Source organism: Flavobacterium akiainvivens, assembly GCF_001278115.1.
In the GTDB taxonomy this organism is placed as follows: Bacteria; Bacteroidota; Bacteroidia; order Flavobacteriales; family Flavobacteriaceae; genus Flavobacterium; species Flavobacterium akiainvivens.
The window spans coordinates 2,287,059-2,342,982 of record NZ_LIYD01000005.1 but is presented as its reverse complement, the minus strand read 5'-3'; the positions used below and the strand labels follow the sequence as shown (position 1 = coordinate 2,342,982).

The 55,924-nt window shown below is 40.8% G+C and carries 62 protein-coding genes (2 of these 62 only partly in view); 47 read left to right on the top strand and 15 right to left on the bottom strand.

Annotated features, from left to right (window positions below):
• The 17 genes from rpsN to eno form a co-directional block, all read left to right on the top strand.
• Window positions 1-133 carry the end of a 30S ribosomal protein S14 gene (gene rpsN, locus AM279_RS10535; protein WP_054407923.1) on the top strand. 137 nt of this gene lie to the left of the window's left edge, so 133 of the gene's 270 nt are visible here — the last part of the coding sequence; the start codon falls outside the window, past its left edge; its stop codon occupies window positions 131-133.
• Between the two features lie 69 nt (window positions 134-202).
• Window positions 203-601, top strand: coding sequence for a 30S ribosomal protein S8 (gene rpsH, locus AM279_RS10530; protein ID WP_054410268.1), 399 nt, complete (start codon window positions 203-205; stop codon window positions 599-601).
• Window positions 602-619: 18 nt separating this feature from the next.
• Window positions 620-1,162: a 50S ribosomal protein L6 gene (rplF, locus tag AM279_RS10525; protein ID WP_054407922.1), complete on the top strand. Its 543-nt coding sequence runs from the start codon at window positions 620-622 to the stop codon at window positions 1,160-1,162.
• A gap of 11 nt (window positions 1,163-1,173) precedes the next feature.
• Window positions 1,174-1,524 (top strand): 50S ribosomal protein L18, encoded by a 351-nt coding sequence (gene rplR, locus AM279_RS10520; RefSeq protein ID WP_054407921.1) that lies wholly within the window; start codon window positions 1,174-1,176, stop codon window positions 1,522-1,524.
• 6 nt (window positions 1,525-1,530) lie between these two features.
• Window positions 1,531-2,055: a 30S ribosomal protein S5 gene (rpsE, locus tag AM279_RS10515; RefSeq protein ID WP_054407920.1), complete on the top strand. Its 525-nt coding sequence runs from the start codon at window positions 1,531-1,533 to the stop codon at window positions 2,053-2,055.
• A gap of 13 nt (window positions 2,056-2,068) precedes the next feature.
• The gene (gene rpmD, locus AM279_RS10510; RefSeq protein WP_054407919.1) at window positions 2,069-2,251 is read left to right on the top strand and encodes a 50S ribosomal protein L30; all 183 of its coding nucleotides are present in this window, start codon (window positions 2,069-2,071) and stop codon (window positions 2,249-2,251) included.
• Window positions 2,252-2,262: 11 nt separating this feature from the next.
• The gene (rplO, locus tag AM279_RS10505) at window positions 2,263-2,715 is read left to right on the top strand and encodes a 50S ribosomal protein L15 (RefSeq protein ID WP_054407918.1); all 453 of its coding nucleotides are present in this window, start codon (window positions 2,263-2,265) and stop codon (window positions 2,713-2,715) included.
• Between the two features lie 13 nt (window positions 2,716-2,728).
• On the top strand, window positions 2,729-4,072 hold the full coding sequence (gene secY, locus AM279_RS10500; protein ID WP_054407917.1) for a preprotein translocase subunit SecY: 1,344 nt from the start codon (window positions 2,729-2,731) through the stop codon (window positions 4,070-4,072).
• Window positions 4,073-4,077: 5 nt separating this feature from the next.
• Entirely contained in the window at window positions 4,078-4,293 is a 216-nt protein-coding gene (infA, locus tag AM279_RS10495; RefSeq protein ID WP_026714631.1) for a translation initiation factor IF-1, read from the top strand.
• 14 nt (window positions 4,294-4,307) lie between these two features.
• Window positions 4,308-4,424, top strand: coding sequence for a type B 50S ribosomal protein L36 (gene ykgO, locus AM279_RS10490; RefSeq protein ID WP_074961360.1), 117 nt, complete (start codon window positions 4,308-4,310; stop codon window positions 4,422-4,424).
• 2 nt (window positions 4,425-4,426) lie between these two features.
• Complete coding sequence (rpsM, locus tag AM279_RS10485; RefSeq protein ID WP_054407916.1) at window positions 4,427-4,801, top strand: 30S ribosomal protein S13; 375 nt, start codon at window positions 4,427-4,429, stop codon at window positions 4,799-4,801.
• Between the two features lie 9 nt (window positions 4,802-4,810).
• Window positions 4,811-5,194 carry a 30S ribosomal protein S11 gene (gene rpsK, locus AM279_RS10480; protein WP_054407915.1) on the top strand — a complete coding sequence of 128 codons (384 nt, stop codon included), beginning with the start codon at window positions 4,811-4,813 and terminating at the stop codon, window positions 5,192-5,194.
• Between the two features lie 87 nt (window positions 5,195-5,281).
• Window positions 5,282-5,887: a 30S ribosomal protein S4 gene (gene rpsD, locus AM279_RS10475; RefSeq protein WP_054407914.1), complete on the top strand. Its 606-nt coding sequence runs from the start codon at window positions 5,282-5,284 to the stop codon at window positions 5,885-5,887.
• 22 nt (window positions 5,888-5,909) lie between these two features.
• A complete protein-coding gene (locus tag AM279_RS10470; protein WP_054407913.1) occupies window positions 5,910-6,902 on the top strand; it encodes a DNA-directed RNA polymerase subunit alpha in 993 nt (330 codons plus the stop codon).
• Window positions 6,903-6,938: 36 nt separating this feature from the next.
• On the top strand, window positions 6,939-7,445 hold the full coding sequence (gene rplQ, locus AM279_RS10465) for a 50S ribosomal protein L17 (RefSeq protein WP_054407912.1): 507 nt from the start codon (window positions 6,939-6,941) through the stop codon (window positions 7,443-7,445).
• Between the two features lie 171 nt (window positions 7,446-7,616).
• Window positions 7,617-8,726 (top strand): glutamine-hydrolyzing carbamoyl-phosphate synthase small subunit, encoded by a 1,110-nt coding sequence (gene carA, locus AM279_RS10460; protein ID WP_054407911.1) that lies wholly within the window; start codon window positions 7,617-7,619, stop codon window positions 8,724-8,726.
• Between the two features lie 35 nt (window positions 8,727-8,761).
• Window positions 8,762-10,057, top strand: a complete 1,296-nt coding sequence (gene eno / locus AM279_RS10455; RefSeq protein ID WP_054407910.1) for a phosphopyruvate hydratase — start codon at window positions 8,762-8,764, stop codon at window positions 10,055-10,057.
• 236 nt (window positions 10,058-10,293) lie between these two features.
• On the opposite strand, the gene AM279_RS10450 is transcribed toward eno, so the two are convergent.
• The 3 genes from AM279_RS10450 to AM279_RS10440 all read right to left on the bottom strand — a co-directional run bounded on the left by AM279_RS10450 (window position 10,294) and on the right by AM279_RS10440 (window position 13,594).
• Window positions 10,294-11,535, bottom strand: a complete 1,242-nt coding sequence (locus tag AM279_RS10450; RefSeq protein ID WP_054407909.1) for a sulfate adenylyltransferase subunit 1 — start codon at window positions 11,533-11,535, stop codon at window positions 10,294-10,296.
• A gap of 438 nt (window positions 11,536-11,973) precedes the next feature.
• A complete protein-coding gene (gene cysD, locus AM279_RS10445) occupies window positions 11,974-12,876 on the bottom strand; it encodes a sulfate adenylyltransferase subunit CysD (RefSeq protein WP_054407908.1) in 903 nt (300 codons plus the stop codon).
• Between the two features lies 1 nt (window position 12,877).
• Window positions 12,878-13,594, bottom strand: coding sequence for a phosphoadenylyl-sulfate reductase (locus AM279_RS10440; protein WP_054407907.1), 717 nt, complete (start codon window positions 13,592-13,594; stop codon window positions 12,878-12,880).
• A gap of 334 nt (window positions 13,595-13,928) precedes the next feature.
• Here AM279_RS10440 and AM279_RS10435 point away from each other — a divergent pair, with 334 nt between their 5' ends.
• From AM279_RS10435 to AM279_RS10425, 3 genes are read left to right on the top strand one after another with little or no spacing between them, the layout of a single operon-like run.
• Window positions 13,929-14,843: a dimethylarginine dimethylaminohydrolase family protein gene (locus tag AM279_RS10435; protein ID WP_054407906.1), complete on the top strand. Its 915-nt coding sequence runs from the start codon at window positions 13,929-13,931 to the stop codon at window positions 14,841-14,843.
• A gap of 14 nt (window positions 14,844-14,857) precedes the next feature.
• On the top strand, window positions 14,858-15,793 hold the full coding sequence (gene ctlX, locus AM279_RS10430; RefSeq protein WP_054407905.1) for a citrulline utilization hydrolase CtlX: 936 nt from the start codon (window positions 14,858-14,860) through the stop codon (window positions 15,791-15,793).
• 9 nt (window positions 15,794-15,802) lie between these two features.
• Window positions 15,803-16,246, top strand: coding sequence for an RrF2 family transcriptional regulator (locus AM279_RS10425; RefSeq protein WP_054407904.1), 444 nt, complete (start codon window positions 15,803-15,805; stop codon window positions 16,244-16,246).
• A gap of 457 nt (window positions 16,247-16,703) precedes the next feature.
• On the opposite strand, the gene AM279_RS10420 is transcribed toward AM279_RS10425, so the two are convergent.
• The 9 genes from AM279_RS10420 to AM279_RS10380 form a co-directional block, all read right to left on the bottom strand.
• Window positions 16,704-17,168, bottom strand: coding sequence for a hypothetical protein (locus AM279_RS10420; RefSeq protein WP_054407903.1), 465 nt, complete (start codon window positions 17,166-17,168; stop codon window positions 16,704-16,706).
• Window positions 17,169-17,240: 72 nt separating this feature from the next.
• Window positions 17,241-18,524: a citrate synthase gene (locus AM279_RS10415; protein WP_054407902.1), complete on the bottom strand. Its 1,284-nt coding sequence runs from the start codon at window positions 18,522-18,524 to the stop codon at window positions 17,241-17,243.
• A gap of 387 nt (window positions 18,525-18,911) precedes the next feature.
• Window positions 18,912-20,996: a T9SS type A sorting domain-containing protein gene (locus tag AM279_RS10410; RefSeq protein ID WP_160316443.1), complete on the bottom strand. Its 2,085-nt coding sequence runs from the start codon at window positions 20,994-20,996 to the stop codon at window positions 18,912-18,914.
• Between the two features lie 97 nt (window positions 20,997-21,093).
• A complete protein-coding gene (locus AM279_RS10405; RefSeq protein WP_054407900.1) occupies window positions 21,094-21,855 on the bottom strand; it encodes a LytR/AlgR family response regulator transcription factor in 762 nt (253 codons plus the stop codon).
• Window positions 21,852-23,831 (bottom strand): tetratricopeptide repeat-containing sensor histidine kinase, encoded by a 1,980-nt coding sequence (locus AM279_RS10400; protein ID WP_054407899.1) that lies wholly within the window; start codon window positions 23,829-23,831, stop codon window positions 21,852-21,854. The genes AM279_RS10405 and AM279_RS10400 overlap by 4 nt, the downstream gene beginning before the upstream one ends.
• A 182-nt stretch (window positions 23,832-24,013) precedes the next feature.
• Window positions 24,014-25,282: a BNR repeat-containing protein gene (locus AM279_RS10395; protein WP_236688541.1), complete on the bottom strand. Its 1,269-nt coding sequence runs from the start codon at window positions 25,280-25,282 to the stop codon at window positions 24,014-24,016.
• A gap of 266 nt (window positions 25,283-25,548) precedes the next feature.
• Window positions 25,549-26,181 (bottom strand): MarC family protein, encoded by a 633-nt coding sequence (locus AM279_RS10390; RefSeq protein ID WP_054407897.1) that lies wholly within the window; start codon window positions 26,179-26,181, stop codon window positions 25,549-25,551.
• A gap of 51 nt (window positions 26,182-26,232) precedes the next feature.
• Window positions 26,233-26,754, bottom strand: a complete 522-nt coding sequence (locus AM279_RS10385) for a hypothetical protein (RefSeq protein WP_054407896.1) — start codon at window positions 26,752-26,754, stop codon at window positions 26,233-26,235.
• 96 nt (window positions 26,755-26,850) lie between these two features.
• Window positions 26,851-27,864, bottom strand: a complete 1,014-nt coding sequence (locus AM279_RS10380) for a T9SS type A sorting domain-containing protein (protein WP_074961362.1) — start codon at window positions 27,862-27,864, stop codon at window positions 26,851-26,853.
• 192 nt (window positions 27,865-28,056) lie between these two features.
• On the opposite strand from AM279_RS10380, the gene AM279_RS10375 reads away from it, so the two are divergent.
• The gene (locus tag AM279_RS10375) at window positions 28,057-28,518 is read left to right on the top strand and encodes a gliding motility lipoprotein GldH family protein (RefSeq protein ID WP_054407895.1); all 462 of its coding nucleotides are present in this window, start codon (window positions 28,057-28,059) and stop codon (window positions 28,516-28,518) included.
• 51 nt (window positions 28,519-28,569) lie between these two features.
• Here the strand turns inward: AM279_RS10375 and AM279_RS10370 are convergent, their stop codons facing one another.
• Window positions 28,570-29,310, bottom strand: a complete 741-nt coding sequence (locus tag AM279_RS10370; protein WP_054407894.1) for a dioxygenase family protein — start codon at window positions 29,308-29,310, stop codon at window positions 28,570-28,572.
• 84 nt (window positions 29,311-29,394) lie between these two features.
• Entirely contained in the window at window positions 29,395-30,057 is a 663-nt protein-coding gene (locus tag AM279_RS10365; RefSeq protein ID WP_054407893.1) for a pirin family protein, read from the bottom strand.
• 114 nt (window positions 30,058-30,171) lie between these two features.
• On the opposite strand from AM279_RS10365, the gene AM279_RS10360 reads away from it, so the two are divergent.
• Together AM279_RS10360 and AM279_RS10355 are read left to right on the top strand one after the other, a co-directional pair.
• On the top strand, window positions 30,172-31,260 hold the full coding sequence (locus tag AM279_RS10360; RefSeq protein WP_054407892.1) for a carboxypeptidase-like regulatory domain-containing protein: 1,089 nt from the start codon (window positions 30,172-30,174) through the stop codon (window positions 31,258-31,260).
• 68 nt (window positions 31,261-31,328) lie between these two features.
• Window positions 31,329-31,694, top strand: coding sequence for a CoA-binding protein (locus AM279_RS10355; protein WP_054407891.1), 366 nt, complete (start codon window positions 31,329-31,331; stop codon window positions 31,692-31,694).
• On the opposite strand, the gene AM279_RS10350 is transcribed toward AM279_RS10355, so the two are convergent.
• Complete coding sequence (locus tag AM279_RS10350; protein WP_054407890.1) at window positions 31,681-33,183, bottom strand: sodium:solute symporter; 1,503 nt, start codon at window positions 33,181-33,183, stop codon at window positions 31,681-31,683. The genes AM279_RS10355 and AM279_RS10350 overlap by 14 nt on opposite strands.
• A gap of 103 nt (window positions 33,184-33,286) precedes the next feature.
• Here AM279_RS10350 and recR point away from each other — a divergent pair, with 103 nt between their 5' ends.
• The 24 genes from recR to AM279_RS10230 form a co-directional block, all read left to right on the top strand.
• On the top strand, window positions 33,287-33,907 hold the full coding sequence (gene recR / locus AM279_RS10345; RefSeq protein WP_054407889.1) for a recombination mediator RecR: 621 nt from the start codon (window positions 33,287-33,289) through the stop codon (window positions 33,905-33,907).
• A gap of 160 nt (window positions 33,908-34,067) precedes the next feature.
• On the top strand, window positions 34,068-35,072 hold the full coding sequence (locus AM279_RS10340; RefSeq protein WP_054407888.1) for an SDR family oxidoreductase: 1,005 nt from the start codon (window positions 34,068-34,070) through the stop codon (window positions 35,070-35,072).
• Complete coding sequence (locus AM279_RS10335; protein WP_054407887.1) at window positions 35,069-36,337, top strand: nucleotide sugar dehydrogenase; 1,269 nt, start codon at window positions 35,069-35,071, stop codon at window positions 36,335-36,337. The genes AM279_RS10340 and AM279_RS10335 overlap by 4 nt, the downstream gene beginning before the upstream one ends.
• A gap of 42 nt (window positions 36,338-36,379) precedes the next feature.
• Window positions 36,380-37,774 carry a UDP-glucose 6-dehydrogenase gene (locus AM279_RS10330; protein ID WP_054407886.1) on the top strand — a complete coding sequence of 465 codons (1,395 nt, stop codon included), beginning with the start codon at window positions 36,380-36,382 and terminating at the stop codon, window positions 37,772-37,774.
• Between the two features lie 18 nt (window positions 37,775-37,792).
• A complete protein-coding gene (rfbB, locus tag AM279_RS10325; RefSeq protein ID WP_054407885.1) occupies window positions 37,793-38,851 on the top strand; it encodes a dTDP-glucose 4,6-dehydratase in 1,059 nt (352 codons plus the stop codon).
• Window positions 38,852-38,858: 7 nt separating this feature from the next.
• Window positions 38,859-39,725 carry a glucose-1-phosphate thymidylyltransferase RfbA gene (gene rfbA, locus AM279_RS10320; RefSeq protein WP_054407884.1) on the top strand — a complete coding sequence of 289 codons (867 nt, stop codon included), beginning with the start codon at window positions 38,859-38,861 and terminating at the stop codon, window positions 39,723-39,725.
• Window positions 39,726-40,274, top strand: coding sequence for a dTDP-4-dehydrorhamnose 3,5-epimerase (rfbC, locus tag AM279_RS10315; protein ID WP_054407883.1), 549 nt, complete (start codon window positions 39,726-39,728; stop codon window positions 40,272-40,274).
• 23 nt (window positions 40,275-40,297) lie between these two features.
• Window positions 40,298-41,296, top strand: coding sequence for a mannose-1-phosphate guanylyltransferase (locus AM279_RS10310; RefSeq protein ID WP_054407882.1), 999 nt, complete (start codon window positions 40,298-40,300; stop codon window positions 41,294-41,296).
• A gap of 214 nt (window positions 41,297-41,510) precedes the next feature.
• Window positions 41,511-42,161 carry an acylneuraminate cytidylyltransferase family protein gene (locus AM279_RS10305; RefSeq protein WP_236688514.1) on the top strand — a complete coding sequence of 217 codons (651 nt, stop codon included), beginning with the start codon at window positions 41,511-41,513 and terminating at the stop codon, window positions 42,159-42,161.
• A complete protein-coding gene (locus tag AM279_RS10300; protein WP_054407880.1) occupies window positions 42,158-42,616 on the top strand; it encodes a YhcH/YjgK/YiaL family protein in 459 nt (152 codons plus the stop codon). Before AM279_RS10305 ends, AM279_RS10300 begins: the two co-directional genes overlap by 4 nt.
• Window positions 42,597-43,382 carry an HpcH/HpaI aldolase family protein gene (locus AM279_RS10295; protein WP_054407879.1) on the top strand — a complete coding sequence of 262 codons (786 nt, stop codon included), beginning with the start codon at window positions 42,597-42,599 and terminating at the stop codon, window positions 43,380-43,382. The genes AM279_RS10300 and AM279_RS10295 overlap by 20 nt, the downstream gene beginning before the upstream one ends.
• Window positions 43,383-43,401: 19 nt before the next feature.
• On the top strand, window positions 43,402-44,286 hold the full coding sequence (locus AM279_RS10290) for an NAD-dependent epimerase/dehydratase family protein (protein WP_054407878.1): 885 nt from the start codon (window positions 43,402-43,404) through the stop codon (window positions 44,284-44,286).
• Complete coding sequence (pgl, locus tag AM279_RS10285) at window positions 44,273-44,965, top strand: 6-phosphogluconolactonase (protein ID WP_054407877.1); 693 nt, start codon at window positions 44,273-44,275, stop codon at window positions 44,963-44,965. Before AM279_RS10290 ends, pgl begins: the two co-directional genes overlap by 14 nt.
• 15 nt (window positions 44,966-44,980) lie before the next feature.
• Window positions 44,981-45,637, top strand: a complete 657-nt coding sequence (locus tag AM279_RS10280; protein WP_054407876.1) for an HAD family hydrolase — start codon at window positions 44,981-44,983, stop codon at window positions 45,635-45,637.
• 48 nt (window positions 45,638-45,685) lie between these two features.
• Window positions 45,686-46,648, top strand: a complete 963-nt coding sequence (locus tag AM279_RS10275) for a phosphoglycerate dehydrogenase (RefSeq protein WP_054407875.1) — start codon at window positions 45,686-45,688, stop codon at window positions 46,646-46,648.
• Window positions 46,645-48,090 (top strand): polysaccharide biosynthesis protein, encoded by a 1,446-nt coding sequence (locus AM279_RS10270; protein WP_054407874.1) that lies wholly within the window; start codon window positions 46,645-46,647, stop codon window positions 48,088-48,090. The genes AM279_RS10275 and AM279_RS10270 overlap by 4 nt, the downstream gene beginning before the upstream one ends.
• A gap of 301 nt (window positions 48,091-48,391) precedes the next feature.
• A complete protein-coding gene (locus AM279_RS10265) occupies window positions 48,392-49,375 on the top strand; it encodes a hypothetical protein (RefSeq protein ID WP_054407873.1) in 984 nt (327 codons plus the stop codon).
• 12 nt (window positions 49,376-49,387) lie between these two features.
• On the top strand, window positions 49,388-49,906 hold the full coding sequence (locus AM279_RS10260) for a serine acetyltransferase (RefSeq protein WP_054407872.1): 519 nt from the start codon (window positions 49,388-49,390) through the stop codon (window positions 49,904-49,906).
• A 5-nt stretch (window positions 49,907-49,911) separates the two neighbouring features.
• Entirely contained in the window at window positions 49,912-50,721 is an 810-nt protein-coding gene (locus AM279_RS10255; protein WP_160316442.1) for a glycosyltransferase family 2 protein, read from the top strand.
• 51 nt (window positions 50,722-50,772) lie between these two features.
• Window positions 50,773-52,059: an O-antigen ligase family protein gene (locus tag AM279_RS10250; RefSeq protein WP_082344211.1), complete on the top strand. Its 1,287-nt coding sequence runs from the start codon at window positions 50,773-50,775 to the stop codon at window positions 52,057-52,059.
• Between the two features lie 25 nt (window positions 52,060-52,084).
• The gene (locus AM279_RS10245) at window positions 52,085-52,840 is read left to right on the top strand and encodes a WecB/TagA/CpsF family glycosyltransferase (RefSeq protein ID WP_054407869.1); all 756 of its coding nucleotides are present in this window, start codon (window positions 52,085-52,087) and stop codon (window positions 52,838-52,840) included.
• A gap of 26 nt (window positions 52,841-52,866) precedes the next feature.
• Entirely contained in the window at window positions 52,867-53,658 is a 792-nt protein-coding gene (locus AM279_RS10240; protein ID WP_054407868.1) for a 6-hydroxymethylpterin diphosphokinase MptE-like protein, read from the top strand.
• Window positions 53,659-53,668: 10 nt separating this feature from the next.
• Complete coding sequence (locus AM279_RS10235; protein WP_054407867.1) at window positions 53,669-54,733, top strand: endo-1,4-beta-xylanase; 1,065 nt, start codon at window positions 53,669-53,671, stop codon at window positions 54,731-54,733.
• Between the two features lie 11 nt (window positions 54,734-54,744).
• Window positions 54,745-55,924 carry the 5' portion of an undecaprenyl-phosphate glucose phosphotransferase gene (locus tag AM279_RS10230; protein WP_054407866.1) on the top strand. 209 nt of this gene lie beyond the right edge of the window, so 1,180 of the gene's 1,389 nt are visible here — the first part of the coding sequence; it begins with the start codon at window positions 54,745-54,747; its stop codon lies off the right edge, out of view.

Genomic DNA, 55,924 nt, shown 5'->3' with positions numbered 1-55,924 from the left:
ACGTCAGCACAACCGTTGCAAGCTTACAGGCCGTCCAAGGGGCTATATGCGTCAGTTTGGTATTTCACGTGTTACTTTCCGTGAAATGGCTAACAGCGGTTTAATACCGGGCGTTAAAAAGTCAAGTTGGTAATATAAAGAGTATAAATTGGTAATAGGTTCGGCCCACTGGGCCGAATACCGTTACCGCAAATTAATTATTATGTATACAGATCCTATCGCGGATTATTTAACCAGGGTTAGAAATGCTGTAAGGGCTAACCACAAAGTTGTGGAAATTCCTGCATCTAACCTTAAAAAGGAAATCACTAAGATTTTGTTTGACCAAGGATACATCCTTAGTTACAAATTTGATGACAACGCTGTACAAGGCACCATCAAAATCGCTCTTAAGTATGACAAAGAAACTAAAGAGTCTGTAATTAAAGATATCCAGAGAATCAGTAAACCGGGTTTACGTAAATATGCCGGAGCTGCCAGCCTTCCAAGGATCCTTAACGGTCTTGGTATAGCTATTGTTTCTACATCAAAAGGTTTGATGACAGATAAACAGGCAAGGCAAGAAAATGTGGGTGGCGAGGTTATTTGCTACGTATACTAATTTAAAAGAGCTATCACGATGTCAAGAATAGGAAAAAATCCAATTACGATACCTGCCGGCGTTACTGTTGAAATCAACGATAACGTAGTTACGGTAAAAGGTAAAAAAGGACAGCTTAGCCAGGATTTTGCAGATGTTACTGTAAAAATCGAAGAAGGCCAGGTAATAGTAGAGAGGTCTTCTGATCATAAAGACGAGCGCTCTAAGCACGGTTTATACAGGGCACTTATAAACAACATGATTATAGGTGTATCTGAAGGTTTTACAAAAAGTCTTGAGCTTGTAGGTGTAGGTTACAGGGCGTCTAACCAGGGTCAAAAACTGGATATCGCTTTAGGTTTCTCTCACAATATAGTTCTTGAAGTGGTTCCTGAGGTAACTGTAGAGACTGTAACAGAAAAAGGTAAAAACCCAATCATTAAACTTGCTTCTCACGATAAACAACTTTTAGGGCAGGTAGCGGCTAAGATCCGTTCATTCCGCAAGCCAGAGCCTTACAAAGGAAAAGGTGTGAAGTTTGTTGGTGAAGTACTAAGAAGGAAAGCAGGTAAATCAGCTTAAAAATTAAGACTATGTCATTAAACAAATCTGAAAGAAGACAACGAATCAAGTTCAGGATCAGAAAGATTGTAAGCGGAACTGCTGCCCAACCAAGACTTTCTGTATTCAGGAGCAATAAAGAGATCTATGCACAAATCATAGATGACGTAAACGGTGTAACTTTGGCCTCTGCTTCTTCAAGGGATGCAGGCATCACTAAAGGTACTAACATTGAAACCGCTGCTGCAGTAGGCAAGGTAATTGCTGAAAAAGCGCTACAGGCAGGTATAACAACCATTTCTTTTGACAGGGGCGGTTACCTATACCACGGACGTGTTAAATCATTAGCTGAAGGCGCAAGGGAAGCCGGATTAAAATTCTAAGAAATTATGTATCATAATTATAAAAACGTAGAAATAGTAAAACCAAGCGGCCTTGAACTTAAAGACCGCCTGGTAGCTGTTAACCGTGTTACTAAAGTTACTAAAGGTGGTAGGGCTTTCGGCTTTAGCGCTATTGTAGTGGTAGGTGACGAGAATGGTGTTGTAGGCCATGGCCTTGGTAAATCTAAAGACGTAAGCGAGGCTATTGCCAAAGCGGTTGAAGATGCCAAGAAAGGTCTTGTAAAAATACCACTAAGCGGCCAAAGCGTACCGCATGAGCAAAAAGGTAAATTTGGTGGTGCACGTGTACTGCTAATGCCTGCAAGCCACGGTACCGGTGTTATTGCCGGTGGTGCCGTTCGCGCAGTACTTGAGTCTGTAGGTATACATGATGTACTATCTAAGTCTCAGGGTTCATCTAACCCTCACAATGTTGTTAAAGCTACTTTTGATGCCCTTCTTCAAATGAGGAGTGCTGCAACTGTTGCAAAACAAAGGGGTGTTTCTTTAGAAAAAGTATTCAAAGGTTAATTTTAAGGAAGTCATGGGAAAAATTAAAGTAAAACAAGTTAGAAGCAAAATCAACTGTCCTCAAACGCAAAAGCTGACTCTTGAGTCTCTTGGCCTTCGCAAACTTGGGCAAGTTGTTGAGCACGATGCTACTCCTGCTATCCTTGGAATGGTAAACAAAGTTAAACACCTGGTTTCTGTAGAAGAAATCAACTAACAATAACAGAAATGGATTTAAGTAACTTACAACCTGCAGAAGGTTCAGTTCATAATCAAAATAAAAGGGTAGGCCGTGGTGAAGGCTCTGGCAAAGGCGGTACTGCCGCACGTGGCCACAAAGGTGCTAAATCACGTTCTGGTTACTCTAAAAAGATTGGTTTTGAAGGTGGACAAATGCCACTTCAAAGGCGTGTTCCTAAGTTTGGTTTTAAAAACATAAACCGTAAGGAGTATGCCGGTATAAACCTGGATACACTTCAGGCTCTTGTAGACAACGGCCTGGTTACAGACACTGTAGACTTTACTACACTTGTTGAAAACCGCCTTGCTACTAAAAACGAGCAGGTAAAGATTTTAGGAAGAGGAGAGCTCAAAGCAAAACTAAAAGTAACCGCTCACAAATTTACTGCTACTGCTAAGGCTGCTATTGAGGCTGCCGGTGGTGAGGCCGTAAGTTTATAATTTGTATAGCCTTATGAAGAAATTTTTTGAAGCATTCGTTAACATCTGGAAGATTGAAGAACTGAAGAACAGGATCCTGGTTACTTTAGGATTGTTGCTTGTGTACCGTTTTGGTGCACACGTTACACTTCCGGGTATTGATGCTACGGGGCTAACAAATTTATCTAAACAGGCAGAAGGCGGTATAGGATGGCTTATCGATGTATTTACAGGTGGTGCGTTTTCGCAGGCATCTGTATTTGCATTGGGTATTATGCCATATATTTCTGCATCTATCGTGGTTCAATTAATGGGTATCGCAGTGCCTTACCTGCAAAAATTGCAAAAAGAAGGCGAGAGCGGAAGGAAAAGGATGAACCAGATTACACGCTGGTTAACAATAGCTATTACACTGGTACAGGGCCCGGGTTATATTTATAACCTTAACAATACGCTTCCTGCAGAGGCGTTCCTTATGCCGGTTAGCTCATTCCAGTTCCTTTTCTCATCTGTTGTTATCCTAACAACCGGCACCATATTTGCAATGTGGCTTGGCGAAAAAATTACTGATAAAGGTATAGGTAACGGTATATCGCTGCTTATCCTTGTAGGTATTATAGCCAGGTTGCCACAGGCATTTATACAGGAGTTTACTTCTGTTGTAACTGAAAATAACGGAGGACCGTTACAGCTCCTTATTGAAGTTGTTGTATGGCTATTGGTAATTATTGCCTGTATCCTTATGGTTATGGCGGTAAGGAAAATACCTGTACAGTATGCAAGGCGCACGGCATCAGGCGATTTTGAACAGGATATGTTTGGTGGCAACAGGCAGTGGATTCCGCTTAAGCTTAATGCTTCGGGCGTTATGCCAATTATCTTTGCCCAGGCTATCATGTTTATACCAGCTGCTTTGGCCGGCCTTTATCAATCTGATACGGCAAACACCATTACATCGGAGTTTAAAAATCCGTTTGGTTTAGCCTATAATGTTGTTTTTGCTTTATTAATTATAATTTTTACTTACTTTTACACCGCGATAACAGTACCTACCAATAAAATGGCAGATGACCTTAAGAGGAGTGGTGGTTTTATACCGGGCGTAAGGCCGGGTGTTGAGACCGGAGATTACCTTGACAGGATTATGTCACTTATTACATTCCCGGGTGCTTTGTTCCTTGCTTTCCTTGCCGTGTTCCCGGCAGTGGTTAAAAGCTTTGGGGTTCAGCAACAGTGGGCTTTGTTTTACGGTGGTACATCTCTGTTGATTATGGTTGGGGTTGCAATCGATACAATCCAGCAGATAAATTCATACTTGCTTAACAGGCATTATGACGGATTAATGAAAACCGGTAAAGGTAGAAAAGCTGTAGCTTAATATTTATGGCAAAACAATCAGCAATAGAACAGGACGGATCTATAATAGAGGCATTATCAAATGCTATGTTCCGTGTTGAATTAGAAAACGGGCATGTGGTAATTGCTCATATTTCAGGTAAAATGCGTATGCACTATATCAAGTTGCTTCCGGGCGATAAGGTAAAGCTTGAAATGAGCCCTTATGATTTGTCTAAAGCAAGAATTACTTACAGATACTAAAGAAGCTTATAATAATGAAAGTAAGAGCATCAGTTAAGAAAAGAAGTGCCGACTGCATAATAGTACGCAGGAAAGGCAGGTTATATGTTATTAACAAAAAGAATCCTAGATTTAAACAAAGACAAGGATAATTATGGCAAGAATTGCAGGGGTAGACATACCTAAAAACAAAAGAGGAGTTATTGCTTTAACCTACATCTTTGGTATTGGTAAAAGCAGGTCACAAGAAATACTAGCCAAAGCACAGGTTAGCGAAGATAAAAAAGTGAGCGAGTGGAATGACGACGAAATAAGCGCCATCCGTGAAGCTGTATCTTATTTCAAAATTGAAGGTGAACTTCGTTCTGAAATTTCGCTTAACATTAAGCGCCTTATGGACATAGGTTGCTACAGGGGTATCCGCCACAGGGCAGGTCTTCCACTACGTGGCCAGCGTACCAAAAACAACTCAAGGACTAGAAAAGGTAAGAGAAAAACTGTTGCTAACAAGAAAAAAGCAACTAAATAATAAAAAGTAATGGCTAAAACGAGTACAAAAAAGCGTAAAGTAGTTATTGAATCTACAGGCGAGGCTCACATTAGTGCAACCTTTAATAACATTATCATCTCTCTTACTAACAAGAAAGGTGAAGTTATTTCTTGGTCATCAGCAGGTAAAATGGGCTTTAGGGGTTCTAAAAAGAACACTCCTTATGCTGCCCAGATGGCTGCAGAAGACTGTTCAAAAGTTGCTCTTGAGGCAGGTCTTAAGAAAGTAAAAGTTTACGTTAAAGGCCCGGGTAACGGACGTGAGTCTGCTATCAGGTCACTACATAACGGAGGCATTGAAGTTACTGAAATTATCGACGTAACTCCGCTACCACACAACGGTTGCCGCCCTCCAAAGAGAAGGAGAGTTTAATTATATAGTATAACTATCGAACAGGGGCAAAGGTTATCGGAGGATGAGACCTGAATTCATAACCTCCTGTTCTCTTAATTTTTTAAAATGGCAAGATATACTGGTCCAAAAACAAGAATCGCCCGTAAATTTGGTGAGGCGATCTTCGGAGACGATAAAGCCTTCGAAAAAAGAAACTACCCTCCAGGGCAACACGGCCTGGCTAAAAAGAGGGGTAAAAAATCTGAATATGCTGTTCAGCTAATGGAGAAGCAGAAAGCGAAGTACTCTTACGGTATCCTTGAAAAACAATTCAGGAACCTGTATGAAAAAGCCGCTGCCACTAAAGGCGTAACCGGTGAAGTGCTACTTCAGCTATGTGAGGCAAGGCTTGACAACGTGGTATACAGGATGGGTATTGCACCTTCTCGCAGGGCAGCCCGCCAAATAGTAGGCCACAGGCATATAACCGTAAATGGTGAGCTGGTAAACATACCATCATACCACCTAAAAGCCGGCGATAAAGTTGCTGTGCGTGAAAAGTCTAAATCTCTTGAGACTATCACAGATTCTTTATCAAACTCTGCTCACGTATATGAGTGGATTACCTGGAACAACGATACTATGGAAGGTACTTTTGTAAGTGTTCCTGCCCGTATCCAGATACCGGAAAACATCAAAGAACAACTAATCGTTGAGTTGTATAACAAATAATAATTGACATTAGTCGACTAATATGGCAATATTTAATTTTCAAAAGCCCGATAAAGTTATAATGATCGATTCTACCGATTTTCAGGGGAAATTCGAATTTCGCCCTCTGGAACCCGGATATGGATTGACTGTTGGTAACGCACTTAGAAGAGTTTTACTTTCTTCGCTGGAAGGTTATGCAATAACATCTGTTCGCATCGAAGGTGTAGAGCATGAGTTTTCTACCATACCAGGGGTTGTTGAAGATGTTACAGAAATAATTCTTAACCTTAAGCAGGTGCGTTTTAAGCGCCAGATTGAGGATATAGATAACGAATCTGTTTCGATATCTGTAGGTGGAAAAGACCAGCTTACTGCCGGTGATTTCCAAAAGTTTATTTCAGGTTTCCAGGTGCTAAACCCTGAACTTGTTATCTGCAACATGGACAGCAAAATAACCGTTAACCTTGAACTTACTATAGAAAAAGGCCGTGGTTATGTTCCTGCTGAAGAAAACAAAAAGCAAAATGCTGCTATAGGCACTATCTTTACTGACTCTATCTTTACACCTGTAAAGAACGTTAAGTATGCGATAGAGAACTTCCGTGTGGAGCAAAAAACTGACTACGAAAAGCTGGTTTTTGAAATCATTACTGACGGTTCTATACACCCTAAAGAAGCGCTTACAGAGGCAGCAAAAACGCTGATACACCACTTTATGCTGTTCTCTGATGAAAGGATTACACTTGAGGCCGATGAAATTGCCCAAACAGAATCTTATGATGAAGAATCTCTTCACATGAGGCAGTTGCTTAAAACAAAACTGGTTGATATGGACCTGTCTGTTAGGGCACTAAACTGTTTGAAAGCGGCTGAAGTTGATACATTAGGCGACCTGGTATCGTTCAACAAAAATGACTTGATGAAATTCCGTAACTTTGGTAAAAAGTCGCTAACTGAGCTTGATGAGCTTGTTGCTTCTAAAAACCTGCACTTCGGTATGGATTTGAGCAAATACAAATTAGATAAAGAATAATCCTTCACCGAAAGGTAAAGGTTTAAATTTACAGCAATGAGACACGGAAAAAAAGTAAATCACCTTAGCAGGCAGGCCGGGCACAGGAAACTGATGCTGGCTAACATGGCTTGCTCCCTTATAGAGCACAAGCGTATTAATACGACTGTTGCCAAAGCCAAGGCGCTTAAAGTATACTTTGAGCCATTGGTTACTAAATCTAAAGAAGATACTACACACAACCGTCGTATAGTATTCTCTTACCTTCGTAACAAATATGCCGTTACTGAACTTTTTAGGGAAGTAGCTGCTAAAGTGGGCGACCGCCCAGGAGGTTATACCCGTATCATTAAGCTTGGTAACCGTCTTGGTGACAACGCTGATATGGCTATGATAGAGCTAGTTGACTTTAACGAACTGTATAACGCTACTAAAAAAGAGGCTAAGAAAACGACCCGTCGTAGCCGTTCAGCTAAAGCTGCTGCCGCTCCTGTGGCTGAAGCACCTGCTGCAACTGAAGCCCCTGCTGTTGATACAGAAGAAAACAACAATGCTGCTGAATAATCATGAACAATTGATTTTTCGATATTAAAAAAGGATAAACTTTACAGTTTGTCCTTTTTTTTTGCAATGCTTAACCGATTTAGACTAAGGCAAATGCAAAAATGCCTCGCCATTTCGGTAAAACCAATTTTTAAAGTAAATTTGCACGCAACACAACATCAAACTTCATACATGAAATACACGAACAGGAAAAAAGCGGTACTACTTTTAGCAGACGGCACCATTTTTTATGGCAAGTCTATAGGCATTGAGGGTACTGTTTTTGGAGAAGTATGTTTTAACACCGGCATGACCGGCTACCAGGAAATTTTTACTGACCCTTCTTACTTTGGCCAGATTATGGTGGCCAGCAATGCACATATTGGCAACTACGGTACCAATAATGAAGAGGTAGAGGCTGATAAAATTATGATTAGCGGCCTTGTGTGTAAAAATTTCAGCTTTAACCACTCTCGCGTTAACAGCGATGAAAGCCTGAAGCAATATTTTGAAGAACAAAACCTTGTAGCGATATCAGATGTTGATACCCGCGCACTGGTAAGCTACATTCGCGATAACGGCGCCATGAATGCCGCTATCTGTACCGAAGACTGCGATATTGAGGCCCTTAAACAACGCCTGGCTGAAGTGCCGGATATGAAAGGCCTTGAGCTGAGCAGCAAAGTTTCTACAAAAGAACCTTATTATGTGGGTAACCCTGATGCTAAATATAAAGTATCGGCGCTTGACCTGGGTATTAAGAAAAACATACTGCGCAACCTTGCAAAGCGCGATTGCTACATTAAGGTTTTCCCTTATGATGCTACCTATGCCGACCTTAAGACGTTTGAGCCTGATGGTTACTTCCTGTCTAACGGCCCCGGCGACCCTGACCCGCTTTTTGGTGCACAGGAAGCTGCACGCCAAATCCTGGCCGATGACCAGCCGGTATTTGGTATATGCCTTGGCCACCAGGTACTGGCCCTGGCTAACGGAATACCAACCTATAAAATGTTTAACGGGCACAGGGGTATTAACCACCCGGTTAAAAACCTTGTAACGGGTGAGGGCGAAATTACATCTCAAAACCACGGGTTTGCAGTAGACCGCGAAGCGCTTGAAAAGCACCCTGATTTTGAAATTACGCACCTTCACGTTAATGATGGTACTGTGGCCGGTATGCGCATGAAGAACAAAAACTGCTTCTCGGTACAATACCACCCGGAGGCCAGCCCGGGTCCGCATGATGCTACTTACCTGTTTGACCAGTTTATAGCAAACATTGAGAAATCGAAGAATTAAGAAGAATTAATTAGAAAATAAAACAACCGAAAAACATGAGCATTATTATTAAAGTTCACGCCAGGCAAATACTGGACTCTCGCGGAAACCCTACTGTAGAGGTTGACGTGGTTACTGAAAACGGGGTACTTGGAAGGGCAGCTGTGCCATCTGGGGCTTCAACAGGCGAACACGAAGCGGTAGAGCTTCGCGACGGCGGTAAAGATTATATGGGTAAAGGCGTTCTTAAAGCCGTAGAGAACGTAAACACCACTATTGCTGCTGCTGTTGTAGGTATGTCTGTTTTTGAACAGAATGCTATAGACAAAACCATGATTGAGCTTGATGGTACAGATAATAAAGGTAACCTTGGTGCTAACGCTATCCTTGGTGTATCGCTTGCTGCTGCTAAAGCTGCTGCTAACGAGCTTGGCATGCCGCTATACCGCTACGTGGGTGGTGTATCTGGCAACACGCTGCCTGTGCCTATGATGAACATCATTAACGGTGGTTCTCACTCAGATGCGCCTATCGCATTCCAGGAGTTTATGATTTTCCCTGTAAAGGCTAAAAACTTTACACATGCCATGCAAATAGGTACTGAGGTTTTCCATAACCTTAAAAAAGTACTTCACGACCGTGGCCTTAGTACTGCTGTGGGAGATGAAGGTGGTTTTGCACCAAACCTTGCCGGTGGTACAGAAGATGCCCTTGATACTATTAAGCTTGCTGTAGAAAAAGCAGGTTACACGTTTGGCGACGATGTTAAAATCGCGCTTGACTGTGCCGCTTCAGAATTCTATGTAAACGGTAAGTATGACTATACTAAGTTTGAAGGCGAAACAGGTAAAATACGCACCAGCGAAGAGCAGGCAGATTACCTTGCTGAGCTTGCTGCTAAATACCCAATTATTTCTATTGAAGACGGTATGCAGGAAAACGACTGGGATGGCTGGAAATACCTTACTGAAAAGATAGGTGACAAAGTGCAGCTTGTAGGCGACGACCTTTTTGTTACTAACGTAGAGCGTCTTTCTACAGGTATTGAAAAAGGTATTGCTAACTCAATCCTTATTAAAGTTAACCAGATTGGTACCCTTACCGAAACTATTGCTGCTGTAAATATGGCGCACAACGCCGGTTATACATCTGTAATGTCTCACCGTTCGGGCGAAACTGAAGATAACACCATTGCTGACCTTGCTGTTGCTCTTAACTGTGGCCAAATCAAGACCGGTTCTGCTTCACGTTCAGACCGTATGGCTAAATACAACCAGCTTCTTCGCATTGAAGAAGAACTTGGCGATGTAGCTTATTTCCCTGGTGAAAAAGCATTTAAAGTGAAATTCTAATCCGCTAAGGATATAGATATAAAGGGCCGCTCCAGTTTTGGGGCGGTTTTTTTTGGAGAAGGTGGGTTTTGAGTTTTGGAGCGTACACTTTATTACACAAAAAAGACGGCCCTGTATGGGCCGGACTTTTCAAAGCCCCGTGCATCGACCGGGGGAGAAATATATCATAAACAAGGTAGATATTTGCGGGGTTGCCTACTCAGCTGTAAAAACAACCCGCAACTCCCAACCCGCAACTACTCCACAAACCCTACTGCAACGGTATTGTTGGTTTGGGTGTCAACCAAAATGAAGGCTCCGTTGCCACGGTTGTCTTCAAAACGGTCAAGGAATAATGGTGCAGCGGTCTTAAGCTGCACTTTGGCAATGTCGTTCAGCTTTAGCGATGCCGCTTCATATACTGCCGTTGGGTTCTCCGGCGGAATAATGGCATCAATACCCTGTAGCTTACACGCAGCAGTACGCGTACTGGCCTGTATGGTGTAGCGCCCTCCGGGTACAGACGGTTTTTCGTCCATCCAAACCAGGGTGGCTTTTATGTCTTTCGATAGCAGGCTGTCATCCGGTTGTTGTACCAGCATCATGCCGCGGCTCACATCTACATCGTCCTTAAGGCGCAGTTGTATCGAATCACCGGCTGTGGCCGAAGCTAAAGTATTGGTAAACCTTCTAATTTCAACCACCTCGCTTGCGGTGCCACTTGGCAGCACCGTTAGCTTATCGCCAAGCTTTACGCTACCGCTGATGATACGGCCTGCATAAGCGCGGTAATCGGTAAACTCGGCGTTCTGCACGTGCAGTACCTGCTGCACATCAAGGCGAAACGCATCGGTATCCTGGGCGTTAGGCTTAATGTTATGCAGTATGCCACTCATGCTTTCTCCTTTGTACCACGGTGTATTATCTGATGCAAACACCACATTATCCCCCTTAAGCGAACTAATGGGCAGCACATGGATATCGGGCTTGTAAGCAAAGCCTCCGGTCATTTTATTGATGTCGGCAGCAATCTTTAAGAACACATCTTCGCTATAGCCCACAAGGTCCATTTTATTAATACAGAACACCACCGTTTGCAACCTTAGTAGCGTGCTGATAAAGTAGTGGCGGTGGGTTTGCTCCAGCAGGCCTTTACGTGCATCAATTAATATAATCGATACCTCACTGTTGCTGGCGCCGGTAACCATGTTGCGGGTATACTCTACATGGCCGGGGCTGTCGGCAATAATAAACTTGCGGCTTTCGCTTGAGAAATAGATGTGGGCAACATCTATGGTAATGCCCTGCTCCCTTTCTGCGATAAGGCCATCGGTTAAAACTGAAAAATCAAGATCATCCATACCCTTCTCGCGGGTTTTGCGCTCAATAAGCTCTACCTGCTCTATGGTAAGGGCATTGCTGTCGTTTAAAAAACGGCCTATCAGGGTACTCTTGCCGTCGTCTACACTACCGGCTGTATTTATACGTAGTAAATCCATTATTTAATTTTTAAGCTGCTTAGCTTCTGAGTATCTCAGCTGCTAAGCATGATTGCTTCTTGTAATGAGTTTTTTTGACACTAAGGGCACTAAGATTTTTCACAAAGGCCACAAGTAACAGATTATTTTTAAAACACAAAGACACAAAGAACACCAAGTAAAACACATCATAATATTAATTTTTAAGCCTTTGTGGCCTTTGTGTCTTTGTGTTTAAATTTTTTAGGGGTTGTTAGTCACAAGGCACTTCTGTTATCCTACCTTTCTTCACGACCCGTCCTTGCGGGCGGAGCTTGCGGAGCGCGGCAATCTTATTTCATTATCCTTATAGCACTAAATCTATTGAAACACAAAAAAAGATTGCTTCGTCGTTCCTTCTCGCAATGACGGAACCTGAAAAACGTTATGTTTAAGCAGCACAAAAGCTAAGAAGCTTTCCTAAAAATACCCACCCTTTTTACGTTGTTCCAATGCCGCCTCGCTGCGCTTATCGTCCATACGGGCACCACGCTCGCTTGATTTAGAAGACTTGTTTTCATACATAATGTCTTCAATGGCGCTTGCCGTGCTCACAAACGCCGCGGTACAGGTCATATCGCCCACGGTACGGAAACGCACCACGCTTTCGGTAATCTCATCGGTATCCACAATGTTCAGGTATTCGCTCCAGGCCAAAAACGCGCCATCGCGTTTTACCAGCTTGCGCTGGTGCGCAAAATATATCGTAGGCAGGCCAATGCCTTCCTGGTTAATGTAATTCCACACGTCTTCCTCCGTCCAGTTGCTTATGGGGAAAGCCCTTACATTTTCGCCAAAGGCAATCTTTCCATTCAGGATGTTAAACAGCTCCGGGCGCTGCTTCTTGGCATCCCACTGTCCAAAATCATCACGCACCGAAAAGATACGCTCCTTAGCCCTCGATTTCTCCTCATCGCGGCGTGCACCGCCCATACAGGCATCAAAGCCAAATTCTTCAATGGCATCCAGCAGGGTAACGGTTTGCAGGGCGTTGCGGCTGGCATACTTGCCGGTTTCTTCCTGTGCTTTGTTTTGGTCTATACTGTCCTGAACATAGCGTACAATAAGCTCCACACCAAGCTCTTTAACCAGCTGGTCTCTAAATTCAATGGTTTCAGGGAAATTATGCCCGGTATCAATATGCAGGAAAGGGAACGGAATCTTAGCCGGGTAAAATGCCTTTTGCGCCAGGCGGGCCAGCGTTATGCTGTCCTTACCTCCGCTAAAAAGCAGCACTGGCTTACGGAACTGCGACACCACTTCGCGGATGATGTAGATGCTTTCATCTTCAAGGGTTTGCAGGTGTATATTAGTATGTGCCATTTTAATAATTTTTATCTTGATGAATGTGCAGCCCGCACTCTTTTTTACCGTCTTCCCACCACCAGCGCCCGGCCCTAAAGGGTTCGCCTTCGGCCAGTGCACGGGTACACGGCGCACAGCCTATGCTCAGGTAGCCTTTTTTGTACAGGCTGCTCAGGGGTATGTTGTAGGTATCTATAAGCACTTCTACTTCTTTAAGGGTATAATGCAAAAGCGGGTTGAATTTAACCAGTTGGTTGGCCTCGTCCCATTCTAAAAGCTGCATGTCGCTGCGGTTGTCGCTTTGCTCGGCGCGGAGGCCTGTAACCCATAATTCAGCCCCTGTAATGGCTTTTTGCAGGGGAACCACCTTACGCACCCTGCAACACTCTTTGCGTTGCTCTATGCTGTTATAAAAGCCGTTTATGCCGTTAGCCGAAACGTATTGCTTTACGTCTTCCGCATCGGGGAAAAAGGTTTCGATATTAAGCTTGGGGTATTTGTTTTGCGTGCGCTGAAACACCTCGTAGGTTTCGGCAAACTGGCGGCCGGTATCGAGTGTAAACGTGTTTACAAGCTCGGCATAGGGCGCAATGTAGTGGGTAAGCACCTGGTCTTCTATACCAAAAGAGGTGCTAAACACCTTTTTACCACTAAAATGCTTCAGCACCAGCGGAATACTTTCAGCCAGAGGCAGGCCTTTTATTTCGTTATTCAGGTAAGCTAACTTCTCCTTCATTTCGTCTTTTCGGGGTAATAACTGTAATATTCGCCAAATATAGACATTAGTCTATGGAATTAATAGGATAATTGAAAGTTTTTTTGATTTTAGCGGTTAGCCGTCAGCTTTTAGCCATCAGATGCGAAGCGGATTTATACGGTTTTATTTCGGCTGAGTGAGCATTCCCCTCCCTCGGAGGGGTGCCGCAGGGCGGGGTGGTTTTACTTCTATTTAAATTCTCAAGCTACTCAGCACCTTAAAAACCCTCAAAAAATCAAACTAAATCCTACACTTCTTCTTAAAAAACTCTTAAACAGAGCCCTTTTTTTTATATTTGCGCAAAATCCAAGCCATGTTACCAATACATGTAACCAACGAAACCTCAAGGCTGCGCGCCGTTATACTGGGCACAGCTGTAAGCAACGGCCCTACGCCTACCGAAAGCGAGGCCTACGACCCTAAATCGCTCGAGCATATTAAAGCCGGCACCTATCCGCTGGAAGCCGATATGGTACCCGAAATGGAGGCCGTAGCCGCCGTTTTTGAAAAGCACGGCGTTACCGTGTACCGCCCGGAGCTTATTGAAAACTACAACCAGATTTTTAGCCGCGATATTGGCTTTGTGATAGACGATACGTTTATCTGGGCTAACATACTGCCCGACCGCCTGCGCGAACAGGAAGCCATAAAATATATTGTAGACCAGATAAACCCTGCCAAAGTGGTTACCCCTCCTGAAGAGGTACACATAGAGGGCGGCGACGTAATTGTGTGGAACGACCACATTTTTATTGGCACCTACAAGGGCAGCGACTACAAAGACTATATTACCGCCCGCACCAACACGCAGGGGGTAGACTTTATAAAACAACTTTTCCCTAATAAAATAGTCAAGGAGTTCGATCTGGTTAAAAGCCGCATTGAGCCGCGCGATAACGCCCTGCACCTAGACTGCTGCTTTCAGCCGGTGGGTAAGGATAAAGGCGTGATTTATAAAAGCGGTTTCCGTGAGGAGGCTGATTACCTGTATTTGGTTAACCTTTTTGGCATGGACAACCTGTTTCATATAGACCGTGAGGAAATGTACAACATGACCTCTAACTTCTTCTCTATTGCCGAAGACGTGGTAATCATAGAAAAAAACTTTACCCGCCTTAAAGATTGGCTTAATGGCCACGGCATCAACACAGAAGAAGTGCCTTATGCCGAAATTGCAAAACAGGAAGGATTGTTGCGTTGCAGCACTTTGCCGTTACTGCGCGATTAACTATATTTACAATCATGAAACAAATTACTGACACAATACTAATGATTCGCCCGGTGGCGTTCCGTATGAACGAACAGACTGCCGTTAACAATTACTACCAGAAGGTTATGGACAGCCTGCTCCCCGAAACCGTAAACGCAAAAGCCCAGCAGGAGTTTGACGCCTTTGTAGAAAAGCTGCGTGCCGTGGGTGTTAATGTAATTGTGGTAGACGACCGTAAGGATGTAGATACACCCGATTCGGTTTTCCCTAACAACTGGGTGTCGTTTCATGAAAACGGCGATGTGGCCCTGTACCCCATGTTTGCCGAAAACCGCCGCAGCGAACGCCGTGAAGATATTTTAGACCTGCTGGAAGACCACGGTTTTGTAATAGATAATATTGTTGATTATACCAGCGCCGAAGAAGACGGCCTGTTTTTAGAAGGTACCGGCAGCCTGGTGCTGGACCGCGAAAACGGCAAGGCCTACTGCGCCCTTTCGCCACGCGCCGAAGAAGAGCTGGTTATTGAATACTGCGAGGATTTTGACCTTGGCCCTGTGATTTTTGAAGCCTTCCAGACTGTAGACGGTGAGCGCATGCACATATACCACACTAACGTAATGATGTGCATAGGCAGTACTTTTGCCGTTATTTGTGCCGATTGTATAGACGATAAGCAGGAGCGCAAAATGGTGCTGGAAAACCTTAAAGCCGATGGTAAAGAGATTGTACTGCTTACTGAAGCCCAGCTGAACCACTTTGCCGGCAATATGCTACAGGTACAGGGTAAGGATAAAAGCTACCTTGTAATGAGCGATTCGGCCAAAAGCGTGCTTACGGCAGACCAGATAAACAAGATTGAAAAACATACCGAAATACTTACAGCCAACCTTGATACCATTGAGGCCTGTGGCGGAGGTAGTGCACGCTGCATGATGGCAGAGGTGTTTTTATTAAAAAAACAGTAACTTTACTATATGCTCTCAAAAAAGACGAAATACGGGCTTAAGGCACTTATATACATTGCACGGCAGGATGCTACCGTGCCCGTGCTTATTTCTGATATTTCGGAAAAAGAGCAGATACCCAAAAAGTTCCTGGAGGCCATTTTGCTCGATTTAAAGAAGTTTGGCATACTGGGCTCTAAAAAGGGTAAGGGCGGCGGTTATTATTTAATGAAGGACCCTAAAACGGTTACAGCGGCAACGCTTATACGCGTTTTAGACGGGCCTATAGCAATGCTGCCCTGTGTGAGCCTTAATTTTTATGAACGATGCGATGACTGCCCCGATCAGGAAGCGTGCAACCTGCACCACTTTCTGGCCGATGTGCGCGACAGCACGCTGGATATGCTACAGGGTAAAAGCCTGTTTCAGCTGGCGGGCCTTACCGAAAAAGAACCGGAAAGCGCCGAAGGGTAAAATCCTGTGAAATATTTTTGAAAGTGAGCCATCCTGAAAAGGGTGGCTTTTTTTATGGTAAGCCTGTTTGAGATTTTGATAAAAAATAAAAGCGGGTTTAAGAAACCCGCTTTTAACAAACCAACCAATCTTAAATTAACTGGAATCTCCTCACAAACCAATTAATTTGTACTGCAAAGATATATGCAGATTACATACTATGCAATACCCCTGCATTGTAAATTTTTATTAAATCATAGTTAAAAAGTATTAAAACCCGCGCTACACAAAGGATACAACGCTATTTATAATCATTATAAATATAAAGAATTCGCAATTTTTAACTATTGAATATCAATTATTGCTTTAAACTGAAACATTGAAAACGTTGTAGGAAGAAAGTCACTATTTTTTGAATTATAATTAAAAATTAGATTTGGGATTTTTAATTCAATTTAGAATTTTAAACAGGTGCATTTTATTTCAGTGTTTCGATAGATTGTGCACTTATAATACGTGAATTTCTATTGTAAATATTCACAATTTCCTTTTCACAACTTTCAATTTCTTTTAAGCCAGACTTATTTCTCTTCATAAATTGCCTGTTGAACTTTAAAATTCTCTTTAGGTCTCCATAGACTGGTATTACCTTGCAGCTGGCCTTATCAATATAGAGCAAATGTGTAGTAGCATGCGGGCTGTTCATTTCAAATTTATAGATGCCTTTTTCCCTCTTCCTAAGCCTATGGTTATCTGTCAGAGATCGTACAGTAAACATTTTTTCAAAGTCAGCGTAAAACGCATCACATTCATTTATATCAATTCCCTGTGAAGATATACAATAGTAATGAGCCACAGCTTTCTTATAGTCATAATGAGAAGATGTTGGCTTTACAGCACAAGATGTCAATACGAATAGTAAGAGATATACCGGAGACTTCATAAATATTGCTTTGTACCAATATAAACAAAAAAACCACCCTTTTCAGGATGGTTTTGTATATCAGATTAAAACTTATCGTTTTTCAATTTCGGTAAACTCCCTAAGCGGTGCACCAACATATACCTGGCGCGGACGGCCTATTGGCTCTTTGTTAAGGCGCATTTCTTTCCACTGGGCAACCCAGCCCGGAAGGCGGCCTATGGCAAACAGTACGGTAAACATTTCTGTAGGTATGCCCAGCGCCCTGTAAATAATTCCTGAATAGAAATCTACGTTAGGGTACAGGTTACGGCTCTTGAAGTACTCATCCTGCAATGCAGCCTCTTCAAGCTTTTTGGCAATGTTAAGTATTGGGTCATCAACACCAAGTGCCTCAAGAACGTCATCAGCTGCTTTTTTAATGATTTTAGCACGCGGGTCGAAGTTTTTGTACACCCTGTGGCCAAAGCCCATTAGGCGGAACGGGTCTTCTTTATCTTTGGCTTTTGCAAGATACTTATCAGCATCGCCACCGTTTGCCTGTATTTCTTCAAGCATTTCAAGCACCGCCTGGTTAGCACCGCCATGCAGCGGGCCCCATAGTGCAGATACACCGGCAGATATTGAAGCAAAAAGGCTGGCATGGCTTGAGCCCACTATACGCACAGTGCTGGTAGAGCAGTTTTGCTCGTGGTCGGCATGCAGTATAAACAGTTTATCAAGCGCATTGATAACAACCGGGTCAAGCTTGTAAGGGCCTGTAGGAAGCTCAAACATAAGCCTCATAAAGTTTTCTACATAGCCTTTTGTGTTGTCATAATAGTTAAGCGGGTAGCCCATGTTTTTACGGAACGTCCACGTTGCAATTACAAGGAATTTACCCATTGCCTTGCAAATGGTGTCATACAGTTCCTGGTTGTCGCTAACGTTTACCGGCTGCGGGTTAAAGGCAGTAAGGGCGCTGGTTAACGATGCCAGGATACCCATTGGGTGGGCATTTTTAGGGAAACCGTCTATAATGTTTTTCATCTCCTCGTTAACGAGGGTATGCTTGCGTATGTCGTTTTCAAACTTGGCAATTTGCCCGGCAGTTGGCAGTTCGCCAAAAATAAGCAGGTAAGAAACTTCAAGGAAGTTTGACTTTTCAGCCAGTTGTTCTATTGAATATCCCCTGTAGCGAAGGATACCTTCTTCCCCGTCAAGGAAGGTAATGGCGCTTTTGCACGCGCCTGAATTTTTAAAGCCCGGGTCAAGTGTTATGGCACCGGTTTCGCTGCGCAGTTTATCAATATCAATGGCAACTTCGTTTTCAGTGCCAACAAGCGTTGGAAATTCAAACTTCTTGCCATTAATTTCCAATATTGCAGTATTTGACATGATAGTATGTATGTTTATTTGGTTTGGAAAAAATATATTCCTGCGAATTTAAGCAATTACAATTTATCTGTAAAGAAAAAAACGCAATATAATCTTTCCTTAACCGTGTATTTTTGCCAATTATTTATATATACCGAAAGGGCCGTACACAATTTTGCGCCGGCCCTTAAGGATAGATATATTTAGGTAGTGAAAACATATTGAGGCAATTTACCGCGGCCCTGCACACCGGTAGGGGAGTGCACCCGGGCCGCACGGTAAGCCTTTTCTTTTAGCAATTTATTATATAGTCGCCCAAAAAGTAAAAAGGTTGCGTTTGGGTTAAAAAAAAGCAATAAAAAAAGCCGCACACTATTGTACGGCTTTTAAACGCAGGGGTTATACCCTTTATTCTTTTACTACTTTTTGAACTTTAACACCGGCCTGCGTATATGCTTTTACAAAGTAAATACCGGCAGCACGGCTGCTTAAGTCTATAGTGGTTTGTGTATTGTTAAGTATTTCGGTTTGCAGCAGCCTGCCCTGCACATCATACAGGTTAACCTGTTGCAGGTTGTTTGCTGCATTAATATTCACAACATCTTTTGCCGGGTTAGGATATAGTGTAACCGAAGCATCTACAGCAACATCATCCATTCCCATAACACCAAGCTGTGTTTCGGCCACATTGGTTTCAACCGGGGCGGTATAGCCAAAGTAAATACGTGCCGAACTAAGCACCGTTGCGCCGCTGGCAAGGTTATTTTTTGTTTTGGCCTTAAACAGTATATTGCCATGGCCGTCTGCGGCCTGCATAAAGGCGGGCATCATAAAGCGGGCGGTATTGCCCTGCACCTGTACCCTGGCATTGTGCGAACTGTTAAGCACCTGTAGCGTATTGATATCAAAATGCTCAGGGTCTACCTCGGTTTCTATTACCACGCTGTCGGGTGTTTCTGTGCCTTCGTTTGTAAAATTAACCACATAGTGCAGGTATTCGCCTATTTGGGTTACCGGGGCTACAGCGCCTTCTATACAGGTTATGCTGGCTGTGGTAGCCGTGGCTACGGCCTGTTGCTCTAAAACACTGGTATTGTCTGACTGTATGGCATCGGCAGTAAGAATGGCCTGGGCGTCAAAGCTTAGCGCATCGCCCACGTTTACCGGTATGGCATCTGTAGGGCTGTGTACCGCAAGCCTGATTTTTATCTCACGGCTTTCAAACGGTTCAAGGTTAGTATAATCCCAAACATACGTGGCAAGGTTGCCGTTTAATAGTGTCTGGTTGGCATCGGGCATAAAGCTGTTGGCATAAAAGTCAAACTTCGTGTAGTTCCACGTGCACTGCACCGAACCGCTAAGCACCTGGTTGCCTTTGTTTTTATACACCATTTTGTAATAAACGTCCTGTCCCGGAACGGGGGCTACAACGGGCATCATTACAATTTCTATATCGCTGGCGGCGGTATTGGGCGTTATACAAAAGTTAGCAGTAGCCTCAGCATTATTTACATAAGGAAACGCAACGGGAGCCACATAGCTTGCCTCGAAGTAATTTTCTTCAAACTGAGGGGCTACGGCAAAAGTACCGGCAAGGGTATACAACTCATACTCACCATTGGCATCGGTAAATACCGCGCAGGCTTCCGCACCTACTTCAGTGGTTACTTTCATGAATTTTTGCGAAGAATCGGCCACATCGCAGCCGTCACCATTTACATCAAAAGTAAGTGTACCTTTAATGGTGTTATAATCGCCACCCGGCGTAAAAGAACAAAATGAGTTAGCTACTACCGTAGTGTATCCGTTTGCTGCAAGCAATGCGCTAATGGCGGCAGCCTCTTGGTCATCAATACACATATAGGCCAGGCCGGGGTTGCCCTGCCACTGGTTATCGGCGGCAACGGCGGTATGGCCCATACCGTTTTTTATGTTTACGTAGGTAATGTTGTTATTGGCAAAGCTTACTAACGAAAGGTTTATACAGCCCGAAACATCCAGCTGGGTAAGGTTATTACCCGAACAGTTGGCGCTTTCCAGGTATTCCATACTACCAAAATCAAGCACGGTAAGCTGGTTGTTGCTGCAATCAAGGCCTTTAAGGTCGTGTGCATCGAGTATGGTAAGCGAAGTAAGCTGGTTGTTGTTTATGTATAGGTATTCCAGGTCTTCAAGCGGGGTAATATCCAATTCTGCAATGCTGTTGTCTGACACATACAGCACACGCAGGTTTGTAAAATACTCAATACCCTGTAACGATGCTATACCCTGGTTGTTAAGGTACAGTTCGCGCACTTCTTCGGCTTCGGCCTGGGTTATAGCGCCATCGCCGTTTGCGTCTACCGCAATATAATCGCTGCCATCGCTGGCAATCTGGTTGTAGGTGGCAGCGGTTACCAGCAGGTTTTCAAACGCGGCATCGGGTATGGTTATAACCTGGGCACCCGCAAGTGCGGTAAACAGTAAGGTGAAAAATAGTAAAAGTGGTTTCATAGCAATTAATCCCGGGTTAAGCATCAAAACTAACTAATAATTTAGCCAATGCGTTAAATGACTTAGAATTTTGCATCTTTCATTTAGAATTCGTGCATTATAACGATTTCAGTAATTCCTGCAGGCGCTCTTTTTTGCGCTGCGATATGGGCAAATGGCTGTTATCGGCCATTACGGCATAGCCACCATCCCTCTTTATATAAGATTTAAGGTAAGCCAGGTTTATAAGGTGGCTTTGGTGTATGCGTTCAAAACCCTGCTCGCCCAGCAGGTCTTCATATTCTTTAAGCGTTTTGGCAATAAGCACCGGCTTGTGGTCTTTTATGTAGAACTTGGTGTAGTTGTCCTGGCTTTCAAGCCTAATGATATCACTTACTTCAAACAGGTGTATGCCATCGCTGGTGCTAAGGGCAATGCGTTTAAATTTATCTACCTTTTTACGGATGTTTTCCAGCAGCAGGTCAATATGCGCAAAATTATCGTTGGTTTTAAGCGCTTTCTTAATTTTGGCTACCACCTTTTCCAGGTCTTCCGGGTCAACCGGCTTTAGCAGGTAATCCAGCGCACTAAACCTAAACGCCTTAACCGCATACTCTTCATGTGCGGTAATAAACACCACGTGGCTGCCCAGCCTGCCGTTGCGCTGTGCAAACTGCTCTAAAATATCAAACCCGGTACCATCGCCCAGCTGGATATCCATAAAAATAACATCGGGCGTATGGGTTTCTATAGCCGCAATACCTGCCTTAACGCTGTCTGCCTCTCCGTCTATTTTAATATCGGGGGCATACAGCGCCAAAAGGGCCTTCATGCCCTTGCGCAGGTTAGCGTCATCATCTATAAGTAAGGCAGTTATCATTTGTCAGACGAGTATTGTATGGGTAAATATAGTGTAATTATGGTTCCGTTTACAGCCCCTGCGGCGTCTTTGCGTTCGGCAATATCTACATAAGCGGCCTTGCCTGTTACGGCCTGTATAACTTCCAGCCTTTTACGCGTAATTTGGAGCGCCAGGCTTTTGTGTACCGTGACCGATTTTTCTTTGAGTTTGCGGCTCTGGTCTATACCTATACCGTCATCAATTACGGTGCACACCAGCTGGTTGTTGTCTATTTTAAAATCAACATAAATATTGCCCCTGCATTTTTTAGGCACAATGCCGTGTATAATGGCATTTTCTACAAAGGGCTGCAGCAACAACGGCGGCAGGGCGGTATCATCTTCTATATCCTGCGATTTTGTAATGCTGAATTCAAACGCCTGGTTAAAGCGCAGCTGCTCCAGCTCAAGGTAGTTTTGCAGGCTTTCTATTTCTTTATCTATGGGTATAAGCGACTCCTTACTATATTCCAGCGTGAGGCGCATAAGCTTGCTGAATTTAGCCAGGTATTTAATGGCCGAATCGGTACCGTTTTGCACAATAAAGCTTGAAATAGACCCCAGGCAGTTAAACACAAAATGGGGGTTCATTTGCAGGTGCAGTGCCTTTTGCTCATACTCAGCCAGGTCGCGTTGCAGGGTAAGGCGCTTTTTAAGCTGGAGCCTGCTGTACACCAAAAAGGCTATGCCAAACAACAGCACGCTAAGCAATACAATAAAAAGGATTTGCATTTGGTGGCGTTTTGCCTGCTCATTATATACGGCAATCTTTTTCTCGTTTTCAGCCTTCTGAAGGGCTGCCTTGCGCTCAAACTCAAAGTTCATTTCTTCGCGCACCATGGCCCTTATGTTTTCGCTGCTGTTTATTTTTTCGCGGGCTTCGGTATATTTTTTAAAATGGGCCAGTGCCTGTGCGGTGTTGCCTGTTTTTTCGTACAGGCTGCTCAGTTCTTTTTCAGATATCATAACCTGTTCTGCCACATCGGCCTCAACTGCCAGCGTGGCCGATTGCTCCAGGCACTCTATTGCCTGTGCATTTTTACCCTCTTTGGCATACAGTATGCCCAAATAGCCCAAAGATGCCGAGGTGCCAAACTTTTCGTCCATGCCCCTAAAAATAACCAGTGCCTTTTTGTAGAAGGCTTCGGCAGCGGCATAGTTGCCTTTTTTTACATGAAAGTTGCCTATGTTATTGTACAGCTCTGCCAGCCCGCGCTGGTTTTCATGTTCAGAGAATATTTTTTCGGCTTTATTGAAAAACTCCGTACAACGGTCAAACTCTTCGCGTTCCAGGTATATTTTACCAATATTGGTAAGTGTAACCCCCATACCGTTGTAATCACCGGTTTTCTTTTGCAGCCACTGTGCCTTATCAAAATACTGCAGTGCCTTGCCAAATTCTTTTTGCGACTGGTATACTATACCTATATTATTGGCAACCACCGCCACATATTCGTCTCTTTTAAGCTCTTCATAAATTTTAAGGGTCTTAAAATAGTATTCAAGGGCTTTTGCATAATCGCCCTGTTCAGAACACACCACCCCTATGCTGCCATAGGCACGCCCAAGGCCATCTTTAAGGTCGGCCAGGTCTTTTTGGGTAGCGGTGCTGGTAAGCCCCTCATAAACCGACTGCGCATTGGTAAAACTCTTAAGGGCGTCGGCATAACGGCTCATCATGAGCTGCGAATTGCCCATATTAACCCAGGCCGTGGCCTCCTGCCTTTTTAATTTATGCGCCCTGCTAAAATCAAGTGCCTGTTTGGCATACTGCTGCATTATGGCCGGGTTGTTCTCAGTATATTCGGCAGCAATTTCATTAAGCAATGCTGCCCTTGCGGTATCAGCAGTTGCTTTACCAAGCTCATTCTTAAGGCTGTCTATAACTTTATTTTGGGAGAATGCCGGCACACACACAAACACCACCAAAACCGGCAATAATTTTAAAAGCTTCATAAGCAAGGTCTTATTCAGGTAACAAAAGTATAATTTAGAATTGATATATTTTAACCTGTTTAGAATTTGCCGCACGTTGTTGAGAATTCGCGCCGGGCTGATTTGGTATAAGCTCTAATTTTTTAGTTATACCAAATATAAAAAGGTGTTGATGCCTGAAACAGTGTATAGCGTTTATTTTGTTAACGGGGCAGGTGCCTTACTTCAATAACCCGTACCGGTGTTGGCGGTACGTTGTTAACCCCTTCGCCGTCGGCCTGGTTCACCTCCTGGGCAAAAATGTGTAGCTGCCCTGTGGCGGCCCATAGTTCTTTATCAAAATTAGGTTCCCATTGCCCAACGGGGGTAGAGGTAAGGTTGGACACCTGCCATTTCTTAGATGACAGGTTTATATGGGCAAGGCTAACCTTATTGCCGCGTTCTTCATCGCGGTACAGCAGGTAAACAGTATTGTTTTTAACCATAAGTTCCGGGCGCGAAATGGGTATGCTCTTGGTGCCGCCCCCACCAAGGTTAAAGTTGCCGGTGCGCAGGTTGCTGTGTATTATATTCCATTCAGCCCCATTAAAATACACCACTTTATATTGCGGGGTAGCATTCTTTTCTGCCCAGTAAGTTGCAATATAAGGGTTGCCTTTGGCATCAACGGTCATGGCCGTCTGGTTAATCAGGCTGCTGTTTTGGGGTACGGTTTGTACCACTTCGGCATTATTTATAGTAATGGGCAGGGTATAGGCTGTGCCATCGCTTTTTTGCCAGGTAATGCCGCCATCGGGCGAAAAGGCATAACAGATATCGTGGTTGGTACTTACATCCCAGGTTTCGCGCCACGTCCAGGACAGGTACAGCCCTTTGGGCGAAGAGCACATTTGCCAGTAGGCGCTGCGGTTGCCCTGGCCGTCGAGCAGGTTGTTTTGCACCTGCTGCCATTGCTGTGTGGCGGGGTTGTAAACGTTAAGCACCATATTGCCGCGCCCGCTCTGGCCGCTGCGGTAGCAAAACAGCAGGTTGCCATTGGGCAGGTTGTAAAACTGGGGGTAGGTAACCTTGTCTTCCTGCAGGCCGGTCATGGGCATCATCTCAGTGAGTTCAAGGCCCAGGGGGGTGGTACTGCGGGCATAGTGCAGGGGGTTGTCATGATGGTTCCAAGAAAGGTGCAGGTAGCCGCGGCTGTCTATAGCCATAGATATGCAGTTGTGGGCATCGCGAATGTTGCCCTTGTAAGGGGTGACGGCGGTTTGCCATACTGATGCGCCCTGTTTGCGCTTTGCCAGCACCACATAGCCCTCGTTATTGTAGTAGGCCGTAAACTGGAAGCCGCCAAAAGAGGTTAGGGCAGCATTGCGAAAAATTACAGTATTGACCGAGTTGCCGGCCCAGCCTTCTCCAACTACCGACCCGGATGTTTTTAGGGACGCGCAACCCATAAAAAGAGCCAGGCCAAAAAACATCAAAGTCAAAAGTCGAAAGTCGTAAAGTCGAAAGGAGGTTAGTCGGAAATGTAAATTCATAAATTCGTTGAATGAGGTAAAATCACGGTTTTGTAACCTGAAAACAGGAGTTGTACATTTACGATAGGGCACTTGTAAAAATGCGATATTTCACGGTTTTGAATTTCAAACTCCGAAAGTGAAAAATTAGCGTTAAAATACAGTTAAAATGTAAGAAAATGCTGTTTTCGACAGATGGCAGAATTCGAAGCATTTTTAACAGGCGGTTATTTCCAGTTGATGCCCTCTAAAATTACTACTACTGCACTTATAATGTATTGAACACCAATGGCTATAATGATAAAGCCGATGATTCTTGAAATAGCCACAATGCCTGAAGCCCCTAAAATGCGGCTCAGGTAGTGGGCGCTCCTCATAATAATGAAGATGGTAAGGGCAACTGCTGCCATGGCACCTACGGCAATAGCCTGCTCGGGCAGTGTTTTAAGGTCTTGATACATAGCTATTAAGAACGATATTGAACCCGGCCCGGCCAGCATGGGTATGGCTAATGGTGTGAGTGCTATGTCGTTACGTTTCTGGGCATCGGCCTCTATTTCCTTGTGCACGCCGCGGCCCTTGCTAAAGCGCCTGTTGAGCAGCGAGAAGCCCGAATTGACAATGATAAAACCACCCGCTATGCGCAGGGCTTCTATCTTAATGCCAAAGAAATCAAGCACATACTGTCCTATAAAGAACGATATGACCAGGATTATGAACACGTTAATGGCGGTCCAGAACGATATGCGCTGGCGTTCTTTAAGGGTGTCATCCTGCGTGAGGCCTACAAAAATGGGCACTGCACCCAATGGGTTGATTACTGAGAAAAGGGCGGCAAAAACATATACAAATAGCTCCATATCAGGTTGGTTTTGTTAAGCAAAGGTAGGGTTTTTATTACGGACTGTAAGCTACAGGGGCTTTAAATTAGCATCTTCATAATAACAGATGGCCAGCAGCGGCTGCACCGGGAACATAAGGGTTTCCAGCCCCGGTGCCTCACTATTTGTATTGCTACTTACTAAGTAACAGTTGTTTACGATTCCTAAATACGTAAACAGCGGTGAGTAAAACGTTATGCCCACCTTGTGGCGCGCCATATCAGTAATGTCAGTATTCACAATATCAAGGCGGTAGGTGGTAAAGGGCAGGTAGGTAGTGCCCAGCACATCGGGCACGCGGTAAAAGCTGCCCTTAAGTTGCGCTACATAGCTTTCTGCGGCCATACCTGTCAGAAAATGAAGCTGTTGCGTTTTGGGGTTTTCGGCCAAAAGCTCGCGGAAGGTGGTTTTTGGGTTGTCTTTATCGTTAAAAAGCTGGTGCTGCATGAGGTATTCGCGGTAGGTGTCCTCAAATATATAGCGGTCCCACGGCTGGGTGGCGGTGTGGTCTATAACCACCCTATATGCCAGTTTTATTTTTGTATGTGCCATTAATTCAATGCTTTATGTTTTAAAAAGCGAAAGAGAGGGAACCACCCCTCTCTTTCAAAAATACAAATAACCAACAATAAAAATGCAATTAACACTTTACTTAACCAACATTTTTTTACTTTCTTCAAACCTACCGTCCTGATTTTCAACGGTAACCTTGTATAAATAATAACCGCTGTTTAAACCGCTGCGGTTTAGGGTGATATTGTTTTCTCCGGCGGCCAGGTTGCCGTTGAAGGCGGTAAGTACCCTACGACCTGCCATGTCATAAACGGCTATGTTTACGCTGCTGTCATATTGCAGATTGAGCGGTATAATAGTGCTGTCTGTTAGTGGGTTAGGGTAGTTTTGTCCCAACCCATACTGCTGCTGTTCAAGGCTGCCCACACCCAGTGTTGGCCCGTTTACATAAATGGTATGCGTAAGTGCAAAACCGTCTGACACAGAGCCTTCTACCGATGCGATTTCGATACCCTCGTCATCATCGCTAAACACGTTGTCATTAGCATTATAGGTATAGCCGTTCATGCCCTTGGTATAACCATAGCTGGTGGCGGCATTTACCTGATTCACAGCACTGTTAGTGCCCTCAGGGAAGGCTATCTGGGTAATAAGCAGCGATGTGCCGCTGCTGTTGTATATGTGCACGTGAATGTGCGTGGCGCGGCTTGTATACCACCCCGGAAATATAGATGTAAAGCTTACAAGCCCCTCACTGTTAGTGGTTTGTCTGCCGCGCAAAAAGTGAACCGACGTGTAGTTTGTGGGTTGCATGCCGCTGCCGCCATACTCGCTGTAGTTGCCGTCTTTGTCGCAATGCCAAATGTCTACAATGGCGCCTTCAAGTGCGCTACAGCCTGCATTTTTGTTCTTTATGTAGATGTCGATGGTAAAAGCCACCCCGGTGCGGCCGTCGGTAATATCGGTACGCACCCAGTTAGACGGGGTTATGGTGGGGAATGGCCCCTCGGTTTCGGTTGGGCTTACGGTGCAGTCGTCTACCGTGCCACCGTCAATGTTTTTGGCGGTGCCTGCCCTTAGCAATGCAGGTGCCGCCACAGCTGCGCCTAAAAAGCCCAGGCTGCTTTTAATGAATGTTTTCCTCTCCATCAGTTAGTTACGTTTTTGTTTAAAGCAAATATATGCTGTAAATAAGCCTGTGATGGGAAATTGCGGTAAACCATTTATTTGTTGAGGCGAATGGTATTTGTGTTAATTTAATGAGTAAGTTTGCCTGTTCAGGTGGTAAAACCTGAATAAAATTCAGATAATTGTAAATTTTAGTGTAATAACCCATTGTTTATGAAGAAAATAGCCCTTTTGTTGCTGACCTTCTCCCTGTTTTCATGTACTAAAGAAAATGTTGTATTTACTGAAACCAATAAAGACTTTACCAAAAACAGGTGGAAAATTGATGATGCAAAAGTGTTTCAACCTGTTTTAAATGAGGATATTAAAGATGCTAATGTGTACCTGCATTTTTCTAATATACACGAACCCGGCTATACAGATGTACCCGTAGCAGTGCAGTTTCTGGATGCAGACGGAAAGGAAGAGGTTTTTCTGGTTGAGGTAAAACTTAAAGATGAGGCCGGTAAAAGCCTAAGCGATTGTGCCGGAGATATTTGTGATATTAAAGTGCCTGTTAAAGAGCATGTTGCCCTGGCTAAAGGCAAGTATAAAATAGCGTTTATGCACAAGTCTGATGGCGAATACCTGCCTAATGTGCTTGCAGTGGGCCTTAGTATCGAAAAAGCAGAGTAATGTCTTGATTATAAGTAATAAAAGCAGTGCCAGCGCACTGCTTTTGCTGTTTTATGAGGCTACAAATATGGTGTGTTCTAAACTAAAACCATCTGGTATGTTGCCGCTTATGGTGGCTGTTTCGGCGCCTTCATCATCATCACTAAAAATGTTGTCGGCGGCATTGTAAGTATAGCCGTTCATGTCTTTTGTATAGCCATACGCTGTAGCGGCATTAACCTGAACCACAGCACTGTTACTACCTTCAGGAAATGCTATTTGGGTAATAAGCAACGAGTTGCCACTGCTGTTATAAATGTGTACGTGTATGTGGGTTGCCCGCCCTGTATACCACCCCGGAAAGATAGAGGTGAAAGCTACCTGCCCATCGGCATTAGTGGTTTGCCTGCCCCGTAAAAAGTGCGCCGATGTATAGTTGGTGCTTTGCATCTGGGTGCCACCATACTCGCTGTAGTTACCGTCTTTATCGCAATGCCAAATGTCTACAATGGCGTTTTCCAGCACGTTACAGTCGTTATTTACATTTTTAACCGTAATGGTTATGGCCAGGGCAACGCCGGTGCGGTCTGCAGTAATATCACTAACTACCAGCGATGCCGGGTTAATGGTGGGGAAAGGCCCTGCCGTTTCTGTTGGAGATACCGTGCAACTACCGTCTGTAGGTGTGTTTGAACTGCCAGAACCGGTGTTGGTTACACTTTCATCATCAGTACTACAGCCGTTTAGCGCTTTTAAACCGGTTAAGGCCAGGCCTGCAAAGCCCATTGTCCTTAAAAACTGTTTTCTTTCCATATCCTTAGTGTTTATATCAGGATAACGCAGTTAAAAATCAGGATATTAGCACGGGGAGGTAAACAGTGGCTTTTTAGCGGTAAACTATATTTTTACTTCAAAAAGCAGTAGGGCGGCGTTGTTGCTAAGGGCTTCAATTTCAGCTTCATTAGTGTTCCAAAGCGCAAGGGCATCGCGCTCTTCCAGCAGGCGGCCTTCTGTTTCAAAAGCGCCGTTAATAATAAAGACAAACAGCCCATGGCCGGGTTGCAGGGTGTAAAAGGCTTCCTGCCTGCCTTCAAAAATACCTATATACCCTTTTACGGCTTCCAGTTTAATAAAAGGAAGCAATGTGTTTTTTGTATCAAGCTTAAAACCAATGTTTTGATAGCCTGATGTGCCTGTGTTGAGTTCGATATATAGAAAGTTAACCAGTTCTGCTTCATACGGGTTTTTGATGCTGATTTCACCGGCAGGTAAGATAAGTGCTTCATCAGGAAAGGATTCAAATTCGGTGGTTTCGTGGGTTACTTTTATTCCTCCCGTAAGGGGTATAATGAGTGCCGATGTGCCCTCCTGTATACTTCTGGTTATGGAGAATCCGGGAGCTAACACCTCGTCATTCAGTACACTAAGGCTGCCGAATGGTTCACGGTTTTCGGCATGATATGTGCCGAAATTAAAGGTTGAGAGCAGGCGTTGCTGTTCATTTTCAAAGTGGCCGCGTTGTTGTGCCTTGTATATTATGGCTGTAGACTGGCGTTTCATGTAACCGGGTTTTACCCAAATGTATTAAAATTGGCAGCAAACACCATAAAATGTAGGTAAACACGTTCAATACTAAGGCTAAAATCCTTAGTTTTATCCTGTAAAAGCCAATCCATGAAAGTATTACTATCCTTATTTATTTTTATCAGCCAGTTTGCTGCCGCCCAGGTTATTACGGGGTATGTGCATGATGCAGAGACTGAGGAGCCCCTTGTAGGTGTTTCGGTTTATTTTGACGGTACCACACTGGCCACAGTAACTGATGAGACTGGCGCTTTTAGTATAAAGCCACAGCAGGGTATTAACAAAGCGCTTATTTTTAGTTATATAGGTTATGAAAAAATAGTGCTTGAAAATCCCACGAGTTATACCTCAAGGCTCAAGGTGCTTATGAAAGCAAGCGCCGAAACCCTTGATGAAGTGGTAATTACCGGCAAAACCATCTTTTCGCGCAAGCAAATGTTGAGGGCATTCCGCAAACAGTTTTTGGGCGATAACAAAGGGGGCAGGTCATGCACTATACAAAATGAAGACGATATTGTATTGTATTATAATTCAGGCACCAACACGCTTCATGCCGAAGCCAAAAGGCCTTTGCGTATTATAAACAAGTACCTGCAATATGATATTAACTTTGACCTGGCCGAATTTGAGGTGAATTATTATTCTACTTCTTTGGAAGAGAATGAAATAGGTTCGGCATTTTATGCAGGGACTACTTTGTTTAAAGATACGTCTAAGGATGGGTCAGCAGATAAAAGGCGCAGGCAGGCTTACCGTGGCTCAATAGCACACCTTATGCGTACTATATACAATAACGATTGGGAAAATCAGGATTTTGACTGGTATGTAGATAAAGAACACATAGCGCCCGATAGTTGTTTTGCTATAACAGACAGCCTTAATTATAAGAAGATTACCATTAAAGAGCTGCCTCCTATGGAAGTGCCTGGGCTTACAACCATGCAGGGCGCACCCGGGGTTAAAGACCGTATACTAAAGCGTGATTTTACCAAAACCAAGTATGTGCTTATGTACAGGCAATCGGCCCAAACTACTATAAACTTTACCATGCGCGAATTTTATATTAACGAATACGGGCTGTTTTTCCCTTTTAATGCATTGCTTTTTGCGGGCCACCTGGGCAATATGCGTGCAGGCGACCTGCTGCCCGATAACTATGAGTATATTGAAACCGATTAGTGTTAGCAATAGGCTAAAATAGGTGTATAACTGCCTGTAGTTTGGTAACTTTACGTAAAAATAAAGCTATGGCAACTAAAAAAACACTGGTTATGGGTGCCAGTAACGACCCCGGACGATATGCCTACAAGGCTGTAAAAATGCTACAGCGGTTTGGTCACCCTGTAGTGGCAATGGGCAAACGCGAAGATGATATAGATGGTATTAAAGTGGAGCAGGGCGCTGCGCCTTTTGATGGTGTAAATACGGTAACGCTGTACCTTAACCCCGTGAACCAGAGGCAATACTACGATTATATCATAGGCTTAAAGCCTAATCGCGTAATCTTTAACCCCGGTACTGAAAACCCCGATTTGTATGCGCTACTGCGCGAAAATAATATTGAGTTTGAAGTAGGCTGCACGCTTGTAATGCTGTCTATTAACCAATATTAACCGCCGGTGCTTTTTTGCTTATGCATAGCAATAGTAAAAAGGTTATAAGCCCGTTTATTACAATCAATTCGCTGTCAAAAACATAGCCGCCCAGCCAGGTTGTGGCATTGGCTGCTATAAAATAGGTTAGGACGGGCGATAGTATGCACACAACCGGCACCAGTGCATCGCGCACGGTGAGGTTTTTCATGAAAAGGCCAAAGGTATAAAGCCCTAACAGCGGGCCATATGTATATCCTGCAATCTTAAATATCATGCTTACTACTGATTTGTCGTTCAGTGAATTAAATATGATGATTACAACAAACATAAGCATAGAAAATGCTATGTGAACCATGTGGCGTGTGCGCACATTGTTAGCTTTAGATAGATTCTCTGCTTTATCCATACCTAAAAAGTCTACGCAAAATGAGGTGGTTAAGGCCGTAAGTGCAGAATCGGTAGTAGCAAAGGTGGCGGCGGTAAGCCCTAAAAGAAACACTACAGCCGGCACAAGGCTAAGATGCTTAAAGGCAATTTCAGGAAAAAGCAGGTCGGTGCGTGGTGCGCCGTCTACGACAGGCACACTTATACCGTTAGAATTGGCATAAATGTACAGCAGTGCGCCAACCCCTAAAAAGAACAGGTTGATAACCACAAAAGTACCTGTAAAGGTAAACATATTCTTTTGGGCTTCACCTATGTTCTTGCAGCTCAGGTTTTTCTGCATCAGGTCCTGGTCAAGGCCCACCATGGCTATGGTAACAAACATCCCCCCAATAATTTGCTTCACAAAATGGAAACGGCTGCCTATAAAATCCTCAAAAAAGAAAATTTTAGAGTAGTTGCTTTGCTTTACGGTTTCAAAAGCATCGGCAAAACCCAGGTTCAGGCTGTCGCAAATAAAGTAAATAGTAAGGAATACCGATGATACAAGGAAGAACGTCTGGAGCGTATCGGTAATAATAATGGTTTTAAGCCCACCTTTGTATGTGTATGAAAATATAAGTAATAACGAAATGAGCACCGTTGCCCAAAACGGAATGCTAAAATCATCAAATACATAGCGTTGCAATACAATAACCACCAGGTAAAGCCTGAAAGCCGAGCCAATGGTGCGGCTTATAAGGAAAATCATGGCCGATGTTTTGTAACTTACATAGCCCAGGCGGCCCTCAATATAGCCATAGATGGAGGTAAGGTTTAGTCTGTAGTAAAGCGGTAGTAATACTTTTGCTATAATAATAAAACCCAGCGCGTTGCCCAGTATAAATTGAAAATATTTAAACTGTTCGCCACTTGGTGCGCCTACCTCGCCGGGCACTGATATAAATGTTACGCCCGATAGTGCCGTGCCTATCATGCCAAATGCCACAAGATACCATTTAGAGTTTTTATTGGCCTTAAAAAAAGTATCGTTACTTGTGTCTTTCCGGCTTGAAAGCCATGAAATTAGTATGAGTATGCCAAAATAAACTATTATTATGCTGAGTATGGTTGTAGCGCTCATTAAAATATGTGTTTGCCATACAAAGCAAGCGAAAAATTTTTAATAACCCATGCCGGTGTACATAATACTGCATACGGACTGATTTTTATATCTTTGCCCTGTTATGGAAATGTCGTCGAAATTACTGGAAAGGGCCGTAGCCGAAATCTCCCAGCTGCCGGGTATTGGCAAGCGCACCGCGTTACGGCTTGCGCTGCACCTGCTCAAGCAGCCCGCAGACCAAACCCAACAGCTTGCCGAAGCGCTGCAAAAGCTGCGTGAAGATATTGTGTTTTGCAGTAAATGCCACAATATAAGCGATGCCGAAGTATGCCATATTTGCGAAAACCCACACCGTGATGCATCTGTAATTTGTGTGGTAGAAGACATTCGCGATGTAATGGCTATAGAAAACACCGGGCTTTTTAAAGGGGTATACCATGTTTTGGGGGGCAAAATATCGCCCATAGAGGGTATTGGCCCCGGCCAGCTTACCATAGTGCAACTGGTAACAAAGGTAAAGGCAGGAGGGGTGAGGGAGCTTATTTTTGCCCTGAGCGGTACTATGGAAGGCGATACTACTAATTTTTATATCTACAGGCAGGTAAAAGAGTGCGATGTGGTAATATCTGCCATTGCAAGGGGTATAGCTGTGGGAGATGAGCTTGAATTTGCCGATGAAGTAACCCTTGGCAGGAGTATTATGCACCGCGTGCCATTTGAAAACTCAATAAAAAGCCACTAAATTTTATCAATTCTTAAATTGAGCCGATAAATGTAGGTTAATGAATTGTCAATTCTTTAAAAAGGCGGTTTATTGCCATTAAATTAACTTCTATTTATCATTTAAGTATTTATATTTGCAGGCAACAGGGCATTATCCTTGTTCCTCAACGGTCTTTTTGATGCAACATACTCAATCAATAAAAATTCTTATTACAGGCGGCGCAGGCTTTATAGGGTCGTCGTTGTGTGAATATTTTTTAGGTAAAGGGTATGCAGTGGTTTGTTTAGACAACCTTGCAACCGGCCATAAAAAGAACATTGAACCCTTGTTGCAAAATCCCGGATTTACGTTTATTGAAGGCGATATAAGAAACCCTGAAGATTGCGCAAAAGCAGTTACAGGTGTTACGCACGTATTGCACGAGGCAGCCCTGGGCTCTGTGCCGCGCTCTATTAAAGACCCGGTAACCACAAACGATGTAAATATAGGCGGGTTTTTAAATATGCTGGTTGCCAGCCGCGATGCCGGGGTAAAAAGGTTTGTATATGCAGCCAGCTCCAGCACTTATGGCGATAGCAAAGCGCTGCCAAAGGTTGAAGATAAAATAGGTAAGCCGCTTTCGCCTTATGCCATTACCAAGTATGTAAATGAGTTGTATGCCGATATTTTTAGCCGTACTTACGGGCTTGAAACCATTGGGCTGCGTTATTTTAATGTGTTTGGCAGAAGGCAGGATCCAAATGGCGCCTACGCAGCTGTAATCCCAAAGTTTGTAATGCAGCTTATGCAGCACCAAAGCCCGGTTATTAACGGCGATGGTTCTTACAGCAGGGATTTTACTTATATAGATAATGTGGTGCAAATGAACGAGCTTGCACTGTTTTCTGATAATCCGAAGGCGGTAAACGCTGTTTACAACACCGCTTTTGGAGAACGCACCACGCTTAATGAGCTGGTGGAGAATTTAAAAAACTACCTTTCGGTATACGACCCTCAAATAGCAAATGTTCAAATTGAATATGGCCCTGAAAGGGCGGGAGATATACCGCACTCACTGGCGAGTATAGATAAGGCAAAAGAATTACTGGGTTACAACCCGCACTATTCTTTTAGCCGCGGTGTAGAAGAAGCTGTTGGGTGGTACTGGGAAAATTTAAAACCCCTTATTGCAGAAAAAGAATGAATATAGCAGTTATAGGCCTTGGATATGTAGGGTTGCCCCTGGCAGTGCTTCTGGCCAAAAAATATAAGGTTACCGGTTTTGATATTAATAAAAGCCGTGTGGCACAGCTTAATGCAGGCAAAGACAATACCCTTGAGGTTAGCGATGCCGAACTGAAAGAAGTTTTAGGTGGAGGCGATGTTGGTAACGGCTTATCCTGTAGTGCCGATGCGGCAGATATTGCAGAGGCTACATTTTATATAGTAACTGTGCCTACGCCGGTAGATAAAAACAACAGGCCCAACCTTGGTGCGCTGGTTAGTGCCAGCAAAACCGTGGGCAGCGTGCTTAAAAAGGGTGATGTTGTGGTGTATGAATCTACTGTTTACCCGGGCGTTACAGAAGATGAATGTGTTCCGGTGCTGGAAAAAGCAAGCGGGTTAACATTTAACGTAGATTTTTTTGCAGGCTATTCTCCCGAAAGGATAAACCCCGGAGATAAAGAACATACTGTAGATAAGATTACCAAAATAACCAGTGGCTCGACTCCCGAGGCGGCTGATAAGGTTGATGCATTATACAGGTCGGTTATAACAGCCGGCACGCACAAAGCGCCTTCTATTAAAGTGGCAGAGGCGGCTAAGGTTATAGAAAACTCGCAGCGCGATATAAATATTGCGTTTGTAAACGAGCTGGCAAAAATATTCAACCTGCTTGAAATTGATACCCATGCCGTTCTTGAGGCTGCTTCTACCAAGTGGAACTTCCTTCCCTTTAGGCCGGGGCTTGTAGGCGGGCACTGTATAGGTGTAGACCCGTATTACCTGGCACAAAAGGCACAGGAGGCGGGCTATCATCCCGAAATTATACTGGCAGGCCGCAGGGTTAACGACAGTATGGGCGGTTATGTAGCCAGCCAGGTGGTTAAGCTTATGATAAAAAATAAGGTAATTGTAAACAGCTCAAAAATTCTTATGCTGGGCATTACATTTAAAGAAAACTGCCCTGATGTGAGGAATACCAAAATTGTAGATGTGGTAGAAGCCCTTAACGATTATGGTATTACGGTAGATGTGTATGACCCCTGGGCAAGCCCTGAAGAGGTTATGCATGAGTATGGTATACAAATTACAAATACCCTGCCTGAAGCGGAGTATGATGCCATTATACTGGGTGTGGCGCATAAAGAATTTAATGAACTTAATATTGCAGCCCTGCGCAAAGAAAAGAGCGTGGTGTATGATGTAAAAGGTATGTTTGGCCCTAAAGCATCGGCAAGACTGTAACGTGTATAAAAAAGTGTAAATTTGCTTCTGCAAATTAGTGAAATGAGTAAAATAAAAAATATTTGCTGTATAGGCGCCGGCTATGTAGGCGGGCCCACCATGGCGGTTGTAGCAGCAAAGTGTCCCGATATAAAAGTTACCATTGTAGACCTTAATGCACAGCGCATAGCGGCCTGGAATGATGAAAACCTTGATAACCTGCCGGTTTATGAGCCGGGCTTAGATAAGATTGTAGCCCAGGCCAGGGGCAGGAACCTGTTTTTTAGTACTGATGTAGATAAAGCTATAGAAGAAGCCGAGATGATATTTATATCGGTTAACACGCCTACTAAAACATATGGTTTAGGTAAAGGTAAAGCGGCCGATTTAAAATATATAGAGCTTTGTGCCAGGCAGATAGCTAAGGTGGCAAAAACAGATAAAATTGTTGTAGAAAAGTCTACATTGCCGGTAAGGACCGCTGAGGCTATTAAAAACATACTTGATAATACCGGAAATGGTGTTAAATTCCAAATCCTTTCTAATCCTGAGTTTTTAGCTGAGGGTACTGCTATTGAAGACCTTTTAAATCCCGATAGGGTGCTTATAGGCGGCGGTACAGATACAGAGGGGCAGGAAGCCATACAGGCACTTGCAGAAGTGTATGCCAACTGGATTCCGCAGGAGCGTATCCTTACTACCAATGTGTGGTCGTCTGAACTTTCTAAGCTTACAGCCAATGCTTTCCTTGCACAAAGGGTGTCGTCTATAAACGCAATGAGTGAATTGTGTGAAAAAACCGGTGCTGATGTAAATGAAGTGGCGAAGGCTATTGGTATGGATAGTCGTATTGGGCCTAAATTCCTTAAGGCATCAGTAGGGTTTGGCGGGTCGTGCTTCCAGAAAGACATACTTAACCTTGTGTATATAGCTAAGTCTTATGGCCTGCATGAAGTGGCAGATTACTGGGAACAGGTTATTATAATGAACGACCACCAAAAAAGGCGTTTTGCCTCAAGTATTGTAAGGACACTTTACAATACGGTTTCGGGTAAAAAAATAGCATTTTTAGGCTGGGCGTTTAAAAAAGATACTAATGATACAAGGGAGTCAGCAGCTATTTATGTAGCCGATGACCTTTTATTTGAGCAGGCAGGTATAGCCGTGTTTGACCCAAAGGTTGAAAAAGGCCAGATATATGCCGATGTAAATTACCTTGGTACACGCAGCGAGGCTCAAAACGAAAAAGGGATTACAGTATTTGCAGATCCTTATGAAGCCTGTAAAGATGCACATGCCATTGCGGTGCTTACTGAGTGGGATGAGTTTAAAGAATACAACTGGCAGCACATTTTTGATAATATGAAAAAGCCTGCTTTTGTTTTTGATGGCAGGAATGTTTTAGATGGCGAGAAATTAAGGGAAATTGGTTTTGTTTTTCAGGCTATAGGAAAATAAAGGTTTTAAGGAACAGGTATGAAAAAAATTCTTATTACCGGTGGGGCAGGTTTTATAGGTTCTCATACAGTAAGACATTTTGTAACTAATTATCCGGAGTATACTATTTACAACCTGGATGCCCTTACTTATGCCGGTAACCTGGAGAATATTAAAGATATAGAAGGTAAGCCAAATTATAAGTTTATAAAAGGCGATATTACAGATGCTGATTTTATAATCGGCCTCTTTAATGAATATAAGTTTGACGGAGTAATTCACTTAGCAGCAGAGTCGCATGTAGACAGGTCTATCTCGGCTCCTAATGTTTTTGTGAAAACAAATGTAATGGGTACTGTTAATCTGCTCAATGCCTTCAGGGTGTTGTGGCAGGATAAATGGCGCGATAAAAGGTTTTATCATATTAGTACTGATGAGGTTTACGGTTCGTTGGGGTTAAGCGGCCTTTTTACTGAAGAATCACTTTATAACCCTAATTCACCTTATTCGGCGTCTAAAGCTGCTTCAGATCATTTTGTAAGGGCTTATGGCGAAACTTATGGGTTGCCGTATGTGCTTACCAACTGTTCTAATAATTATGGCCCTAACCATTTTCCGGAGAAACTGATTCCGTTGTTTATTAATAATATTATAAACATGCAGCCACTTCCTGTTTATGGAGACGGAAAGTATACGCGGGACTGGCTCTTTGTATTAGATCATGCCCGTGCTATAGATGTTGTGTTTCATACAGGTGTTAATCATCAAACCTATAATATAGGCGGGTTTAATGAATGGCAAAATATTGATTTGGTAAAACTGTTGTGTGCTATTATGGATGAGAAACTGGGCAGGAGTAAAGGCACCTCAGAAAAACTGATAACATACGTTAAAGACAGGCCGGGGCATGATTTGCGTTATGCAATTGATGCCGGTAAAATAAACAATGAGCTGGGATGGAAACCCAGTGTAACTTTTGAAGAAGGGCTGGCTTTAACCGTAGACTGGTTTTTGGCTAATCAAGAGTGGTTAAATAATGTAACCTCAGGAGCGTATATGCAATATTATAAAAAACAGTATCTTACGCCGGAAAACTAAAAATAATATGAAAGGTATAATCCTTGCGGGGGGGTCAGGGACAAGGCTACATCCGCTTACGTTATCAATAAGTAAACAGCTCATGCCGGTTTATGATAAGCCGATGATTTATTATCCGCTGTCTACTTTAATGATGTCGGGGATTAGAGAAATTCTTATAATCTCAACACCAAAAGACCTTCCTTTGTTTAAGGACCTTTTAGGAGATGGCCAAAAGTATGGCTGTAGTTTTGAGTATGCAGTTCAGGAGCATCCTAACGGCCTTGCCGAAGCCTTTATTATAGGGCAGGATTTTATTGGTAATGATAAAGTTGCCCTTATTTTAGGCGATAATATATTTTATGGCTCAGGGCTGGCTAAATTGCTGCAATCTAACGCAAACCCTAACGGTGGTGTTATTTATGCATATCATGTTCATGACCCGGAACGTTATGGGGTGGTTGAGTTTGATGCAGGAGGAAACGCTGTTTCTATAGAAGAAAAGCCTTTGAAGCCAAAATCAAACTATGCTGTGCCGGGTATTTACTTTTATGATAATGATGTGGTTTCGATTGCTAAAACAATACAGCCAAGTAAAAGAGGCGAGCTCGAAATTACAGATATTAATAAGCATTACTTAAAATTAGGAAAACTTAAAGTTAGTATATTGGACCGCGGAACCGCGTGGCTTGATACGGGTACTTTTCAGTCGCTCATGCAGGCGGCACAGTTTGTAGAAGTTATAGAAGAGCGCCAGGGGCTTAAAATAGGTGCTATAGAAGGCGTAGCTTACGAAATGGGTTATATAAATGTAGAGCAGTTTCAAAAACTATGCGAGCCGCTGCTAAAAAGCGGTTATGGTAAAAAATTATTATCTCTTATTGAAACCAAGTAAATGACAGTTACAGAAACGGAATTATCAGGATGTTATATTTTAGAGCCTTCAGTGCATAATGATGAACGTGGACACTTTTTTGAAAGTTATAATAAAGAGAAATTTAAAAAGGCTACCGGGCTTGATATAAATTTTGTACAGGATAACCAATCGTTTTCTACGCACGGAGTCCTCAGGGGGCTTCATTACCAGGTGGGGGAGGGCGCACAGGCAAAACTTGTAAGGGTGTGTGCCGGTGCCGTTATTGATGTAGCGGTAGATTTAAGGAGGGAATCTGCCACCTTTGGTAAGTATGTTGCTGTTGAACTTAGTGCAGAAAACAAAAAGCAGCTTTTTATACCCAGGGGGTTTGCACACGGTTTTGTGGTGCTAAGCAACGAAGCAGAGTTTGTGTATAAGTGCGATAATTTTTACAGTAAAAAGCACGAATGTGGGATTATTTATAATGACCCTACTTTAAATATAGACTGGAAACTATCGCCAGATGATATAACAATATCACCAAAGGATAAAGATTTTCCGGATTTTAATAATGCAGTATTTTTTTGAACAAAACACCAATTTGAAATATTATGAGTAAAATAACCCATGTAATACTTACTGGAGGAGTTGGCAGCCGATTATGGCCATTATCAAGAAAAAGCAGGCCTAAACAATATCTTCCTATTTTTGGCGGTAAATCGCTTTTTGAAATGACTTCAGAAAGAAACCGTCCGTTTGCTACTAACGTTATTGTAGTAGGAGGTAAAGATAACTTTCATTTAAGCCGTGAAATTTTAGAAAGCTGTTCTGTAAACTATATTGATATAGTAGAGGCGGTTCCAAGAAATACTGCTGCTGCAATAGCATTTGCTGCGTTTGCATCAAACCCTGATGATATTTTAATCGTTACACCTTCAGATCATATAATTGAAGATGAAGATAAATATTTAGATGCAATAAATAAAGCTGTAGACAAAGCAGCAAATGGATATATAGTTACATTTGGTGTGCGCCCTACAAAGCCTGAAACAGGTTATGGGTATATAGAATATGCCGGAGATGAGGTAATCTCTTTTCGTGAAAAACCCAATCAGGTTACAGCCCAGGAATTTATAGACAGAGGGAACTTTTTATGGAATAGCGGTATGTTTTGCTTTAAAGCCGGGGTGTTGCTTGAAGAGTTAAAGCTATATCAGCCGGAAGTTTATGAAAAGTCTCTTGATGCATGGCAGCAGTCAGATAATGGCAAACTTGAAGAGGCTGCTTCTATGCTTATCCCTTCTATAAGTATTGATTATGCCGTTATGGAGCGCAGCAAAAAAATAAAAGTAGTGCCTGCCCTTTTCCGTTGGTCTGATTTAGGCTCTTTTGATTCTGTTTATGACTATCTTAAGAAAACAGGGCACCCTGTAGATGAATTGGGTAATATGGTTATTGGAACAACTAATTATACTGCATTTTTAGGGTTAGAAAACACAATATTTGTGCATACACCAAATGCTAATCTTATTTTGCACAAAGAGCATTCGCAAGAAGTTAAGAATATTTATGGCCAGCTGGAAAAAGCTGGATCAGAGTTATTACAATAATATTTTATTAATTGTGATTTATTAACAATAAATGGGCAAAATGAGTATATTTGCGTCTCTTTAAAAAAGGGTAATTCCTCTTGATTGAACCATCATTACCCTTTTAATCTATTTCAGAATAAAAATACTTAAATAAATCAACTAAGTAGGGAGCTTAGTTTTAACTATAAACATAATTTATTGTGACTTTATGAGGATATTAGCACTTTTACCCATGAAAGGCAACTCTGAGAGGGTGCCAAATAAAAATTTAAGGGATTTTGCAGGCAAACCTCTATACCATAGAACTATGGAAGTTTTGCTTGGCTCTAAATATATTGATAAAGTAATTGTAAATACAGATAGCGAAGTTATAAAAAATGACCTTAAGACGTTTTTTAACGACAGGGTTATTATTATTAACAGGCCAGATGAAATCATAGGTGATATGGTGTCTATGAATAAAGTTATTGAGTGTGATGTTACTACTGAAGCTGCTGATATTTATCTTCAAACGCACAGTACAAACCCACTGTTGAAAACAGAATCTGTAGATGCTGCAATTGAAAAAATGTTTGAATTTGCAAAAACCGGCGAGTATGATTCTATATTTTCGGTAACAAAAATGCAAACCAGGCTTTATAAGGCAGATGGCTCTCCTTTTAACCATAACCCTGAAGAGCTTCTGCGCACACAGGATCTTGAACCTTTATTTGAAGAAAACTCTAACTTTTACATCTTTACTAAAAATTCATTCTTTAATGCTGGTGAAAAAAGAATTGGTCTGAAACCTTTTATGTTTGAGATTGACAAGATAGAGGCGGTTGATATTGATGAACCTGAAGATTTTATTATTGCTGAATCTTTATACAAATTACTACGATGATTATAGATAAGATTGAAAACTGGCCATTGTATTTTAAAAAACCTCTATTTGCTGAACTTTTTAAAGAACTTGAAAACTATAGCAAAGACACAACAAATGGAGTTTATAAAGATCATGACAACTACTATTTTAAAGTTATGAGTTATGATACTAAAGAAAATTCTACTGTTATAGAGTCTCACCGCAAAGAAGTTGATATTCAGATAGTGTACTCGGGGGCAGAGCATATAAAAATATACGATGCTGCTTCTGTTGAAATTATAGAAGCTTATGATGCTGAAACAGACTGCCAGTTTTACAAGCCTGTAGCACCTGCCTTTACTGAAGTTACTCTTAGGCCGGGATTTATGGCAATATTTTTTCCAAATGATATTCACCATCCTCAGTTTGCAGTAAATAAACCTGAAACCATAAAAAAAATAGTTGTTAAAGTCGATGAAAAACTTTTCTCATAATAGGTCTCCGCTAAAGCAAAAATTGCAAAATAATGAACTTTCCTTAGGTTCATGGCTTACAATACCTCATCAGTCTGTAGTAGAAATATTAGGCACGGCTGGCTTTGAATGGCTAACGCTTGATATAGAGCATGCTGCTATAGGTATTGAGGGTGTTATTAACATGATTGGCCATATACAGGGAAATGGCATGCAGGCCCTTGTAAGGGTTAGCAAAAATGAAGAGGTTGTTATTAAAAGGGTTCTTGATGCAGGGGCTGATGGTATTATTGTGCCAACTGTAAGAAATAAAGAAGAAGCAGCCCAGGCAGTTAGCTTTGCTAAATACCCACCTGTAGGTACAAGGGGAGTAGGCCTGAACAGGGCACAAAAGTATGGAACTGCTTTTGACACTTATCAAGAATGGGTTAAAAACGAAATTGTTGTAATTGCACAAATTGAGCATATAGACTCTGTTAATAACTTAGAGGAGATACTTTCTGTTCCGGGTATTGACGGTATAATAATAGGGCCTTATGACCTTTCTGCTTCTATGGGTTATCCCGGAGAATATGACCGTGATGATGTGAAAGAAGCACTGGCGCGTATAGATGAGATAACAAAAAAAATGGGCAAGCCTCTTGGGTTTCATGTAATTGATTCTAATCACGAAAAGACCCTTGAAAAAGTAAGCAAAGGTTATTCTTTCCTTGCTTTTAGCCTTGACTTTTTCTTCCTTGGAGACAAAGCCCGTGAAGAAATGAAGGCATTAAAAAGTAAACTTTAATATTATCTAAGCACCAGCCATGAGAAAAGTTTTGATTTTTGGAGGTTTTGGCTTTTTAGGATACTATCTGGTTAAAGAGCTGTTACAAAGAGGCTATCAGGTTACTGTTGCCGATATTAATGATAAAAGCGACCTGGCCTCGCAGGTTAATTTCCTTAGATGTGATATTGGCAGTAAGGAAAATGTAGATAAGGTTTTTGAATCTGACAGATTTGATGTTGTTTATAACCTTGCAGGTTTTGCTAACCTGGACAGGGCTGTAAAAGATCCCCTTACTACTATGCAGCTTAATGTATTAGGCAATATGTACATTATTGACGCATGCCTTAAGCACAATGTTACTAAATTTGTATATGCAAGCAGCGCCTATGCAGTAAGTAATAAAGGTTCTTTTTATGGAATAAGTAAGCTTGCTTCTGAAAAAATAGTTGAAGAATACTATAAAAAGTATAACCTTAATTTTACTATTCTTAGATATGGGTCTGTATATTCTGAAAGGAATTATGATAACAACTATATTTACAATCTTGTAAAGGAAGCTGTTAAAAATCAGCGGATTGATCATAAAGGAGATGGTAAAGAAATAAGGGAGTATATACATGCATCAGACGCTGCAAAACTTTCTATAGATGTTATTGAAACAAATGAATTTGATAACATGCACGTAATCCTTACCGGAACCGAAAGGATGGAGCGTATAGAGCTGTTTAATATGATAAAGGAAATTCTTAACAATAAAGTTGAGATTAGCTGCAACGAAAGTGGTTACCACAATCATTACCGCTTTACGCCTTATTCATTTGATCCTTCGGTAAGTAAAAAGTTAGTTGCAAATCCACATATTGACATGGGGCAAGGACTTCTTGAATGTGTAAGGGCTGTATATAATGATGAGCAAGAATAAAGCTGTATTTTACAAGGCAGGTACTGATTATCCTGCTGATGCGGCAAAATATATATATGCCCAGCTTAAAAAAGCTGAGGCTGAAAAACAAGGCACCATTAGCGTGGCGCTTTCGGGCGGTAGTACACCATTGCCGGTGCTTAACCTGTTAAAAGAAAGTGGGCTTGACTGGGGGCGCTATGCTTTTTATATGGTAGATGAACGATGTGTGCCTGTTAATGACCCGCAGAATAATTATGGTAATATCTCACAAGTTTTTTTAGAGAAAATACCATCAGCGTCTTTTGCGATGTATAATGATGAGCTTGGTGCACAAGCTTCTGCTGAAGCGTATGAGCAGTTGCTTGTTGAAAATTTACCGGTGGTTAGCGGATTTCCTCAGTTTGACTACATCTTTCTTGGCTTAGGAGATGATGGGCATACGGCATCACTTTTTCCGGAAACGGATGCTTTACTTGAGAGCAATAAATATGTGGTAGCTAATGTCGTTCCCAGTCTTAATACGGTGAGGATAACATTAACATACCCTGTTTTACTTAATGCTGCTAATATTGCAGTGCTAACAAAAGGCAACAATAAGCATAAGGTTATAAACGAATTGTATTCTGATAATCCTACGGCATATCCTATGCTTAAAATTGCACAGGAATATGAAGGATTAGTTTGGATAACAGATTAATATCTAAATTTTAGTATGAAAGTACAATATATTTTTTTTGACTTTGACGGTGTTCTTGCAGAATCTGTAAATGTTAAAACTGAGGCTTTTCGAAAAATGTATCTCCACAAGGGTGAAGATTTTGCCCAAAGGGTAGTAGATTTTCATAATGCAAACGGAGGTGTATCTCGATTTGAGAAAATTAAAATCTGGAATGGAGAATGGCTTGGCGAAGAGCTAACTGATGATAAGATTACTGAATTGGCAAATTTGTTCAGTACACTTTCTATGGAAGGTGTAATAAATGCCGAAGAGGTAACAGGGGCATTAGATTTTTTAACCCATTCTGACCAATATATAAAATATATAATAACCGGTACTCCTACTGTAGAAATCAAGCCTATACTTGAGCAGCGTGGTATGAACCATTTTTTTAAAGGAATATATGGGTCTCCTGAAAAGAAAGATTATTGGGTTAAGAAAATATTAGCAGAAGAAAATATCCCGGCAGAGGCGTGTATTTTTGTTGGCGATGCTTTGGCTGATTATAATGCCGCAATAGCAAATGATATTACTTTTATTTTAAGGGAAACTGCCGAAGCACAACACCTTTTTGAAGAATACACTGGCTACCGCATAAAAGATATGACAGAACTTGATGCTGTTATACAAAAAATAAATGAAGATAAATAAACCTTAATACAGGCTTACTGTACTGTTTAATACGATTTACTTACCACCATGAAAATATTGCTTACTTCCACTTCATTTCAGGATACTCCTGGATACCATCATGAACTTTTAGAAAAACAAGGCTTTGATGTAGACAGGCTAAGGGGGCCCGTAACCGAAGAAGTTTTATTACCTATTATAGGTAACTACGATGCTGTTATTTGTGGAGATGATGAATATACTGAACAGGTTTTAACGAGAGGAAAAGAAGGGCGGCTACGCTATATTTCTAAATATGGTGTAGGGCTTGACAGGATAGACCTGAAAGCTGCTCAAAAATTGGGATTACCAGTTAAAAACTGCCCCGGCGTAAATCAGTCGTCAGTCTCAGAACATGTATTGGCACTTCTGTTTACATTCGAAAAAAACATACACACACAATATCAAACGGTGCAGCAGGGAAGCTGGAAAAGGGTAACCGGCAATGAACTTGCCGGCCATACATTAGGTATTGTTGGCCTTGGTGCAATAGGTAAAGAACTTGCTAAAAAAGCATTGGCATTAGGTTTAAATGTTATTGCTTTTGATATTTTTAAGAATGAAGATTTTTTATCTCAATACTCTGATGTGGTTTTTACTGACGACATTAATAATATATACACCCAGGCTGATTATATAAGCCTTCACCTGCCTCATACTCCTCAAAGTGAAAAAATGATTAACAGGGACGTAATATTTGAAAAAATTAAAAAACAACCTGTACTTGTAAATACTTCCAGAGGGATGCTTATAGATACAGATGCCGTTATTGAAGGTTTGAAAGAGGGAAAACTTAGAGGCTACCTTGCTGATGTGCTTGCCGTTGAACCTGTTGAAAAAGGCGAAAAGCTATTAGGTATTGATAATGTAATTATAACCCCGCATGTAGGTTCGCGTACTTATCAAAGTGTAGTAAGGCAGGGAACGATGGCTGTAGAAAACCTTATTGAAATGATTAACGAAGAGTCCGATAAAAATAGCACAGCAATATGAGTCTAAGTCATAATAAGTTAGTTTTGCGCTTGTGGAATTCGCCTACATTTAATACATGGCTAAGCTATTCTACAAGAACATTAAGCTTATTTATAATACTTCCGCTCATACTTAAACAATTTTCTGAAGGAGAAGTTGCTCTTTGGTATTTGTTTGCTACGGTTATATCTTTACAGAGTCTTGCGGATATGGGGTTTAGGATGACCTTCATTAGGGTTATATCTTATGCTATGGGCGGCGCCACTGACATAAAGACATTTACAGATAATACCCCTGTCTTAGAAAACGGCCCTAATTGGTTGCTGTTAGGTAAGATTTTCCATATGATGAAATATATTTATCGTAGGCTTACAGTATTACTTTTCCTGCTTTTTCTTGTGTTTGGAAGTCTTTCTATGATAAGACCAATTTCATTAGTGGAAAAGCAAGATGCCGCATGGATAGCTTGGGGTATTATTATAATAATTTCATGCATTAAGTTTAATGGAGCTATATATTCTAATTTTCTTGAAGGGCTTAATAAAATAGCATTAGTCAGGAGGTGGGAGTCATTAACCTCTATTGGAGCTATATTAACCAGTATAATATTTCTGTTGATTTTTAAGTCTTTGCTTAGTCTTGTAATAGCTAATCAATTTTGGGTGCTGGTTAATTTTTTTAGGGACTATAAACTAAGCCATAATGTAGAGGAAGGTGTTTTTAAAAAACTCAATTTTAATCATCAATTTGATAAAACTTTTTTCATGGATATTTGGAAGCCGGCATGGAGAAGCGGACTTTCGGGTTTCATGTCTAACGGGTTATCTAATATTACGAGTATTTTATATGCACAAATAGGTACTGCTACAAATATTGCAGCTTATATGCTTGCCTTAAGGTTAATATCGCAAATAAAAGATGTCTCTATGGCACCATTTTATAGTAAAATACCTTCACTGGCTCGTTTAAGGTCTCAAGGTAAGATAGCTGAACTTGTAAGAAGTTCCCAAAAAGGAATGTTTTTGTCTAACTTGGTATTTGTAATAGGTTCAATAACGGTAGGTGTTTTTGGAGATATACTTTTAAGGGCTATAAATAGTGATGTTCAGTTTATTGATATTAATCTGTGGAATTTATTAGTTGTTGCTTATTTTGTACATAGATATGGGGCAATGCATATACAATTATATATAACCACGAATCATATTATTTCTCATGTTGCAGATGGTATTTCGGGTATAATTTTTATCGTAGCAGCTGTTTTACTTATGCCACTTATTGATTTATATGCTATACCTTTAGCAATGCTTGCAGGTTATCTGGGATTCTATTCTTGGTATGCAGCTCTTTATTCATACAGGTCAATAAAAGTAAAGTTCTGGGAATTTGAATTAAAGGCGGGTTTAATACCTTTTAGTATAATGGTTTTATATTTTATTGTTATAAATTTTATCTATAATTAATTATGAATGTTATTTTCTTTAAAGATAATATACTGTCGGCAATTAAAATTCTTAATGAAGATAGACACAATCAATGTGCATTTTGGTATGCGCCGGGTCTTAGTTCATATTTTTTTTAGACAATATTCTTGATATAAGCTGTCTTTATATTGAAGAAGGGCTTTTTAATGACTTTTCAAAGGATTATCCTCATTTTGTAAATAATTATGAATATAAAATTTTTGGAGAGACGAAGGTAACTGAGGTAAAGCAAAATAATTTATGTTTTTTTACTTCTAATGATACTATTGTAAACTCTTTTGTGCCATTATTTGAAAAAAAGCCAAAATATGACTATGAGCTTTTCTGCAAAGCCCACGAGAATGCAAAAGATGTTGCACATAAATTAGGATATGAAGCAGTTGCTATAAAGCATGGGATAGATAACATTGATAGGTTCTCATTACTTGTATTAGGGAATGATTGGGGAATGATTGAACAAAAATTGAATTGTGATTTTTTGACTAAGGGTAAAAATACAGTTTGTATACAGGAATCAAGTATTGATTTTAATCCTATATATAAAAAGATGAAACATTGTAGTTTTCCTGTTTTTCAGGGAGTTTCTACACTTTCTAATATAGATGTAAGAGGTATAATTTGTGCAGTAATAGGTAATCCAAGATTTGAAAATTTAAAGCCTGAGACGTTGCCTGAAAAAGATCAAATGTCAGTAAATGTTAATTTTACTTATGGTATTTTTGAAGAAGCCAGAGATAGTTGGGTAGAAGATGTTGTGTCTGTTTCTAATGAAACAGGTGTCGATTATAAAATTTCTCAGCACCCCCGAGATAAAGGTAACCTGGAAAACTATAATGTTGTAAGGTCGAATGCTCTTTTAGTGCATGATCTTATAAAAGAATCGTCTATACTTGTTTCCAGATTTAGTGCTTTACTTACAGAGGCTATATGCCTGGGCAGATTTGCAATTTATTATAATCCGCATGGTGAGAATATGCATTACAAGTTTGAAGCAGACAATAAAATGTTTTATTATGCAACAAACAGAAATGAGTTAAAACAAGCAGTAGAGTCTATTCTAAAAAATAAGAATGAAGAAACCCAATCAAATTTCTTGGCTCTTCATATAGGCAATTCAATAGATGGTAAAGCATCAGACTATATAAATATGTTGCTCAACGATGTTGCAGGTTATCCAGTATTAAAAAAGCTGGGTCTAAAGCAAAGATTAAAACTTATGGCCGGAATATTTAAAAGGAGATATATCTTAAAACAAAATTACTAACGATTCTTTACTATGGGGCTATTAAGTGATTTAAAAAAGGATATCAAAGCTAATGGGAGAAATCGTAAAGGTAAATATATTGTTGTAAGCTACAGAATAGCACATTATGCTTACAAATTCTCCAAAAGAAACTTTTTATGTAAGTTATTAGCCTTCCCAATTATAAAATTATACCATATTATATTTGTATGGATTATGGGAGTTGAGATTCATGAAGAGTCGCATATAGGGGTTGGCCTGCAAGTTTGGCATGGAGAGGGGCTTATTATAAATAAAGCTGTAATAATAGGTAAAAATGCACTTTTAAGGCAAACCACAACTATAGGGAACAAATATGCAAATTCGCCTTGCCCTAAGATAGGTGATAATGTTGAAATTGGCGGGCATACCGTAATTATAGGCGATGTTTTAATAGGCAATAATGTTACTATTGGTGCTGGATCCATAGTAACAAAGTCTATTCCTGACAATTCTATTGCATATGGTAACCCTGCAGTTTCTAAACCTAAAACTAATTTAACGAGTAATTGATGTTTATGAAAGTAAGTGTTCTGATAAATAATTATAATTATGGCAGGTATCTTAAAGAATGCCTGGATTCTTTAGAGGCTCAATCTGTAAAAGCAGATGAGGTTATTTTATATGATGATGGCTCATCTGATGACTCGATAGAAATAGCTTCAAAGTATAGTTTTGTTAAGATAATCAGTAACACCAACTTTGGTGAAAAGCCTGCCTTTAATCAAGCAAATGCCATAAATATATCTTTTAAAGAATCAACCGGAGATATTATTTGTTTGCTGGATAGTGATGATTTTTTTGATAAAGATAAAATCAAAACTGTAAAAGAAGAGTTTGAAAGGAATAATAATTTAGTTTTTTTACAGCATGCTTATAATGAATATATAGATGGCAAAATAACAAGGATAGTAGACTACAGTGTAAAAAATATAGATTACAAAACGCTTTACCGCAAAAAAAACTATACTGCTTTTTTTAATCCTACTAGTACAATGTCTTTTTCAAGAGGTTATCTCTCAAAGATGTTGCCCATTGTAAAAGATAATTTTTGGCGTGTTTGGCCAGATGTTAGGGTTTCAAGGCTGTCTCCTTATTATGGAGAAACTAAAAGTTTGCCAAATCCGCTTACTTATTACAGAAGGCATGGAAATAATGATTCTGGAATAATGAATAAAAATCATAAAAATACCCTTCTTAATCAAATTGATCATCATGAGTATATAAATACTATGCTTGATAAAATGAAGAGAGAGAAAATTAATTATAGAAAAAGTTTTAGCTTTTTTAAGTTTTGGATAAAAGCATCTTTTTTTAACAAGATGTAAATTAGGTAAGAAAAGTTTTGATGAGAAAAATTTATAGTAATTTGTAAATAAATGGATACGCTTTTTTCAATGGCAATTTTCTCGCTCTTAGTTAATTATGATGCTATTCCAAACGGAAGTGTCCTAAGGGTATTGCCTATTATTCTTTTTCTTTTGGTTGGATTTAGAGATGTAGTTAAATGGGATTCTAGAATGTTCAAGCCTATAATCTTACCTTTAATGCTTGCATTTTTAGTTTCATTTGGAATACTCACTTCTGGTTGGGAAAAATCGACTGAATTATATAAAGTATTTAAGGTTTTAACGTTTCTTTCGTTTATTTTTGCCTTTACTATACAAATTTACAGAAATATAAATAAAGGTGCATTATATGCATTTGTCAATACAGTCTATAAACCTATTATTTTATTTATTGTTTTAAATATTGTAATGTACCTAATAGGCTTTAAAGGCCCATACGATGAAGAATCGATAGGGAAAACACTTATGCTTTCATATTTTGGTATTTCTGTGGATAGGGTAAGGTTTCCGTTAGTTGCGGGTATTAATGCATATGGTTCGTTGATAGGCATTTTATTAGTTATTAGTTTCGTGGGGTGGGGAATAATTAAAATATACAAAAAAACATTTTTGTATGGTATTATTGCCTGTATTTTTACCCTTTTACTAACTGATAGCCGCGGACCAATATTTTATGCGTTAATTATTTTTTGTTTAATAAAATTTTTTTATGCAAAGTCCAAGTCTCCAAGATTTTTATGGATAATTCCTTTACTGGGATTTATAGGGCCCTTTATTGTAATATGGGTTTTAAATTTTTTGGCCACAACAAGCTATGGTGCATCGGTTTCCCGGTCATCTGAAGATTTGCTAACAGGTAATGGTCGTCTTTTAATATGGCTTCCTGCGGTTTCAGAATTTCTTACTTTTAAAAGCCAGCATATCTTTGGTTATGGAGAATATGGCCATTATGTGTCAGGAAGGTCTTTGGAATGGGAGTATATTTTTGGTTCAAAAGAGAATTCACAATATGTACACCCCCATAATACAATACTTTCGTTAACTTATGATAATGGATATGTAGGTGTAGTTTTGTTTACAATAATTCAATATTATATTATTAGGATAATTAAAAAAATATGGAATTCTAGCCGTAATATGGCATACATTTTTTTATCCAATATTTTGTTTTTTAATCTTGTTGGAATAACGGAAACAATGTTTGGGTTTTATTACCAAAATGTTATCTATCTGTTTTTTGCCGTAAATATTTTTGCTTTTATAATAGGATATTACACTAAAAAGATAGAGAGGGAAGAGGTTGCACTGACTAACTAAAGCATGCGTTTTTAAATCATTATTTATGGATATAAAAATTTTAAATACCGATATCAAATCTATAAAGCTTAACGATTTGCTGAAGGATTTAAAGCAAGGTGTTGTTTTTACGCCAAATGTTGATCATTTAGTAAAATTACAAAAGGATAAAGAATTTTATGACTGCTATGCTAAAGCAGACTGGATAATATGCGACAGTAAAATAGTTGGTGTAGCGGGTAAAATTTTAGGGACACCTTTTGCGGAAGTGATACCTGGTTCTTCACTTTTACCTGCATTTTATAATTTTCATAAAGATAATGAGGAGATAAAGATATTTCTTTTGGGAGCCGCCGAAGGCGTTGCTAAAAAAGCAATGCAAAATATAAATTCTAAAGTAGGAAGGTTAATGGTTGTTGAAGCTCACTCGCCTTCTTTTGGTTTTGAAAAAAATGAGATTGAATGTGAAAAAATAGTTCATATGATTAAACAATCTGGGGCTAATGTGCTAGTCGTGGGTGTAGGGGCTCCAAAACAAGAGAAGTGGATTATAAAATATAAAAATATGTTGTCAGGTGTTGATCTTATTCTGGCCTTGGGAGCCACCATTGATTTTGAAGCCGGTAATATAAAGAGAGCGCCAAGAATTTTTCAGGTTTTGTATTTAGAATGGCTGTTTAGGCTTTTTAAAGAACCAAAAAGGTTGTGGAAAAGATATTTGGTAGATGATTTGCCATTTGTTTTATTTATTTTAAAACAAAAATTTAAATCATATAAAGATCCATTTAAAAGTAAATTGTAAATAGACATTAATATAAAATTTTAAATATGTTTGACAGGACAAGACTTAACCCTAAACGTGTTATACCTGCTATTATTAGAAGATTGCGCGAAATACCACATTATATTGCCTGGAGATATTCGGCAATGGGAAGAGATAACAGGAAAAAATTATTGTCTTTTAAAAATAAATATAGCGGAGAAACTCTTTTCCTGTTAGCAAATGGTCCGTCAATAAATAAAACAGACTTGAGTTTACTTAAAGGGAAGAATGTAATGTGTATGAATAGGTTTTACATAAAATTTCCCCAATTAGATTTTAAACCCAACTATCTTGTATGTATAGAAGAAACAGTTTTGGATAGATTTAGTGAAGACTTTTCTAATCTTCAAATTCCGGGATTTGTAAATTGGCGTTTAAGAAATAAGATTTCAAATGTTGTTTATCTTAAGGAATCATTTGATATACAATTTAAATTCCAGCCAGATATTACATTGCCGGCAAACACAGGTGGTACAGTAACTTTTGTATGCCTTCAGCTGGCTTATTTTATGGGGTTTAGTAAAGTGGTTATTTTAGGGATGGACCATTCATTTAAAGAAACAGGCTTGGCCGGTAAAGCTGAAATTAGAACACAAGACAAGGATGAAAGCCATTTTGATCCTAACTATTTTCCAAAGGGTATGAAGTGGGTTTTACCTGACCTGGTAAAATCTGAATTAGGTTATGCTATTGCAAGGGATTTCTATAAAAAGAATGGACGCGAAGTTATAGATGCTACAATAGAGGGTAAGTGTAATATTTTTACCAAGGGTAAGTTAGAAGATTATGTTTCCTAAATAAAGATTTATGTTAAGCAGATTAAAGATTTTAGTTTTGAGTACATGCTTAATATTGCTTGCTATGTGTTCAGGTAATAAAGAGGAGCCTCATAAGTTTAAAAGTGTTAAATTGCAAAGCGTTTCTCCTTTTAAAATAGGTGTCGCTATAGAAAAAGATCCTTTTGAAAGAAACAAACAATATAGGAAAATTGTTGAGACGGAATTTAATAGTATTACCCCGGCTAATATGATGAAAATGAACCGCCTTGCACCGCAAAAGGATGTTTATTTTTTTAAAGATGCTGACAGTATTGTTGAATTTGCAATTAATAGCGGTAAAAGGATTCATGGGCATACACTAATATGGCATCGGGCTGTGCCAGAATGGGTAACAAGTTTTAAAGGGAGCAGGCATGATTGGGACATTCTTTTAAATAAATATATAACTACAGTTGTAGAACATTTTAAAGGAAAAGTGCACTCTTGGGATGTAGTTAATGAAGCCTTTGAAGACAATGGGGATTTCAGGAAAAATATTTGGTATGAGCATTTAGGTAAAGATTATATCAAAAAAGCATTTATTTATGCTCATAAAGCCGATCCAAATGCCATTTTATTTTATAATGATTATGGTCAGGAACGATTTCCTGAAAAAAATAAGGCAATAAATAAGTTTATTTTGTCTTTAGTTAATGAAAATGTACCAATTCATGGAATAGGAGCCCAGTTTCATACAAATGTTAATTTAAAAAAAGACAAGATAGAAGAGGCGCTTATAGATATTGCTTCTACAGGACTTTATGTTCATATATCTGAGCTTACAATTATTGTTAATGGTAACTGGTCAGATAAGCAATACGTGCAAGATGAATCATCTGTTGAAGCCCAAATGCAAAAGTTTGCAGATGTAATTAATACATATAAAAATATTGTAGCTCCAAAACAGAGGTATGGTATAACTTTTTGGAATGTTGGAGATTCAGATAGCTATGTTCCTAGAGATTGTAATTGTAAAGAATACCCGCAAATCTTTGATAAAAACTATAAAAAAAAGAATTACTTTTCGAAAATCGTCAAGGCTCTTAAGAATTAAAAAGTATATTGATGAAACCTTACCTAAATAAAATCTCCCTGCTACGATTTATTGCTGACCTGACGGTAGTAGGGTTTACATATGTTTTATGTATATACTGCCTGGATCCCGGTACCTTTACCGATCATACAAAGGCTAAATTGTTTTTGCTTATTGTTTTGCTTACCACTTGGTTTTTTAGCGGAACATCTAATAAGCTATATAATGAAAACAGAGTAAAGCCCGGTTTTTCGCTGGAAATTTATAAAACACTTAAAGGGATAATTATCCTTGATATAGCAATAGTTGTAGTTTCTTATTTTACGCAGCCGTTCCTTCCATATAATTTTGTGTTTTTATATCCGGTAATGTTGCTTCTTTGTTTTGCTACAGAAAAATATATTATTAACAGGTTTGTAATGTATTTGCGCAAACATGGCTATAACTTAAGGCATGTTGTAATACTGGGCAACGGTAGCAATGCAGAACAATTTTACAAGCTGGTTAATACAAACCCACATTTAGGTTACGATATATTGGGCTATTTTAAAGATGGGGCTGAAGAAGAAGATACGTCTATCAAATATTTGGGAGAAAAATGTGATTTGCCTTCTTTCCTAAATACAAGCATTGTTAACGAAGTTATTATTGCAACTCCGGGTATAACAATTGGGGAGATTGAAGAAATAACATATATGGTAGATAAAGCGGGCATACGTGTTCGTATTATACCTGATTTCCATTTTCAGTTTTATAACAGGTATGAGTTTAAACAGTTTGGAAATATACCCACTGTATCTTTACGTAAAGAGCCGCTGGAAGAAACATATAACAAATTTACAAAACGCACATTTGATATTGTTTTTAGTCTTTTTGTATTGATTTTTATATGCAGCTGGCTTTTCCCTATAATTGCACTTATTATTAAGTCGGGCTCTAAGGGGCCGGTGCTGTTCAGGCAAAAAAGGCTGGGCAGGGACAGGAAGGAATTTTGGTGCCTTAAGTTCAGGAGTATGTATGTAAATAACGATTCTGATAAGGTTATGGCCACAAAGGGCGATAGGAGGATAACCCCAATAGGCAGTTTTTTAAGGAAAACCAGCCTTGATGAATTTCCGCAGTTTTGGAATGTGCTTATGGGACATATGTCTATTGTAGGGCCAAGGCCACACATGACGGTGCAAAATGCCCAATATCAGGCAATAATTAATA

What these genes read in the sequence shown, in the direction of transcription:
- rpsH (WP_054410268.1), top strand. Translation starts at nt 203, where the DNA reads ATGTATACAGATCCTATCGCGGATTATTTAACCAGGGTTAGAAATGCT.
- rplF (WP_054407922.1), top strand. Translation starts at nt 620, where the DNA reads ATGTCAAGAATAGGAAAAAATCCAATTACGATACCTGCCGGCGTTACT.
- rplR (WP_054407921.1), top strand. Translation starts at nt 1,174, where the DNA reads ATGTCATTAAACAAATCTGAAAGAAGACAACGAATCAAGTTCAGGATC.
- rpsE (WP_054407920.1), top strand. Translation starts at nt 1,531, where the DNA reads ATGTATCATAATTATAAAAACGTAGAAATAGTAAAACCAAGCGGCCTT.
- rpmD (WP_054407919.1), top strand. Translation starts at nt 2,069, where the DNA reads ATGGGAAAAATTAAAGTAAAACAAGTTAGAAGCAAAATCAACTGTCCT.
- rplO (WP_054407918.1), top strand. Translation starts at nt 2,263, where the DNA reads ATGGATTTAAGTAACTTACAACCTGCAGAAGGTTCAGTTCATAATCAA.
- secY (WP_054407917.1), top strand. Translation starts at nt 2,729, where the DNA reads ATGAAGAAATTTTTTGAAGCATTCGTTAACATCTGGAAGATTGAAGAA.
- infA (WP_026714631.1), top strand. Translation starts at nt 4,078, where the DNA reads ATGGCAAAACAATCAGCAATAGAACAGGACGGATCTATAATAGAGGCA.
- ykgO (WP_074961360.1), top strand. Translation starts at nt 4,308, where the DNA reads ATGAAAGTAAGAGCATCAGTTAAGAAAAGAAGTGCCGACTGCATAATA.
- rpsM (WP_054407916.1), top strand. Translation starts at nt 4,427, where the DNA reads ATGGCAAGAATTGCAGGGGTAGACATACCTAAAAACAAAAGAGGAGTT.
- rpsK (WP_054407915.1), top strand. Translation starts at nt 4,811, where the DNA reads ATGGCTAAAACGAGTACAAAAAAGCGTAAAGTAGTTATTGAATCTACA.
- rpsD (WP_054407914.1), top strand. Translation starts at nt 5,282, where the DNA reads ATGGCAAGATATACTGGTCCAAAAACAAGAATCGCCCGTAAATTTGGT.
- AM279_RS10470 (WP_054407913.1), top strand. Translation starts at nt 5,910, where the DNA reads ATGGCAATATTTAATTTTCAAAAGCCCGATAAAGTTATAATGATCGAT.
- rplQ (WP_054407912.1), top strand. Translation starts at nt 6,939, where the DNA reads ATGAGACACGGAAAAAAAGTAAATCACCTTAGCAGGCAGGCCGGGCAC.
- carA (WP_054407911.1), top strand. Translation starts at nt 7,617, where the DNA reads ATGAAATACACGAACAGGAAAAAAGCGGTACTACTTTTAGCAGACGGC.
- eno (WP_054407910.1), top strand. Translation starts at nt 8,762, where the DNA reads ATGAGCATTATTATTAAAGTTCACGCCAGGCAAATACTGGACTCTCGC.
- AM279_RS10450 (WP_054407909.1), bottom strand. Translation starts at nt 11,535, where the DNA reads ATGGATTTACTACGTATAAATACAGCCGGTAGTGTAGACGACGGCAAG.
- cysD (WP_054407908.1), bottom strand. Translation starts at nt 12,876, where the DNA reads ATGGCACATACTAATATACACCTGCAAACCCTTGAAGATGAAAGCATC.
- AM279_RS10440 (WP_054407907.1), bottom strand. Translation starts at nt 13,594, where the DNA reads ATGAAGGAGAAGTTAGCTTACCTGAATAACGAAATAAAAGGCCTGCCT.
- AM279_RS10435 (WP_054407906.1), top strand. Translation starts at nt 13,929, where the DNA reads ATGTTACCAATACATGTAACCAACGAAACCTCAAGGCTGCGCGCCGTT.
- ctlX (WP_054407905.1), top strand. Translation starts at nt 14,858, where the DNA reads ATGAAACAAATTACTGACACAATACTAATGATTCGCCCGGTGGCGTTC.
- AM279_RS10425 (WP_054407904.1), top strand. Translation starts at nt 15,803, where the DNA reads ATGCTCTCAAAAAAGACGAAATACGGGCTTAAGGCACTTATATACATT.
- AM279_RS10420 (WP_054407903.1), bottom strand. Translation starts at nt 17,168, where the DNA reads ATGAAGTCTCCGGTATATCTCTTACTATTCGTATTGACATCTTGTGCT.
- AM279_RS10415 (WP_054407902.1), bottom strand. Translation starts at nt 18,524, where the DNA reads ATGTCAAATACTGCAATATTGGAAATTAATGGCAAGAAGTTTGAATTT.
- AM279_RS10410 (WP_160316443.1), bottom strand. Translation starts at nt 20,996, where the DNA reads ATGAAACCACTTTTACTATTTTTCACCTTACTGTTTACCGCACTTGCG.
- AM279_RS10405 (WP_054407900.1), bottom strand. Translation starts at nt 21,855, where the DNA reads ATGATAACTGCCTTACTTATAGATGATGACGCTAACCTGCGCAAGGGC.
- AM279_RS10400 (WP_054407899.1), bottom strand. Translation starts at nt 23,831, where the DNA reads ATGAAGCTTTTAAAATTATTGCCGGTTTTGGTGGTGTTTGTGTGTGTG.
- AM279_RS10395 (WP_236688541.1), bottom strand. Translation starts at nt 25,282, where the DNA reads ATGTTTTTTGGCCTGGCTCTTTTTATGGGTTGCGCGTCCCTAAAAACA.
- AM279_RS10390 (WP_054407897.1), bottom strand. Translation starts at nt 26,181, where the DNA reads ATGGAGCTATTTGTATATGTTTTTGCCGCCCTTTTCTCAGTAATCAAC.
- AM279_RS10385 (WP_054407896.1), bottom strand. Translation starts at nt 26,754, where the DNA reads ATGGCACATACAAAAATAAAACTGGCATATAGGGTGGTTATAGACCAC.
- AM279_RS10380 (WP_074961362.1), bottom strand. Translation starts at nt 27,864, where the DNA reads ATGGAGAGGAAAACATTCATTAAAAGCAGCCTGGGCTTTTTAGGCGCA.
- AM279_RS10375 (WP_054407895.1), top strand. Translation starts at nt 28,057, where the DNA reads ATGAAGAAAATAGCCCTTTTGTTGCTGACCTTCTCCCTGTTTTCATGT.
- AM279_RS10370 (WP_054407894.1), bottom strand. Translation starts at nt 29,310, where the DNA reads ATGGAAAGAAAACAGTTTTTAAGGACAATGGGCTTTGCAGGCCTGGCC.
- AM279_RS10365 (WP_054407893.1), bottom strand. Translation starts at nt 30,057, where the DNA reads ATGAAACGCCAGTCTACAGCCATAATATACAAGGCACAACAACGCGGC.
- AM279_RS10360 (WP_054407892.1), top strand. Translation starts at nt 30,172, where the DNA reads ATGAAAGTATTACTATCCTTATTTATTTTTATCAGCCAGTTTGCTGCC.
- AM279_RS10355 (WP_054407891.1), top strand. Translation starts at nt 31,329, where the DNA reads ATGGCAACTAAAAAAACACTGGTTATGGGTGCCAGTAACGACCCCGGA.
- AM279_RS10350 (WP_054407890.1), bottom strand. Translation starts at nt 33,183, where the DNA reads ATGAGCGCTACAACCATACTCAGCATAATAATAGTTTATTTTGGCATA.
- recR (WP_054407889.1), top strand. Translation starts at nt 33,287, where the DNA reads ATGGAAATGTCGTCGAAATTACTGGAAAGGGCCGTAGCCGAAATCTCC.
- AM279_RS10340 (WP_054407888.1), top strand. Translation starts at nt 34,068, where the DNA reads ATGCAACATACTCAATCAATAAAAATTCTTATTACAGGCGGCGCAGGC.
- AM279_RS10335 (WP_054407887.1), top strand. Translation starts at nt 35,069, where the DNA reads ATGAATATAGCAGTTATAGGCCTTGGATATGTAGGGTTGCCCCTGGCA.
- AM279_RS10330 (WP_054407886.1), top strand. Translation starts at nt 36,380, where the DNA reads ATGAGTAAAATAAAAAATATTTGCTGTATAGGCGCCGGCTATGTAGGC.
- rfbB (WP_054407885.1), top strand. Translation starts at nt 37,793, where the DNA reads ATGAAAAAAATTCTTATTACCGGTGGGGCAGGTTTTATAGGTTCTCAT.
- rfbA (WP_054407884.1), top strand. Translation starts at nt 38,859, where the DNA reads ATGAAAGGTATAATCCTTGCGGGGGGGTCAGGGACAAGGCTACATCCG.
- rfbC (WP_054407883.1), top strand. Translation starts at nt 39,726, where the DNA reads ATGACAGTTACAGAAACGGAATTATCAGGATGTTATATTTTAGAGCCT.
- AM279_RS10310 (WP_054407882.1), top strand. Translation starts at nt 40,298, where the DNA reads ATGAGTAAAATAACCCATGTAATACTTACTGGAGGAGTTGGCAGCCGA.
- AM279_RS10305 (WP_236688514.1), top strand. Translation starts at nt 41,511, where the DNA reads ATGAAAGGCAACTCTGAGAGGGTGCCAAATAAAAATTTAAGGGATTTT.
- AM279_RS10300 (WP_054407880.1), top strand. Translation starts at nt 42,158, where the DNA reads ATGATTATAGATAAGATTGAAAACTGGCCATTGTATTTTAAAAAACCT.
- AM279_RS10295 (WP_054407879.1), top strand. Translation starts at nt 42,597, where the DNA reads ATGAAAAACTTTTCTCATAATAGGTCTCCGCTAAAGCAAAAATTGCAA.
- AM279_RS10290 (WP_054407878.1), top strand. Translation starts at nt 43,402, where the DNA reads ATGAGAAAAGTTTTGATTTTTGGAGGTTTTGGCTTTTTAGGATACTAT.
- pgl (WP_054407877.1), top strand. Translation starts at nt 44,273, where the DNA reads ATGAGCAAGAATAAAGCTGTATTTTACAAGGCAGGTACTGATTATCCT.
- AM279_RS10280 (WP_054407876.1), top strand. Translation starts at nt 44,981, where the DNA reads ATGAAAGTACAATATATTTTTTTTGACTTTGACGGTGTTCTTGCAGAA.
- AM279_RS10275 (WP_054407875.1), top strand. Translation starts at nt 45,686, where the DNA reads ATGAAAATATTGCTTACTTCCACTTCATTTCAGGATACTCCTGGATAC.
- AM279_RS10270 (WP_054407874.1), top strand. Translation starts at nt 46,645, where the DNA reads ATGAGTCTAAGTCATAATAAGTTAGTTTTGCGCTTGTGGAATTCGCCT.
- AM279_RS10260 (WP_054407872.1), top strand. Translation starts at nt 49,388, where the DNA reads ATGGGGCTATTAAGTGATTTAAAAAAGGATATCAAAGCTAATGGGAGA.
- AM279_RS10255 (WP_160316442.1), top strand. Translation starts at nt 49,912, where the DNA reads ATGAAAGTAAGTGTTCTGATAAATAATTATAATTATGGCAGGTATCTT.
- AM279_RS10250 (WP_082344211.1), top strand. Translation starts at nt 50,773, where the DNA reads ATGGATACGCTTTTTTCAATGGCAATTTTCTCGCTCTTAGTTAATTAT.
- AM279_RS10245 (WP_054407869.1), top strand. Translation starts at nt 52,085, where the DNA reads ATGGATATAAAAATTTTAAATACCGATATCAAATCTATAAAGCTTAAC.
- AM279_RS10240 (WP_054407868.1), top strand. Translation starts at nt 52,867, where the DNA reads ATGTTTGACAGGACAAGACTTAACCCTAAACGTGTTATACCTGCTATT.
- AM279_RS10235 (WP_054407867.1), top strand. Translation starts at nt 53,669, where the DNA reads ATGTTAAGCAGATTAAAGATTTTAGTTTTGAGTACATGCTTAATATTG.